At 53.1% G+C, this 57671-nt stretch carries 53 protein-coding genes and 2 pseudogenes (2 of these 55 running past the window's edge); 19 read left to right on the forward strand and 36 right to left on the reverse strand.

Annotation, left to right across the window (positions count from 1 at the left end):
• The 7 genes from RT120_RS04475 to nikR all read right to left on the reverse strand — a co-directional run.
• On the reverse strand, window positions 1–36 hold the beginning of the coding sequence (locus RT120_RS04475) for a hydrogenase 4 subunit F (protein WP_312979947.1). The gene continues 1539 nt to the left of window position 1, outside the view; the window shows 36 of its 1575 coding nt (coding positions 1–36); the start codon lies at window positions 34–36; the stop codon falls past the left edge of the window.
• A 4-nt stretch (window positions 37–40) separates the two neighbouring features.
• Complete coding sequence (gene hyfE / locus RT120_RS04480) at window positions 41–691, reverse strand: hydrogenase 4 membrane subunit (protein ID WP_312979950.1); 651 nt, start codon at window positions 689–691, stop codon at window positions 41–43.
• An 11-nt stretch (window positions 692–702) separates the two neighbouring features.
• Window positions 703–2142, reverse strand: a complete 1440-nt coding sequence (locus tag RT120_RS04485; protein WP_312979953.1) for a hydrogenase 4 subunit D — start codon at window positions 2140–2142, stop codon at window positions 703–705.
• 18 nt (window positions 2143–2160) lie between these two features.
• Window positions 2161–3111 carry a respiratory chain complex I subunit 1 family protein gene (locus RT120_RS04490; protein ID WP_312979956.1) on the reverse strand — a complete coding sequence of 317 codons (951 nt, stop codon included), beginning with the start codon at window positions 3109–3111 and terminating at the stop codon, window positions 2161–2163.
• Between the two features lie 11 nt (window positions 3112–3122).
• A complete protein-coding gene (hyfB, locus tag RT120_RS04495; RefSeq protein ID WP_312980391.1) occupies window positions 3123–5135 on the reverse strand; it encodes a hydrogenase 4 subunit B in 2013 nt (670 codons plus the stop codon).
• Window positions 5135–5758 (reverse strand): 4Fe-4S dicluster domain-containing protein, encoded by a 624-nt coding sequence (locus RT120_RS04500; protein ID WP_312979959.1) that lies wholly within the window; start codon window positions 5756–5758, stop codon window positions 5135–5137. The genes hyfB and RT120_RS04500 overlap by 1 nt, the downstream gene beginning before the upstream one ends.
• A 281-nt stretch (window positions 5759–6039) precedes the next feature.
• Window positions 6040–6471, reverse strand: coding sequence for a nickel-responsive transcriptional regulator NikR (nikR, locus tag RT120_RS04505; protein ID WP_312980393.1), 432 nt, complete (start codon window positions 6469–6471; stop codon window positions 6040–6042).
• A 274-nt stretch (window positions 6472–6745) separates the two neighbouring features.
• On the opposite strand from nikR, the gene RT120_RS04510 reads away from it, so the two are divergent.
• From RT120_RS04510 to RT120_RS04530, 5 genes are read left to right on the forward strand one after another with little or no spacing between them, the layout of a single operon-like run.
• A complete protein-coding gene (locus RT120_RS04510) occupies window positions 6746–9781 on the forward strand; it encodes a hypothetical protein (protein WP_312979961.1) in 3036 nt (1011 codons plus the stop codon).
• Window positions 9782–9806: 25 nt separating this feature from the next.
• Window positions 9807–10436, forward strand: a complete 630-nt coding sequence (locus tag RT120_RS04515) for a hypothetical protein (RefSeq protein ID WP_312979964.1) — start codon at window positions 9807–9809, stop codon at window positions 10434–10436.
• Between the two features lie 16 nt (window positions 10437–10452).
• Window positions 10453–11310: a hypothetical protein gene (locus tag RT120_RS04520; protein ID WP_312979966.1), complete on the forward strand. Its 858-nt coding sequence runs from the start codon at window positions 10453–10455 to the stop codon at window positions 11308–11310.
• A 15-nt stretch (window positions 11311–11325) separates the two neighbouring features.
• On the forward strand, window positions 11326–11925 hold the full coding sequence (locus tag RT120_RS04525) for a hypothetical protein (protein WP_312979969.1): 600 nt from the start codon (window positions 11326–11328) through the stop codon (window positions 11923–11925).
• A gap of 34 nt (window positions 11926–11959) precedes the next feature.
• Window positions 11960–14542, forward strand: a complete 2583-nt coding sequence (locus tag RT120_RS04530) for a hypothetical protein (RefSeq protein ID WP_312979971.1) — start codon at window positions 11960–11962, stop codon at window positions 14540–14542.
• 133 nt (window positions 14543–14675) lie between these two features.
• On the opposite strand, the gene RT120_RS04535 is transcribed toward RT120_RS04530, so the two are convergent.
• A complete protein-coding gene (locus RT120_RS04535; protein WP_312980396.1) occupies window positions 14676–14786 on the reverse strand; it encodes a DUF5431 family protein in 111 nt (36 codons plus the stop codon).
• A pseudogene (locus RT120_RS04540) lies at window positions 14735–14944 on the reverse strand (Hok/Gef family protein); the annotation flags it as partial. The pseudogene RT120_RS04540 and the gene RT120_RS04535, both read right to left, overlap by 52 nt.
• A 333-nt stretch (window positions 14945–15277) precedes the next feature.
• On the opposite strand from RT120_RS04540, the gene vapB reads away from it, so the two are divergent.
• From vapB to RT120_RS04560, 4 genes are all read left to right on the forward strand, one after another.
• Window positions 15278–15508: a type II toxin-antitoxin system VapB family antitoxin gene (gene vapB, locus RT120_RS04545; RefSeq protein ID WP_021314452.1), complete on the forward strand. Its 231-nt coding sequence runs from the start codon at window positions 15278–15280 to the stop codon at window positions 15506–15508.
• Window positions 15505–15921 carry a type II toxin-antitoxin system VapC family toxin gene (locus RT120_RS04550; RefSeq protein ID WP_312979975.1) on the forward strand — a complete coding sequence of 139 codons (417 nt, stop codon included), beginning with the start codon at window positions 15505–15507 and terminating at the stop codon, window positions 15919–15921. The genes vapB and RT120_RS04550 overlap by 4 nt, the downstream gene beginning before the upstream one ends.
• Before the next feature lie 93 nt (window positions 15922–16014).
• Window positions 16015–17175, forward strand: a complete 1161-nt coding sequence (locus RT120_RS04555; protein ID WP_312979977.1) for an IS30 family transposase — start codon at window positions 16015–16017, stop codon at window positions 17173–17175.
• Window positions 17176–17721: 546 nt separating this feature from the next.
• The gene (locus RT120_RS04560) at window positions 17722–19203 is read left to right on the forward strand and encodes an SAVED domain-containing protein (RefSeq protein ID WP_312979979.1); all 1482 of its coding nucleotides are present in this window, start codon (window positions 17722–17724) and stop codon (window positions 19201–19203) included.
• A gap of 128 nt (window positions 19204–19331) precedes the next feature.
• On the opposite strand, the gene RT120_RS04565 is transcribed toward RT120_RS04560, so the two are convergent.
• Window positions 19332–19541 carry a DeoR family transcriptional regulator gene (locus RT120_RS04565; RefSeq protein WP_312979982.1) on the reverse strand — a complete coding sequence of 70 codons (210 nt, stop codon included), beginning with the start codon at window positions 19539–19541 and terminating at the stop codon, window positions 19332–19334.
• 283 nt (window positions 19542–19824) lie between these two features.
• Between RT120_RS04565 and RT120_RS04570 the strand changes: the two genes are divergently transcribed.
• The 5 genes from RT120_RS04570 (at window position 19825) to RT120_RS04590 (ending at window position 24592) form a co-directional block, all read left to right on the forward strand.
• Complete coding sequence (locus RT120_RS04570) at window positions 19825–20262, forward strand: diadenylate cyclase (RefSeq protein ID WP_262799088.1); 438 nt, start codon at window positions 19825–19827, stop codon at window positions 20260–20262.
• Window positions 20259–20861 carry a hypothetical protein gene (locus RT120_RS04575; RefSeq protein WP_312979992.1) on the forward strand — a complete coding sequence of 201 codons (603 nt, stop codon included), beginning with the start codon at window positions 20259–20261 and terminating at the stop codon, window positions 20859–20861. Before RT120_RS04570 ends, RT120_RS04575 begins: the two co-directional genes overlap by 4 nt.
• 356 nt (window positions 20862–21217) lie before the next feature.
• Entirely contained in the window at window positions 21218–22423 is a 1206-nt protein-coding gene (locus RT120_RS04580; RefSeq protein WP_312979996.1) for a nucleotidyltransferase, read from the forward strand.
• Window positions 22420–24138, forward strand: coding sequence for a ThiF family adenylyltransferase (locus RT120_RS04585; protein WP_312979999.1), 1719 nt, complete (start codon window positions 22420–22422; stop codon window positions 24136–24138). Before RT120_RS04580 ends, RT120_RS04585 begins: the two co-directional genes overlap by 4 nt.
• Window positions 24125–24592: a Mov34/MPN/PAD-1 family protein gene (locus RT120_RS04590; RefSeq protein WP_312980002.1), complete on the forward strand. Its 468-nt coding sequence runs from the start codon at window positions 24125–24127 to the stop codon at window positions 24590–24592. Before RT120_RS04585 ends, RT120_RS04590 begins: the two co-directional genes overlap by 14 nt.
• Window positions 24593–24767: 175 nt before the next feature.
• Here the strand turns inward: RT120_RS04590 and RT120_RS04595 are convergent.
• The 12 genes and pseudogenes from RT120_RS04595 to citC all read right to left on the reverse strand — a co-directional run.
• Window positions 24768–24869: pseudogene (locus tag RT120_RS04595) on the reverse strand (IS5/IS1182 family transposase); the annotation flags it as partial.
• A gap of 252 nt (window positions 24870–25121) precedes the next feature.
• Window positions 25122–26446, reverse strand: a protein-coding gene (locus RT120_RS04600; protein ID WP_409515022.1) for an IS3 family transposase whose coding sequence is annotated in 2 segments (ribosomal slippage) — window positions 25122–26008 and window positions 26008–26446 — 1326 coding nt in all. Because the reading frame shifts where the segments join, the coding sequence is not laid out codon by codon here.
• A 322-nt stretch (window positions 26447–26768) separates the two neighbouring features.
• A complete protein-coding gene (gene norW / locus RT120_RS04605; RefSeq protein ID WP_312980004.1) occupies window positions 26769–27902 on the reverse strand; it encodes an NADH:flavorubredoxin reductase NorW in 1134 nt (377 codons plus the stop codon).
• A complete protein-coding gene (gene norV / locus RT120_RS04610; RefSeq protein ID WP_312980007.1) occupies window positions 27899–29344 on the reverse strand; it encodes an anaerobic nitric oxide reductase flavorubredoxin in 1446 nt (481 codons plus the stop codon). The genes norW and norV overlap by 4 nt, the downstream gene beginning before the upstream one ends.
• A 196-nt stretch (window positions 29345–29540) precedes the next feature.
• A complete protein-coding gene (locus RT120_RS04615; protein ID WP_312980009.1) occupies window positions 29541–30398 on the reverse strand; it encodes a DMT family transporter in 858 nt (285 codons plus the stop codon).
• A 156-nt stretch (window positions 30399–30554) separates the two neighbouring features.
• Complete coding sequence (locus RT120_RS04620) at window positions 30555–32018, reverse strand: anion permease (protein WP_312980012.1); 1464 nt, start codon at window positions 32016–32018, stop codon at window positions 30555–30557.
• A complete protein-coding gene (gene citG, locus RT120_RS04625; RefSeq protein ID WP_312980015.1) occupies window positions 31999–32943 on the reverse strand; it encodes a triphosphoribosyl-dephospho-CoA synthase CitG in 945 nt (314 codons plus the stop codon). The genes RT120_RS04620 and citG overlap by 20 nt, the downstream gene beginning before the upstream one ends.
• Window positions 32924–33454, reverse strand: a complete 531-nt coding sequence (citX, locus tag RT120_RS04630) for a citrate lyase holo-[acyl-carrier protein] synthase (RefSeq protein WP_312980018.1) — start codon at window positions 33452–33454, stop codon at window positions 32924–32926. The genes citG and citX overlap by 20 nt, the downstream gene beginning before the upstream one ends.
• Window positions 33455–33457: 3 nt before the next feature.
• The gene (gene citF / locus RT120_RS04635; protein WP_312980021.1) at window positions 33458–34969 is read right to left on the reverse strand and encodes a citrate lyase subunit alpha; all 1512 of its coding nucleotides are present in this window, start codon (window positions 34967–34969) and stop codon (window positions 33458–33460) included.
• A gap of 4 nt (window positions 34970–34973) precedes the next feature.
• The gene (gene citE / locus RT120_RS04640) at window positions 34974–35879 is read right to left on the reverse strand and encodes a citrate (pro-3S)-lyase subunit beta (RefSeq protein ID WP_312980023.1); all 906 of its coding nucleotides are present in this window, start codon (window positions 35877–35879) and stop codon (window positions 34974–34976) included.
• The gene (citD, locus tag RT120_RS04645) at window positions 35876–36172 is read right to left on the reverse strand and encodes a citrate lyase acyl carrier protein (RefSeq protein WP_312980025.1); all 297 of its coding nucleotides are present in this window, start codon (window positions 36170–36172) and stop codon (window positions 35876–35878) included. Before citD ends, citE begins: the two co-directional genes overlap by 4 nt.
• Window positions 36169–37245: a [citrate (pro-3S)-lyase] ligase gene (gene citC, locus RT120_RS04650; RefSeq protein ID WP_312980027.1), complete on the reverse strand. Its 1077-nt coding sequence runs from the start codon at window positions 37243–37245 to the stop codon at window positions 36169–36171. Before citC ends, citD begins: the two co-directional genes overlap by 4 nt.
• Before the next feature lie 359 nt (window positions 37246–37604).
• Here citC and dpiB point away from each other — a divergent pair, with 359 nt between their 5' ends.
• Both dpiB and dpiA read left to right on the forward strand, forming a co-directional pair.
• Window positions 37605–39266, forward strand: a complete 1662-nt coding sequence (gene dpiB / locus RT120_RS04655) for a sensor histidine kinase DpiB (RefSeq protein WP_312980029.1) — start codon at window positions 37605–37607, stop codon at window positions 39264–39266.
• Window positions 39235–39915 (forward strand): two-component response regulator DpiA, encoded by a 681-nt coding sequence (dpiA, locus tag RT120_RS04660; RefSeq protein WP_312980031.1) that lies wholly within the window; start codon window positions 39235–39237, stop codon window positions 39913–39915. Before dpiB ends, dpiA begins: the two co-directional genes overlap by 32 nt.
• Here dpiA and RT120_RS04665 read toward each other — a convergent pair.
• The 3 genes from RT120_RS04665 to RT120_RS04675 all read right to left on the reverse strand — a co-directional run bounded on the left by RT120_RS04665 (window position 39910) and on the right by RT120_RS04675 (window position 42338).
• The gene (locus RT120_RS04665) at window positions 39910–41202 is read right to left on the reverse strand and encodes a sensor domain-containing diguanylate cyclase (protein ID WP_312980034.1); all 1293 of its coding nucleotides are present in this window, start codon (window positions 41200–41202) and stop codon (window positions 39910–39912) included. The two genes, dpiA and RT120_RS04665, sit on opposite strands and share 6 nt — an antisense overlap.
• 507 nt (window positions 41203–41709) lie before the next feature.
• Window positions 41710–41850, reverse strand: coding sequence for a hypothetical protein (locus RT120_RS04670; RefSeq protein WP_312980037.1), 141 nt, complete (start codon window positions 41848–41850; stop codon window positions 41710–41712).
• Between the two features lie 227 nt (window positions 41851–42077).
• Window positions 42078–42338 carry a hypothetical protein gene (locus RT120_RS04675; RefSeq protein WP_312980039.1) on the reverse strand — a complete coding sequence of 87 codons (261 nt, stop codon included), beginning with the start codon at window positions 42336–42338 and terminating at the stop codon, window positions 42078–42080.
• A 178-nt stretch (window positions 42339–42516) separates the two neighbouring features.
• Here RT120_RS04675 and RT120_RS04680 point away from each other — a divergent pair, with 178 nt between their 5' ends.
• A complete protein-coding gene (locus RT120_RS04680) occupies window positions 42517–42732 on the forward strand; it encodes a hypothetical protein (RefSeq protein WP_312980042.1) in 216 nt (71 codons plus the stop codon).
• 437 nt (window positions 42733–43169) lie between these two features.
• Here RT120_RS04680 and cspA read toward each other — a convergent pair whose 3' ends face one another.
• The 6 genes from cspA to RT120_RS04715 all read right to left on the reverse strand — a co-directional run bounded on the left by cspA (window position 43170) and on the right by RT120_RS04715 (window position 52219).
• Window positions 43170–43382, reverse strand: a complete 213-nt coding sequence (cspA, locus tag RT120_RS04685) for a cold-shock protein (protein WP_312817043.1) — start codon at window positions 43380–43382, stop codon at window positions 43170–43172.
• 1079 nt (window positions 43383–44461) lie between these two features.
• Complete coding sequence (locus RT120_RS04690) at window positions 44462–46498, reverse strand: pyocin knob domain-containing S74 family peptidase (RefSeq protein ID WP_312980044.1); 2037 nt, start codon at window positions 46496–46498, stop codon at window positions 44462–44464.
• Between the two features lie 50 nt (window positions 46499–46548).
• The gene (locus RT120_RS04700) at window positions 46549–50316 is read right to left on the reverse strand and encodes a phage tail protein (protein ID WP_409515023.1); all 3768 of its coding nucleotides are present in this window, start codon (window positions 50314–50316) and stop codon (window positions 46549–46551) included.
• Window positions 50317–50325: 9 nt separating this feature from the next.
• Entirely contained in the window at window positions 50326–50853 is a 528-nt protein-coding gene (locus tag RT120_RS04705; protein ID WP_312980046.1) for a tail assembly protein, read from the reverse strand.
• Window positions 50796–51515: a C40 family peptidase gene (locus RT120_RS04710; RefSeq protein WP_312980049.1), complete on the reverse strand. Its 720-nt coding sequence runs from the start codon at window positions 51513–51515 to the stop codon at window positions 50796–50798. The genes RT120_RS04705 and RT120_RS04710 overlap by 58 nt, the downstream gene beginning before the upstream one ends.
• Window positions 51515–52219, reverse strand: a complete 705-nt coding sequence (locus tag RT120_RS04715) for a phage minor tail protein L (RefSeq protein ID WP_144129486.1) — start codon at window positions 52217–52219, stop codon at window positions 51515–51517. Before RT120_RS04715 ends, RT120_RS04710 begins: the two co-directional genes overlap by 1 nt.
• A 166-nt stretch (window positions 52220–52385) precedes the next feature.
• On the opposite strand from RT120_RS04715, the gene RT120_RS04720 reads away from it, so the two are divergent.
• Window positions 52386–52622 (forward strand): hypothetical protein, encoded by a 237-nt coding sequence (locus RT120_RS04720; RefSeq protein WP_312980053.1) that lies wholly within the window; start codon window positions 52386–52388, stop codon window positions 52620–52622.
• Here RT120_RS04720 and RT120_RS04725 read toward each other — a convergent pair.
• The 4 genes from RT120_RS04725 to RT120_RS04740 form a co-directional block, all read right to left on the reverse strand.
• Window positions 52606–52812 (reverse strand): hypothetical protein, encoded by a 207-nt coding sequence (locus RT120_RS04725; RefSeq protein WP_312980056.1) that lies wholly within the window; start codon window positions 52810–52812, stop codon window positions 52606–52608. The two genes, RT120_RS04720 and RT120_RS04725, sit on opposite strands and share 17 nt — an antisense overlap.
• A gap of 22 nt (window positions 52813–52834) precedes the next feature.
• Window positions 52835–53182: a phage tail protein gene (locus RT120_RS04730; RefSeq protein ID WP_312980058.1), complete on the reverse strand. Its 348-nt coding sequence runs from the start codon at window positions 53180–53182 to the stop codon at window positions 52835–52837.
• Complete coding sequence (locus tag RT120_RS04735; RefSeq protein ID WP_312980061.1) at window positions 53182–56397, reverse strand: tape measure protein; 3216 nt, start codon at window positions 56395–56397, stop codon at window positions 53182–53184. Before RT120_RS04735 ends, RT120_RS04730 begins: the two co-directional genes overlap by 1 nt.
• A gap of 69 nt (window positions 56398–56466) precedes the next feature.
• The gene (locus tag RT120_RS04740; protein WP_312980064.1) at window positions 56467–56781 is read right to left on the reverse strand and encodes a hypothetical protein; all 315 of its coding nucleotides are present in this window, start codon (window positions 56779–56781) and stop codon (window positions 56467–56469) included.
• 180 nt (window positions 56782–56961) lie between these two features.
• On the opposite strand from RT120_RS04740, the gene RT120_RS04745 reads away from it, so the two are divergent.
• Window positions 56962–57519: a hypothetical protein gene (locus RT120_RS04745; protein WP_312980066.1), complete on the forward strand. Its 558-nt coding sequence runs from the start codon at window positions 56962–56964 to the stop codon at window positions 57517–57519.
• Window positions 57520–57562: 43 nt separating this feature from the next.
• On the opposite strand, the gene RT120_RS04750 is transcribed toward RT120_RS04745, so the two are convergent.
• Window positions 57563–57671, reverse strand: the 3' portion of a protein-coding gene (locus RT120_RS04750; RefSeq protein ID WP_312980068.1) for a hypothetical protein. The gene runs 59 nt beyond the window's last position; 109 of the gene's 168 nt are visible here — the last part of the coding sequence; its start codon lies beyond the right edge, outside the window; its stop codon occupies window positions 57563–57565.

Consider the following 57671-nt stretch of genomic DNA (forward strand, 5'->3'; position numbering starts at 1 on the left):
GCCCAGCAGCCAGAAAAACATCGTACTGTCATTCATCTGCTTACCCCTTCAGCGCCGTCAGTTGATCAACATTGAGCGTGTTGAGCGTGTGATAAATTTTGCGCGCCAACACTGCCATGACGATCACGGCAAAAATGGCGTCCGTGGCGATCCCGATTTCCACCAGCTCCGGCGCGCGGTTCGCCAGCAGCGCCAGCGTCAGGTGCGAGCCGTTTTCCATCAGGCAGTAGCCGAACACCTGCTTGAGGATGTTGCGCTGGGTAACGATGCACAGCAACCCCAGCAGGAAGTGGCCCAGCGACACCGCCAGCGCCGGTTTCAGTTCCGTCACCAGCGGCACCGTTACCGGCTCCACCACGAACCAGGCCAGCAGCACGATGGTCGCCGCGGCGACCATCAACAGCGCCGGGCTGATAATCCCGGCATTGGCGCTGGGATCGGAGAGTTTGCGAAATGCGTAGCCCATAATCAGCGGCACCATCACCACTTTGGTGATAAAGGCGCTGATCGACCAGGAGAGCAGCTCATGGGCGTTGAGGGTTTCCGCCAGGGTGACAAAAATGCCCACCAGCATTAGCGACTGCAGCGCGTAGAACCAGCACGCGGCGGCAGGACGTTTGACGCCAATCACCAGCAGCGAGGTGATCATCATCACGCCGGCGAGGTTATTGACGATAAGTGTTCCGGTCATGTTCGACTCCCTTATCCCAACCAGGCGACAGCAATGACGCTGGAGCACAGCGACATCACCACCAGGACAATCAGTACCACCCGCATCGCGACCGGTACCGGTGAGGCCTCCGCCACCGCTTCGCTCGGCTCGCCAGGCACCACACGCCCAAACCAGTAAAGCAGCCAGGCGAAGCTCGCCACCGATTCAACCAGCAGCAGCACCATCAGCGGGGTCATGACCCAATACTGGCTGGAGAGCGCGAAACCAGCGGCAAACAGCGGGAACTTGCTGAAAAAGCCGTTGAACGGCGGCACCCCGGCAATGGCCAGCGCCGCCACGCAGAAGCCGACGCCCAGCAGCGGCATGGTGCGCATCAGCCCTTTCAACTTCGGCAGCATACGGGTGCCGCAGCTGTAGCTGAGCGCACCCGCCACCAGGAAGAACAGGCTCTTGGCGAAAGCGTGGTTGAAGATGTAGGCGATACCGCCGTTGAAGGCTTCTTTCGAGCCGAACACCGACATCGACAGGGCGAAGAAAATCCAGCCCAGTTGGGTGATGGTCGACCAGGCGAGCAGGCGCTTCATGTCTTTCTGCGGCAGATACATCATGAAGCCGTAGACGATGGTGAGGCTCGCCATGCCCATGCCGATCCAGCCGATAATGTGCGGCACCTGATCGGCAGAGAGAATGGCACGGGCAAAGATGTACACCCCCACTTTCACCATTGACGCGGCATGCAGGTAAGCACTCACCGGGGTGGGCGCTTCCATGGCGTCCGGCAGCCAGGCCTGCAACGGCAACTGGGCCGATTTGCCCCAGGCTGCGAACAGGATCCCGCCGAACACAATCAGGCTTGCCGGGCCGTCCAGCTCTGCCAGCGCGCTTAAGGCGAAGGTGCCGGTTTGCAGGAACAGCGTCGCCGCCGCCAGATACAGGCCGATGGACGCAACGTGGGTGATCAGCAGCGCTTTCATGGCGGAGCGCTGGGATTTCGCGCTCTGGTAATAGCCAATCAGGCCCCAGGAACAGCCGCCGGTGATTTCGAAAAACAGTAGTTGCCCGAGGATAGTGGATGACAACACCAGCCCGGCCATCGCGCCGATAAACACCAACAGCAGCGCGTAGTAGCGGTTGGTGCCGTCGTGCGGATGCTCGCGGTTGCCTTTGGTCAGATAGCCGGTGGAGTAAAGGCTGACTAAGAAGCCTAAAAACACCACCGCGAACACAATCAGCGTGCTGACCCGATCGAGAGTGAAGCCAAACAGCGCTACATCACCGTACTGAACCAGCGACAGCGTGGTCGCTTCCATGCCGCCCAGATAAAACAGCCATGCCAGTTGAACCGTGCCCAGCGTCGCCAGCAGCGCGACGAGGGTACACAGCCACGGCGCGTAACGCTGCGGCAGGCAGGCCGTGAGCAGCGCCCCGATAAAGGGGATCAGCAGGGTCGCAAGTGCGATAGTTTCCATAATGGTTTCCCTGGCTCCTTACAGACCGGTTAAGTAAAAGACGAAGGCCAGCGCCGCGACGCCGAAGCCAAGCCAGGTGACGCGGTGGGTCAGCAGGAAGCGCCCACGCGCCAGGCTGTTCTCAATCAGCCCGGCCAGCAAAAACACCACCAGCAGCTTGATGCAGGTGGCGAGCACCGCCCACATCAGCGCCGGCGGGGTAAATTCCGCCGCTTTGCCAAACGGGATAAACACCGCCAGGAACAGTTGCGCCACCACCACCTGCTTCAGGCCCAGCCCCCATTTCACCAGCGCGAACCCTGAGCCGGAGTATTCGGTCAACGGCCCTTCCTGCAATTCCTGCTCCGCTTCCGCGAGGTCAAACGGCAGTTTGCCCATCTCGATAAAGCAGACGAAGGCGCAGGCGATAAACGCCAGCAGCGTGGCGGTCGGCGAGCTCCAGCCCTGCGCCAGCGTGGCGCTGATGGTGCCGATATTGGTGGAGCCGGCGATCAGCGCGACAACCAGTAGCGCGAGGATCAGCGTCGGCTCGACTAAAATGCCGATCACCAACTCGCGGCTGGCCCCAATCCCGGCGAAGGTGCTGCCGGTATCCAGCCCGGAAAGCGAGAAGAAAAAGCGGAACAGCGCGAACAGGTACAGCAGCGTGATCAAATCCCCTGCCCCGCCGAACGGCGACATCAGGGTGAAGATCGGTAAGGTCATCGCCACCAGCAGCATCGAACCCAGCAGCACATAAGGCATGATGCGGAACATCGCCCCCGACTGCGCCGGGGCCACTTCCTGGCGTTTAAGTAATTTGGCGATATCGCGGTAGTCCTGCCAGATGCCCGGTCCCTGACGCGAATGCATCCGGGCGCGGATCTGGCGGGAGATCCCGGTGAGTAACGGGGTAACCCCCAGCATAATCAGGGCCTGAACCAGCGCGAACAGCCCCATGGTCAGCGTCGGTGTGTGTTGCGTTAACATGCGCTCCCTCCTCAGACCGCGGTGATCACGAGTAAAACGACCAGCGCCGCCACGACGTACAGGCAGTAGAGACGGAAATCCCCACCCTGTAGTCGCTGTATCCCGCTGCCCATCGACTGGGTCAGGCGGACCAACGGATAAATGATTTTTTCATCCCAGAACGGCTCGACGCGGGTCGCGCCTGCGGTGGTTTTCTCCAGTGCCCGGCCCAGCCCGGCAGACGGGTCAAGCTGGCGACGCAGTTTGTACAGCGAGGAGAACATCACGCGCAGCGGTTGGGTGAAGCTGCCGGCGGAGGCCGACATCGCCTCTTCCCAGGCGTAACCACAGGCCCACGGCTCGCCGCGACGGCGGAAACTTTGTTGCCCGCTGCGACTGGAGAGATAAATCATCAGAGGGATCAGCGGCAGGGCCAGCAGCAGAATGAACATCACCGCCGGTGAGAGCATCGCCTGATGGGCCACGCCCGGCACCAACAGCGCCCCTTCGCTTACCGTCACGGCGGGTGCTTGCACCAGCCCGGCGGCGATGTGAGCGATAACCGGCGCGATCCACGCCGCGCCGATGCCCAACACCACGCACAGCAGCGCCAGCAGCAGCATCGCGGCGGTCATCGGCCACGGCACTTCGCGCGCCTCGGCCGCTTTCTCGCTGCGCGCGCCGCCGCAGAAGCTGATGCCGTACACTTTCACGAAGCACATCGCCGCCAGCGCCCCGGTGATAGCCAACATCACCATGGCGATCGGACCGCTCAGTTTCATGATAAAGCTGCCGTCGCGGCTCATGGTGAACAGCGACTGGTAGGTGTACCACTCGCTGATAAACCCGTTGAGCGGCGGCAGTGCGGAGATCGCCATACAGCCGACCAGGAACGCCATGCCGGTCAACGGCATCAGCTTGCCCAGGCCGCCCATTTTTTCCATATCGCGGGTATGAACGCGGTAAATAATCGCGCCCGCGCCGAGGAACAGCAGGCCCTTAAACACCGCATGGTTCACCAGGTGGTAAAGCGCGCCGAGAATGCCCAGCGTCGCCAGCACCGGGTGGCCGGTGGCGATGCCCACCATGCCGACGCCGACGCCCATCAAAATAATCCCGATGTTTTCCACGGTGTGCCAGGCCAGCAGGCGCTTGATGTCATGCTCCGCCAGCGCATACAGCACGCCCAGCACCGCCGAGACCGCGCCGAACGCCAGCACCACAATCCCCCACCACATCTGGGTGGCGAGCAAATCAATGCCGACTTTGATGATCCCGAAGATACCGATTTTCACCATCACGCCTGACATTAATGCCGAGGCATGAGACGGCGCGGCGGGGTGTGCGCGCGGAAGCCAGCTGTGCAGCGGCAGCATCCCGGCTTTAGCCCCAAAGCCCAGAAACGCCAGCAGAAACACCACCGACGCAGTGCCCGGCGCGAGTTGCAGCGTGCGGAAGCTGGCGAAATCCAGGCTGCCGCTCTCCCGCCACAGCAGGAAAAACGCCATCATGATCAGCACCGATCCGGCGTGGGCAATAAAGAAGTACAGCAGCCCGGCGCTGACTGACTCGTCGTCCTGTTCAGCGATAACCAAAAACCACGACGCCAGCGACATCATTTCAAACAGAATGATGAAGTAGAACGCGTTATCCATCACCACCAGGCCGACCATCGAGGCGATAAACAGGTTCATAAAGAACCCCATGCCCCACGCGCCGCGCCCCCGGTATTCCTGAACATACGACAGCGAATACAGCGAGCACACCACCACCAGCAGGGAAATCACCAGCAGCATAAAAGCCGCCAGCCCGTCGAGCCGCACGCTAAAGGCCGCGAACGGGAACAGGCCCTGAGTGGCAAACACCACCGCATCGCCGCCCATCACCACTGGCCACGCGGCGGCAATACCGAGAATGCCGCCGACCATGGCGCTTACGCCAGCGACATAAATGGCGATCCGCTCCGCATGGCGCAGCAGCAGGGACGCACAGCCGCCCGCCACGTAAAGCACAATGGCCCACAAAAGAAGCTGAAGAGAATCCATCATAATTTCTGCTCCTGAGAAGCGGTGGGGAACAGGTTCAGCTCTGGCGGCAGGCTGCTCATCGCCGCCAGACGCCGCGCTTTTGCCTCCCGCGCGATGCCGCGTTCATCCACCAGTTTCAGCGCCGCCGTCGGGCATACCCTGACGCAGGCCGGGCCTTCCGCGTGGAAATCGCATAAGTCGCATTTCACCGCCACACTGCGCACGCCCGCGTTCCAGGCAAGGAATGGGTTCATGCTGGCGGGGCTTTCCGGCACATCGGCCAGCAGATTCGCCGGAACGTAGTTTTCGAATTGCGTGGGGATAGACAGCGGGCGGCTGCCCGATGGCGTGATAGCCCCGAACGGACAGGCCAGGCCGCATAACTTACAGCCGATACACAGGCTTTCGTTAAGCACGATGGCGTCGTTGTCATGCGTAATGGCGTTCACCGGACACACCCTGGCGCAGGGGGCATCCTCACAGTGACGGCAAAGCATGGGGGCGGTCTGCGCGTCAACGCGGGTGACGGTCAGACGTGGATGCGATTGTAATCCCTGAGCCTTATGGACCTCCGAACAGGCAGCCATACAGGTATTGCATCCGATACATAGCTGCGGCTCCGCAATCACGAAGCGATTCATCGCTGTACCCTCCAGAATCATATGAATAACAGCGAGTCGATACCGTCGGCATTGCCCACTGCTGGTCTTGTCAGCAGGCTTTAAGCAGGAAGTGTGCCAGTTTATTCTTTCTTTTTTATTATCTTAAAAATCAATTAATTGAATTCAAAACATGCCTGGACAGGGCAGATGTCGAACGCGGTAACATGCCGAGTCGGCATTTGTGTCGACACGGTTCAGGCAGCGATTTGCGTTAAAGCAAAGAAAACGTGCCGGACGCTCGGCACGTTGTAGTGGCGGGGTTAATCGTGGTGATGATGGGGATGTGCTTCGTCGTGGTCAACGGGCACCACAATCACCTGGCCGTGGCGCACGCCGCGCTCGGTGATCACCTTATCGGCGAAAGTGCGTACCTGCTGGGTTTCCCCTTTCAATAGCGACACCTCAAGGCAACTGCCGTGGTCAAGATGCACGTGCAGGCTGGTAAGCGACAGGTCGTGATGGTCATGGAACGTGCGCGTTAACCGGCGGGATAATTCCCGGGCTTCGTGATCGTAAATATAAAACAGCGCCGCGATACACGGCCCGCTGGCGCTGGTGGCGGCGGCATCCTGCAACCCGGCGCGCACCAGGTCGCGAACCGCTTCGGAGCGGTTCTGATAGCCACGGGTCTGGATTAACGCATCCACTTCCGCCAGTAAATCATCATCAAGTGACAGGGTTACACGTTGCATCATTCAATCCCAAACAGAGTGTTGCGAGCAGTATGGCATGCGCCGGGACGTTGAACATTGACGCTGCGCGGTTTGCGGGCGCTCTCCGCTTTTTGTGCGATTTTACTGGAGTTTTTCTGTCGCGAGCCGACGTTAATAATGCGACCGACGCGTAATCCCTGGAATTGGTAACTCGCTTTTTATTCGGATTAACGCCAGGGTAGTGAATGCCTGCGATGACAACGAATTAAACACACAGGCGCTGTTGACTCATTTTGGGATGGACCCGTTACGCATGACTGACAAGCACACCACCATTACGGAGCTTCAGGCGCGTTTTCGCCTGAGCGAATTAAACGTAGGCCACTGGAACCGCATCCACTTTCAGCTCGCTCCCGAGTCTGTGCTGGAGGATGAGCGCCTCACCGAATACCGTTTTTACCGCATTGAAGAGATGACCGATGAAAAGGCCGCGGTTCACCGCCTGGCCATGAGCAATGTGATCGCCAATATGAGCGATTCACGTGCGACGCTGCTGTATATGCTGCTCAGCGACGGCGAGGGTATTCATTTTTATATCGGCGTGGCGAGCAACGATAACGGCGTGGTCCACGATATCGGCATTAAACTCGAGCGGGCTTTCAGCAGTAATTTACTCGGCGCGAAGCTGGCGGCGGTTAAACCCCAGGACATCACCCCGATAACCTCGCTGTTATCGATGAAGCGGCTCGGCGTGGTGACGGGCGTCCCGTCGCTGAATGAAGAAGAAACCCGGCTGGGGGATGAAGAGTTTCAGGGCGTCGAGCGCCTGGTGAACGGCCTGGCGGGGGAAAGCTGGCGAATGATTATCGCCTGCAAACCGGGTAGCGCAGAGGAAGTGGAGCAGATCATTGAGCAAATTTACGACCTGTCGACCCAGCTCTCCTCGCAAATGAAATATTCGGTGCAGATCTCGCAAAACCAGAGTGAACAACATACCCGCAGCACCGGTCAGAACGTCGCCAAAACCAGCGGAACCAGTATCACCTTTACACACGGCGAGGGAGACAGCCGCGCTAAAAGCGTCGGCGTTAATGAAAACCACGGCTCCAGTAAAGGCACCAGCTCCAGCTACGATAATAAAGGCACCAATCACAGTAAAGGTACCAGTAGCGGCACGACCACCACCTCGTCGACCAACAAATCCCAGGCCACAGGAACCAGCGACTCGCAAAGCGTCGGCAGCAATGAAAGCACCAGCGACGCCACCACCTCCGGCGATGGCCAGGCAGTAACCCGCGAGGAAATCAACAAAGGCTACGAAGAGTTGCTGAAGCATTTAGGCGAGACGCAAATTTCACGCTTTCGCCAGGGCAACAGCAAAGGGATGTTTAAAACCTCACTGTTTCTGGCCGCCAATACAAACGCAGTGTATGAACGGCTGAGCGCCAGCGTGCGGTCAATTTTCCAGGGCAATAACCCAACCCTGACGCCGTTGCGTGTGCACCGTTTGCAGCACGGCGCGGCGCATCTCGGGCAACTGCTGCAACTGGCCGATGCGGCGACCGGCGCGGAACATCCTTACAGCGAAGCCATTTACTCACTGGTCAGCGCCAGACACGGGCGCACTCAGTGTTCGACCTGGTTGAACAGCCAGGAAATTTCCCTGCTGATGGGCTTGCCGGATAAAGAGCTGGCGGGGCTGAAAATCCGTAAATGCGTCGATTTCGCGCTTAATCCACCTACCCTTGCTGAGCAACAACAACTGACGCTCGGCCAGGTGATCCAGCATGGACAGACCCTGGCGTTTAAACCGCTGACGCTGGATAAATCCGAGCTGAATAAACACATTTTTATTACTGGCGTCACCGGCTCCGGCAAAACCACCAGTTGCATGAAACTCCTGCTGGAGTCCGGGCTGCCGTTTCTGGTGATTGAACCCGCCAAGACCGAGTACCGCGAGCTGTACCAGAAAAATCCCGACGTGGAGTATTACTGCCTGGGCCGGGAAGACATCACGCCGTTTCGCCTGAACCCGTTTGAACTGGTGTCGTCAAAAGAGACGCTCACCGGGCATATCGATATCCTGAAAAACGCCCTCAATGCGGTATTCCCCATGGAGGCGGCGATGCCGATGATCGTGGCGGAGGCGATTATTCAGGCCTATGAGCGCAAAGGCTGGGATATCTTCAGCAACCAAAACCTGTTGATTGATGAACCGTTCGCCCTGAACAGCGGCGCGTGGCCTAATTTCAGCGATATGATCCGCGAACTGGATTCAGTTATCGAATCCAAAGGCATGGGCAAGGAGTTTGAGGAGAAATACCGCGGCTCGTTGGTGGCGCGGCTTACCGATCTCACTAAGGGCACCAAAAGCCGCATGCTCAACGCCCGCCATTCTATTGATTTCGATGCGCTGCTGGATAAAAAAGTGGTTTTCGAACTTGATGAAATCAAGGATGAGAACGACAAATCCCTGCTGATGGCGCTGATTGTCACTCGCCTCGCGGAAACCATTAAACAGCGTTATTTGCGCGAGCCAGGCTACCGCCATTTAACGCTGATTGAAGAAGCGCACCGCCTGCTGGCGAAGCCGGAGCCGGGCGAAGGCGGCAGTAAAAAACTCGGCGTAGAGATGTTCAGCAACCTGTTGGCCGAGGTGCGTAAATATGGCGAAGGTTTGATCATCGCCGATCAAATCCCCAACAAACTGATCCCGGACGTCATCAAAAATACCAATACCAAAATCGTTCACCGGCTGTTTTCTGCAGACGATCGTGACGTCATTGGCGACACCATGTCGTTAAGCGATGAGCAGAAAAACTTCCTGCCGTCGCTCCAGACGGGCCAGGCGGTAATTTACGGCGGTGGCTGGCACGGCGCGGTGCTCACGCAGATCAAACCCAACGCCAATACCACCGGGCAGCCGATAGATGAACGCCTCATCGCTGACCGGGGTCTTCAGCAATGGTGGCCGCAACGCGCCCGGCTGTTCCCACAGCTCGCGGCGCATACCGACTTTGGCGATCCGCAGGCGTTTATCGCTTATAGCCAGCAGCTCGGCAACCTGTCGCGGCTGATGACGCTGGCACGGCAACTGCCGCCGGGCGCGTCGCTGAATAAACAGCTGGTACGCATCGTCGGGCAGCTTCAGGCGCTTAATGCCTGCGAGCCCGATTTAACTCAGGCGATGGTGGCCTGGGCGCTGGATAACACCGATCTTCCCCCGCACGCCGTGCAAGAAAAAATGCCGCGCCGGCTGGCTGAGCTGTTGAAATTTATCGGTATCGCGCCAGAAGCGCTGGATTTCGACGCGTTAGCCGCCCGGGTTAACGATATGACCAAAAAATAGTGTTTTTACATAACAAGGAGTGACTATGGGATTTTTAAGTTCAATCGGTTCGGCGCTGTCGAGCATCGGCAGTTTTGTGGCGAGCGTCGCCAGCACGGTGCTGAAAATTGCGACCACGCCTGAAATCGTGCGCGCGATAAGCGCCGTGGTGCAGGTCATCGGGATCGCGCTGGATATTCTTCGCCCGGATCAGTCCCCGGAGAAACACGGCGAAAAAGTGCTGGCTGCCGCAGAAATGGGGATTACGCCGGACGCGTTCGCGACGTTCGATGAATATTCTCAGGCGATTAAAAACTTTGAGGTGAAGCCGGGCCTGGAAGGCAAATGGAGTAAAGAACAGAAAATCGCCGCCAGCGCGGGCGTGATTGCCCAGGGCCTGACCGAATACAAATCCTTCAGCATGGATTCGGCGATTAGCCTGATCGTGCTGGTGGCGCAAAAGCCGGAGTTTTTTACCGCCGAGCGCGTCCTTAACCTGATGGGCAAAACCAACGACTTTACCCTGATCCGCGATTATCTCGATGACGAGCTGGATCTGTATGACAGCGAGCGCGTGGAGGCCTGGCTGGCCTCTGCCGAAGCCGATATGCCGGACGGCCTGTCCCGGGAAGAGATCGTCGCCAGCCTGCGCGCCCAGCGCGCTGATGCCGAATAACGCCGGGACTGAATTGATGAGCCATTACGCTATTTTTCTCGACCAGCAACGCTTTAGCTGTTTTTGCCGCACTCCGGAAGGCTGGGACGTTTATCCGCTCAAAGGCGAAGAGAGCCTCGATTGTGCCCGGCCTGCCCAACTGGTGGACGCGCTGGGTGAACTGACCGAACGTCTGGAATGGAGCCCGGCGGAGCAGATTGTGGTGCTGTACCAGCCGCAATACCAGCCGTGGCTGCCACAGTTGCTTGATGCCGTAGCGAACATCCCGGTGATGGTGTTGCCGCTCGGTCCGTGGCTTACCAGCGCCGCAGCCTGCGATCCGTTGAGCAAAGCGCCGGAACAGATTTGCCATCACCTGTTGCCGCTGTTGTGGAAACAGCTGGTTAATCATGACGCGCCGGTTAAATCCCACCAGCTTGAGGCGGCCTCCCGGACTCAGGAAGCCCTGGTACAGCAGCTCCAGCAGGAGCAGCAGGAAAACCTGGCGCTGAAAGAGGCGTTAAAAACCTGCCAGCAGAAACTTGAGCAACAGCAGGCAAGCTGGAATAAAGAGCGCGCCCGCTATGAAGCCAATCTGCTGCACGCTGACGAACTGGATGAGGCCGCCATCGCCCAGTTTATGCCGCTGTTCTTCGCGCACTTCTGGCAAAAAGTCAGCCCAAGCGATATGGCGATGCTGCTGGGCAGCCTGACACTACCCGGTATCTCAAGCCCCTGGCCGGAACCCAACAAAAGCGCGCTGGCAATTAAAAAGCGCAGCTTTCAACAAAGCCCGTTCCGCCATCGGCAGCAAATCAACGCCATGGTGCGCAAATTTGTTGAGGTGGGTTATTTGACGGTGCGCCCGGAAATGGAACCGTTACTGGAAGAGTAAGAGAGCCGACGCCCCATGACATCGCCCTTTGAAGATTTACACACCGATCCTGAATTTCGTGCCTGGCTCGCCGGGCTTATCGGTGACGAAGTGCAACAGCAGTTGCAGCACGCCTGGCGTCAGTTGAGTGAGACATCGCCAGAGACCCTGCCCGCCGCGCCGCCGATAAACGAGCCCGCGCCGGAGCCGATATCTGACGCCCTGCAACCGCTGCGGGGCATCATCGCGATAGTGAAAAACGATCCCGAGCTCCAGGAGAAATGGCTACGCCGCCCACTCCCCGACGACGAAACCGAGCAGTTCCAGCAGGTGATCGTCATCGCCAGCCACTGGGATCGCATCGAACGCCTGTGGGACGTGCTCTCCGAACGGGCGAAATCCCGCGCCGCGCCGGTTAACGACGCTGAACAACAACTCCTGGATTACGCCCTTTCGCTGCATAACCGGCTGTGGATCGACCGGCTGGCGGAACTCGAAACCGTGGCCGCCGCCAGTGCGTATAACTATGAAATCCATAACGGCGTCGGCCAGGGCGACACCATCGCCGCGCTTTGGCTGCCTGGGCTGATTAATAGCGCGGGCAAGCGGGTTCGTAAGCCGCTGGTGCAGTTGTAGTAATCAGATAAAGACGGATACGAAGAGAAGAAACATGCTGGAAAAACTACAAGAACGCGCCTGGCTCGGGCTGGTTGATACCTTCTGGACAGAGCTAAAAAGCAAAGAGACGTTTGGCATACTCGTTGATGGCGAGCAGATGAAATGGCTGGTGCAGGCGAAGGACGATCGGCTGCTGCTCTGGACGCATGATAATCGCTACTACCCGCCGGGGCTGGTCGAGGAGAACCAGGCGTTCTGCAGTGAGTTGCGCTGGCTGGGGCTCAAAGGCTGGCGCGTGCCGACCCGCAACGAAATGCTGCTGTTTGCCAAAAACCGTAAAAACCCGCTGCGCCAGGGCGACAAGAATCGCCTGCGCGATAAATACGCGTTTAACGTCGTGGAAGGGTTTATCGATCTTGATGGTAATAACCCTCCCGCTAATCCGGGGCATCAATTTCCCTCCATTCCCTGCGCATCCGTCACGAAACAGGTGTTCGCGGATATTCTGATCGATATGCCGGTCAGGTTGAGTTCACTTAGCGAGCCTGGCCGCAACTGGCTGGATGGGTGGGAAGATCATCTGAATACCACGCTGGTGGAACTGGATTACCAGGTAAACCGCCTGCCGAAAATCGATCCCCTCACCTTTACCGATATCAATAAAGGGATGTGGGAAATGTGGGGGCAGGACGCCAATGCCCTTGAAGCCCTGAACATTCGTCCGCGCGATCCGGCGCGGGATATCCGCCCCGGCTGCGTTGCCATCGATTTCGGCACCAGCAGCACCGTGGTGGCTTATGAAACCGAAAACGGCCGCAAAGAATTAATGCGCATCGGTGTGCGTGATTTCTATGAGCGCATCGAACCGCATCATTTTGAAAACCCGACGGTGTTGGAAATCATCGATTTGCAGGCATTGTTAAGCGAATGGACCGACGAGGCCTACCGTCCCGGCGTGCGCTGGGAAATGGTGCACTGTTCTCACGAGGCACAGGCGAAACTGCGCGATAACCAGAGCGATATCTATACCGTCAGCAGTATTTTAACCCGGCTGAAACAGTGGGCGCTGCGCCAGTCCAGCGATCATCAGGTGGTCTTTACCGACCAGCAGCAGTGCGAACACACGCTCGCGCCGCTCACCCAAAATAACCCGACGCGCGGAGAGTGGCTGGACGTTAGCGGTGATTATCCCTTCGATCCCATTGAGCTTTACGCCTGGTTTTTAGGTATGACCATCAACTGGCGCGGGCGCGGGATCTCGCTGGAATATTTCATGACCTTTCCGGTGGAGTATCCGCGCGAGGTAAAAGAAAAAATTCTCGCCAGCTTTAAACGTGGATTGCAGCGCAGCCTGCCGCCAACGCTGGTGGCGCAGCCGGAGTTTCTTAACGCGTTTAGCGTCGAAGAGTTAGCCAGCGAGCCCGCCGCCTATGCCGTGTGCGCGCTGGATGCCCTGGCTATCCAACCCGGCGAACAGGGTGCCGCCTATGCAGTTTTTGATTTTGGCGGCGGTACTACCGATTTTGATTTCGGCTACTACCGCCACCCTTCAGAAGACGAGGAGGACGAGGGCTTCGAGCGGGTATTTGAGCATTTCGCCCCGGCGGGGGACAAATTTTTGGGCGGCGAAAATCTGCTGGAAAATATGGCCTATCGGGTTTTTCGTAATAACCTCGATTTGTGCCAGAAATACCAAATCGCCTTTACCCGGCCGCTGGATGCCGATCCGTTCCCGGGTTCGGAAATTTATCTTGAGAAAACCCAGGCGGCCTACAGCAATACTATGTTGCTGATCAGCGAGCTGCGTCCATTCTGGGAAACACCCTGTACCGCCGAGCCGGATATTGAAGATAAAACCTGCACGGTGGACCTGTTCAACCGGGCGGGAGAAAAAGTCAGCTGCGACTTCGTGATCCCGTATGGCGAACTGGCGGAATATCTTGAGCAACGCATCGCCCTGGGTATTGATAAGTTTATCGCCGCACTCGGCCAGGCATTTATCCCCTTGCCGGAGCAGATACATATCCTGCTGGCGGGCAATTCCAGCCGTTCGCTGTGGATCTCTCGCCTGTGGGGCCTGGCCGATGAGGGTGAAAATGCGCTGATATTCACCAGAATGGCCGACCGTTTTGGCAACGATACCCCTACGCTGCATATTCATGCGCCGCTCAGCAGCAACCCTGACGCCCCCTATCAGCCGACCGCCAAAACCGGCGTGGCGCTCGGGCTGCTGGATTTGCGTCCTGGTGGCGTCACTAAAGTGATTAACCATACGCGGCAGCAGAGCATGGGCGAAGCCGGATTCGCCTTTAACGTGGGCCGCGCCCGAGCCGGATCGTTCCTGGTGGGCTTAGCCATGAATAGCCGCTATGAAGAGTGGTTTGAACTGGGCCCACAGCGGGAGGGGATTTTCGAATTGCTATATACCCAGTCGCCGCTGGCGCAACAGGGCACGCTGTCCTCCGTTGATAGCGAAGTAAAACGCATGCGCTTACGCCTGGCGGTGAATCAGAAAGGGCATCGGGTATTTGCCAAAGCCACTGCGCCACACCAGATAAGCCTGGTCACGGCGGCAAATGCAGACGAACTGGCGGAAAATCGAACCGATAACCATCAGGTGCTGGAGTTGAAATAATCTGAATTTCCCGTATCGCTTTTAAAGAAAAGGGCTGCCAGCGAAACACTGACAGCCCTGTTAAAAGACGCTGTTGGCATGCCTGACCACACCAGCCTGAAAAGGCGGGGTTTCCCCCGCCTCCAGGTGCTACTTACCAGATTCGTAAGCCAGTAACGCAGCGACCTCCCTGCTTCCGTCTTTCACCCTCAGTTCGCAGAGCGAACTTCGCGTCAGATACGTGAATATCAATAGTGTCAAACACACCATAAATACACACCAGATCAGGGCGTTTCGCGGCAGTTTCATGCTTTCTTCTCCTTGTCTTGCGACAGGTAAGAGGCTATCCTGATGTTGTTCATGCATGCAGGTAGCCTCGTTGGTGTACTGCCCCCCAAAAGTTGGACAGAATAATCGAGGCATCTCAGAAAGAGTCCATGGAATACATGGGCTCTTTTTTGTTTCCTGCAAAAGCTAAATAAACTCTTCCACAGCCAAATTATCCATTCAGCTGCTTCTTACTCCTTGCATTTCGATGTTTCTGCAACCATCTGTACTGCGCCAGTTAATTGAGCAAGATCCGATTCTGGTTATTCAGATCTGAGGTGAAGAAAAGATTAATTGAGGTATGTAGGGCATTTTTGCATGCACCGCTTGTGCACTTCTATCACTCCGAAGTAGTCACATCTATACATATGCTCAACATCTGCCTATACTCGGCATATGCTTTAAAGCTAACCTATCAGGAGAAATACTATGAGAACCGTATCGATATTCAAAAACGGCAACAATCGCGCCATCCGTCTGCCCCGCGACCTGGATTTTGAGGGAGTGAGCGAACTGGAGATCGTCCGGGAAGGTGACAGCATCATCCTTCGTCCCGTTCGCCCAACATGGGGTTCGTTTACTCAGCTCGAAAAAGCCGATTCGGACTTTATGGCCGAGCGTGGGGACGTCGTCAGCGATGAAGGACGGTTTGACCTGTGATCAAGACCTATATGCTGGACACCAACATTTGCTCGTTCATCATGCGTGAGCAGCCGGAAACTGTCATTAAACGGCTGGAGCAGGCAGTGCTGCGTAATCACCGCATCGTGGTTTCGGCCATTACTTATGCCGAGATGCGTTTCGGTGCGATCGGAAAGAAGGCATCCCCCCGCCACGGCCTGCTCGTCGAAGCTTTCTGCGCCCGTCTCGATGCAATCCTCCCCTGGGACCGCGCCGCGGTGGACGCAACCACGGAGATTAAGGCCGCACTGACTGCGGCCGGGACGCCAATCGGTCCAAACGACACGGCGATTGCCGGGCATGCTATCGCCGCTGGCGCCGTACTGGTAACGAACAACGTGCGAGAGTTTGAGCGTGTGCCCGGACTGGTTCTGGAAAACTGGGCTAACTGACGGCAGAACGGATCTTGAAAGCAGTAAGGTCCGCTTCGTGCTGTGAGTTCAACGGGTCGATGCAACGCTATCCTTAATCAAGGGGGTGTTGCCATGAAACGAAGAACGCGTATTAACTACACGCCAGAACAGAAAGCGATTATCTGGGACAGGTATAAGCAAGGTGATTCCCTGCATGATATCGCCAGAATGTTCGACAGATATCATTCTTCTATTATGCCCACTATCCACCAGACTGGTGGATATCGTCCCCCTGTCCGAAAGCGACATCCGTTGGCTCTTTCACTTGATGAAAGAGAGGAAATATCCAGAGCGCTGGTAGCAAAAATCAGCATCAGAGCGATCGCAAACAAACTATCGAGAGCACCCTCAACGATTAGCCGCGAGATCAAGAGGCACGGTGGTGCAAAACAATACCGTGCATCAAAAGCTGATACTGCTGCGTGGGAAAATGCTCTGAGACCAAAACCTTGCAAGCTAATTGAAAGATCCGCACTGTGTAAAATTATCGCAGAGAAGATGCATCAGGACTGGTCGCCGGAACAAATCACCGGTTGGCTGAAACGCTGTTATCCGGATAATCAGGAAATGCATGTGTCACACGAAACGATATATAAAACGCTTTTTATACAAACCCGGGGTGCATTAAAAAAAGAGCTGCAGCAATGCCTCAGAAGCGGGAGAGTCGTGCGTAGATCCAGAGCATCATCGCTTAAAGGGAAAGGACTAGGGTCAATCCCGGATACAATCTCTATCAGCGAAAGGCCGCCTGAAGCCGCTGACAGAGCCATACCGGGTCACTGGGAAGGTGACCTGATCCAGGGTTCTAAAAACTCCTATATCGTCACCCTCGTAGAACGTCATTCCCGTTTTGTTGTGCTGGCCAAGATCAGGGACAACAAGACCATAACGGTTATATCTGCACTTATCAAACAAGCCCGGGAATTACCTACAGAGCTTTATAAAACATTAACATGGGACCGGGGCGCTGAAATGACCAGTCACACCCGGTTTACTGTAGCCACAGATATTCAGGTTTACTTCTGCGATCCTCAATCCCCCTGGCAACGCGGCTCCAATGAAAATACGAACAGATTGCTCAGACAGTATTTTCCAAAAGGAACTGACTTATCGGTTCACAGCCAGCAAAGACTAAACAGTGTTGCCAGGCAGCTCAACGAGAGGCCAAGAAAAACGCTAGACTATGAATCACCCGCAGAGCGTTTTAACCAATGTGTTGCATCCATCGGTTGAACTCACAGCCAAAAGCGGAAGTAGCTAACAACACTTAGTGTTGATTAACGGTGAGCAGGTCAAAAGTACTTAATCTAGCGGCACTCATCCGAGTGCATCCATGACACAATCCATCGTTCTAGACAAGTTCGGCGGATCTGGACGCAAAGGTGGAAGACGCTACATCACCAACTCTTTACGACTCAGTCTATGTTTTACGCTCAGGCTGATATCTGCAAATAATTGGTATGTCCGTTTAGACAGTTCTGTTTCACAGTTCGCATTATCAGGTCGTGATTGGGGCCGCTTTCGTCGAAGCAGCAAGGGCTCCGCATAGGTCGTTTGTTGGCACTGATTACAAGCCTGCTGAAAAATCGCACATTGCCATTGAATTCTTACTTTTTACCCATATCTGTATGTTGTTCAATTTAGAACTTAGTCATGGATTAGGACGATACAATGTCTTTAGGCTCATCAACCTCCACATGCAGCACTACGACTACAAGTAATTTTAGTGACGATAACTTGGCCGTCTGGCTCAATAGATGTCTGGCACAAAAGCATCGAGTGGCATACGTCACTGCGGGGTATCTCTGCAAGTTGGTTGATCTTGATGAGGTAGGGCTCGCATTTCACCTTGCTGATCCTGGACCGAAAGCAAAAGTAAGTCTGAAAAAGCTAGTCCCAAAATGCTTGCTATATAGTCTAGATATGGGGCTTGAAGCCCTCCTTTCTGCCCAGACCGCTGACAGTTCTTGGACATTTACGCCTGTAAAGAGTAAGGACGCAGTGGATATTTTCATCGCTGCCCGTGATGGGCTACTCGGAAGAACTAAAGGTCGGGGGCAAGAGATCTCAGAGAAAACGGCGCAAAAAGTTTGGGCTGATGCGGGTGCAAGATGCATGTTTGAAGGCTGTGCGCATGATCTGTCAGAGATTGCCTTATGGACCCAAGCTGCCCGAGTTGGATATCTGGCACATATCGTCGCATCGGATCCCGAGGGGCCTAGGGGGAGTCAGGTTGATTCACACCGTCTTGCCAATGTTGCCGAAAACATCATGTTGATGTGTGATGAGCACCATCGCCTGATTGATTCTTTTGCACCTCAGTATTACACCGCCGAAATTCTGAATGAAATGCGCCGGTCTCACCGTGATATTGTACGAAATTATCTGGACTCATTAGCATTTCAGCGCACAAAAGCAGTGACTTTGCATGCAAACCTAGCAAACGTGCCGACCTACTTTCACGACTCTGAGCTGATTGAAGCCATTGTGGCGACCAGACGAGCCATGGAACCAGGTGTTGTCCATTATATGCGACGAAAATCACAGCGAGACGACCGTCATCTACCTGAGTTTTGGTATCAATATTTGCGTGAGCATGAGCATCATATTCGAGAGCTCGTTACTGGATTTAATTCCAGTAACGGTTTGAGCACCGAAAACCTTGCCATCTTCCCTTTGCACCATGTCCCTACCTTGGTTTTGGCCGGTCGAGTGATGGGTGAAGCGCAGGCTATTCAAGTTTTCCAGTACGACAGGGGCCGAAAGACCTGGGCGTGGGACTCAAAGGCTAATGCTCATCCAGCAGGTACTTTTAGAGTTAGTCCTCTGCCTCCGACGCGCACAGACGAAGTTTTTATAACACTTGAGCTGTCGGCCAGTCTTGATGAAGATTCACTGTCTCCTGAATTCAGAGGCGAAGTCGACTCCGGCAAAATCCCTTGGATTCGCGTCACTACCTCAGAGACAGGAGCAGGCTGTATTGGGTGTCCGGAGGATCTTGAACAGTTTTCGCGAGCTGCGCGAGCAGCAATTGTTCACGCTCAAGATGTGATGAGAGTTGCAAAGGTGCACCTAATCGCTATCAGCCCCGCCAGTACGGTGTTCCGTTTTGGCCAGATGTTGCAGGCAGGCAACCACCCTGAGTACGTGGTTTATGACCGCGCAGGACGGGACTACAAATTTGTTCCTGCTCTATCTATCACTGGCCATGATGTATCTGCCACTCACGGACAGAATTCCGTCAGTATTTCTCTTCGATAACGAGTCTAATGCCATGAATAAAACCAAAAGTGCTGAACTAGTGATCCACGCCGAACAAACACGTTTTGATCGATTGACGATCTCTTTTGAGTCGTATGCTGGCGTAATGGATGGCGTGGCGTCCGACTCTACAAGATCGCAGCCCGAATAGGCAGGCGGTACTGCTTTCCCTGTCGGAGCAGGTTCAGGTAAGCCAGGCGCTCAGTCAGATCGCGCCGTATTGTTTGTTCGCAAACGTTAAATTCGTCAGCAAGTCCCCTGAGGGTCAATGACTCGCCATTGTTAAGGCGCGTCAGTATCAATCCAAGTCGATATCCAAGTTTGTCGTGTCGGTCCATTCCGGCATCCAGGTTGCTGAAGCAGGAATGGGATTATGTGCAGTCGTGTGGACGGGTTAAGTCCACGTATCACAATACGAAAATAGAATAAAAAACATTAAAATCAATGCGTTGAAAGATGGTTGCAAAAGGGACACAACCTGTCCATTAATGCATATCAATAGATACTCATACTTCTACTACTGAAAACTCATGCAATTGAAAATAACTCCTTCCCTTATAAAAGAAGGTATCGGATAATGTGCATTAATCACTCACCCTAACCATAAGCATACAACAAATAATGACAAAAGAGTTACTGTATGAATTACTCCATGATATTTGGAAAATATCTATCCATAGTAATTTCACTGGGATCGGGTTAATTATTTGCAATGATACCAAAAACCTTTCTATAACAAATCTGCGGGATACAAACCCTATACAGAATGGTTCTACAATAGATTTACTTTCTGATATATCAAGTAAAGACAATAAATATCATGACGGTTTTCACATTTTAGATGAATCAGGAAATATTACACATATAGCACAATATTTCTCCCCTCAAATAATACCTAGCATTTGGTTTGACAGATCAAGGTTTGTCGGTGGACGTTTCGTTGCAGCACTCTATGGTTCTTTTATCGAAGAAATAAAATTTACAGGCATTGTAAGCGAAGGCGGGCGTCTTTCTATATTTGAGAATGGAAAGGAAACTCACTATGAGGAGTTACAATGATAAACTTAATTCCAATAGGGAAAGTTATATCCTTGATTGCTGTGGTCTATGCAGTTATATGCTGTCTGATTTTATGGATTTTATGGGTTGCATTCGATAAAAATATAAGTTTTTCCTCTGCTATATCAATTGCAACAGGGGGCTCACTACTTCTCAATGCCCTTTTATTATCACTGTTTTACTTTGGTTGGCGCCGGCTATGGAAAGCTTTGCCTATATTAAACGATCTTCTCTTCCCTGATTTAAATGGAACCTGGGATATGGTTATCCATTGGGAATGGGGAGATAAAAAAGGTACATCACGAGCTAATGCAACGATTAAGCAATCCTTTCTTAAAATTGGAATGGATGTTGAAGCTGAAGGCTCAGACTCACAGACGTTAGTGGCTAAACCTAAGAAGGATGAAGAAACTGGGAGAGCGGTTCTCTATTATGTCTTTTTAACAACTCCTAAACATAAAGCAAATTTTGACGAAGAAGCTCCGTATAGAGGAACGGCAATTCTAAAACTAAGCCTAAAAGGTAAACGCATACTTAATGGGAACTACTTCACAAGCCGTAAAACTGTTGGCCATTACGAGTTGACACGTATTGAGTAATCAGCAGTTGACGGTTCCTTGATTGTGACCACAAATCGATATGTTAGGAATAACTAAGGCATCGGTGCTGTTTTTACCAAACTGATGCTTTAATCATCAAAATTATTGGCTTCCATCATTGAATAGAACTCCGATAATTCCATATCCTACGTACGATTACGATGGTAATTTTGTAGACGAAACTTAAGCGGTTTATGCCATGGAAATGTGTTCACTGTTTGTGAGCACTTATTCTCAAAAAGAATGATCAGTGGATAAAGATAGTGAGCCAGAGCTAAGTTGGAGTTTGAGCGTAACGATATAAATAGCTTCATATTTTATGATAGAACAATGACATAATCAGGGAGGGTAGGGGCATGCCAACAAAAAATGCCGAAGATTTTCTCACCGCACTAGCCGAGGAACTTGCAATCAGTGACTCACGATACGAGCAGGCATGTCGGAGCTATAAATCACTTGGAGAATGGCTTCACCGTCCGGAGTCCGCCGTTGCCAAATACGATCCACAAGTTTACGTACAGGGTTCATTCCGACTGGGTACAGCGATTCGTCCTTTGAATGATGCTGAGGAGTACGATGTAGATTCTGTTTGCTTACTCCAAAGCCTCGGTACCAAGGATCTTACGCAGTGTAATTTAAAGACTCTGGTCGGCGATGAGATCAAAGCTTATCGTAAAGCTCAAAATATGGTTAAGCCTGTTCGTGAAGGCCGGCGCTGCTGGGTTCTGGACTATGCAGACGGCGCGCAATTTCACATGGATGTCGTCCCCTCTCTCCCTAACGCTACCCAGCAACGTATATTACTTGAGACTTATGGCTACGATCTCAAATGGTCCGAGACAGCAATGGTCATTACTGATATCGAATCTCCTGTTTACCAGGTGCTTTCTGATAATTGGCAGCGATCAAATCCCAAGGGATATGCTGAGTGGTTCAAAATGCGGATGAGGGATGTTTTTGAACAGCGGAGAAAAATGCTTGCGGAATCAATCAAAGCTAGTGTTGAGGAGATTCCTGACTACAAAGTTCGGACCCCGCTCCAATCAGCGATAATGATCTTGAAACGCCACCGTGACGGTATGTTTGAAAAGCGTTACGACGAGCGCCCTATATCGATCATTATTACTACCCTTGCCGCGCATGCTTATAATGGTGAAGTAAAGATAGCCGATGCTCTCTATTCAATCCTTTCTCAAATGGACTCGTTTATCGTACGTGATGGGGATCGTTATATCATTCGTAACCCTTCCGACCCCCTCGAAAATTTCGCGGATAAATGGCCGAATCATCCTGAGAGAAAAGATGCGTTCTACGAGTGGCTCGACCAGGCTCGGCAAGATTTTAGAGATTTAGCACATCAGATTGAAAAACGCCGCTTAGTTGAAAGCGTCCGACCTCATATGGGAGCGGTAGCAGACAGAGCTGCAACACGCCTTAGCCCTACACCAGGATCAATGTTGCAACCAGCAACAGGAGTTGCAGCTCTGGGGGTTGCTGCATCGAGCACACAGGCATTTCCAAATACTCGTCGGGAGCCAACTTCACCAAAGGGGTTTGCATGATTTGGTGGGTTGACCAGTCTATCCGTGTGCAGTCCGAACGTACCACCATTTCGGATCTGGAAGAGCGGAATACATGGCTCACTAATATAAAGTGGCATGTAGTCAGTAACTTGCGACTTGCTGCTGACTTTGATTTGCAAGTTGCAGAACGTCTAATTCCGTTAACAATTACATACCCCGAATATTTCCCTGATGTTCCTCCTTCAGTCGTTCCACGGGATGGGAAACGTTTGTCCGATCATCAATATGGAGAGGCTGGAGAACTTTGTTTACAGTTTCGCTCAGATAATTGGACTCCCGAAATCACCGGCGCAATGATGATTGAAAGTGCCTATCGTTTACTTTTATCCGAGCAGGAAACTGGGGAACCCGCTCCATCAGAACATCGAGTTCTTCCCGCTCAGCGGGCAAGAAATGCCGTATTTCGTTTCCTTTACTCCCCAAGAGTCTTTGAAGGTTTGTTGATGGTAGAAGAGGGTCAGGTGGTCGATGCGGAAATTCAAGAGCACCTTTATGCTGGTGCTTTTGCAGCTCAGCTTACACGAATTGGACCTGCAGATGATTCTATGTGGATCGCACCGAACAGGCGTGGTTACGGGGCGAGTACTGTAGCGACTAAGATTATCCGTATGCCCGAAGGCGCATCAGTCGCGTACGACAATCTTGATGAACTGGTTTCATTGCTTGAAAGCCACAACTTCGAATCTGTGCTCCCCGAATTATTACAGGTATCAGGTCCTTTAGGGCTTATTCTTTTCAATGGCACTAATCATCAGGTCTCAATGGCTTACGGTGCTTCAGACAATCGCAAGCTGGTCAACTACGACAAAATTATTGTTGATATTGACCGTGTGCGTCTTGCTCCCGAGTTTGCTCGTCTTAAAACTGCGAAAGTTGCAATAGTCGGTTGCGGATCCGTTGGGTCAAAAGTAGCCGTACATCTCGCTCGATCTGGTGTTGGGCAATTTGTACTCGTTGATGGAGATTTACTTGCTTCAGGGAATCTGGTTCGCAACGAGTTAGATTGGCGGGCCGTTGGTATGCATAAATCACAAGCACTGGCAGCCAGGCTTAAGGAAGTCAATGCCGAATGCGAAGTTATTAGCCGCACTACAGTTTTAGGTGGGCAAGAGAGTGGAGGAGCAACTTCTGCAACGATGAGATATATCGCAGAGAGCGATTTAATCATAGACGCAACCGCTGACCCGGTGGTTTTCAATCTTTGCGCATCAATTTCACGAAGGGCAAAGAAACCGATTTGCTGGGCACAAGTATTCGGCGGTGGGGCTGGGGGTATAGTCGTTCGACTACGCCCGGGTATAGATCCCACGCCACTTACCGCCAGACAGCGGATAGAAAACTGGTATTCCGAGCAGGGCATAGCCTGGCCTGAAAGCGAGATTTCGCAGCCATACTCACAACTTGATGCCTTTGGGGAACCGCTAATTGCAGATGACGCCGATGTTTCCGTTATTGCAGCGCACTTATCTCGTTATGCAGCTGATCTTCTCGCCCGCCCCAATTCGACAATTTTCCCTTATTCCGTCTACCTTATCGGAATGACTGACAGCTGGATATTCACCGCCCCATTTGACGTTAGACCAATTGATCTTGGAGAAAGTGATGGATGGGATATAGAAGTACAACCAGGAGATCCCGAGGCTTACCAGCAATTGCTAGCCGACTTGTTCCCCGGAGAAAATGATGCAGGTTGAGATCGCTGAAAATGTCAAAGGCAAGCTGCGTAAAGCCCTCAAAGCCGCTGGCGGCAGAGAAATTGGTGGTGTGATGATGGGAGAACAAATTGCTCCGGGCCATTTTCGAGTCGTTGACCTGTCGATTGATAGTCAGACTGGCGGGGAAGCTCATTTTGTTCGCGATTCAGATACACATAACGAAGCCCTAAATGCTTTTTTTCACAGAACAGGGCATCAATATGATCGATTCAACTACCTTGGAGAATGGCACTCTCACCCCCGCTTCTCAGTCACACCGAGCTCTCAGGATGTTTCCTCAATGATCGATTTAGTTGAAGGGGAAAGAGGAATTGAGTTTGCTGTATTGCTAATCGTCCGGTTGCGATGGTGGCGAAGGCTTACTCTATCTTGTACTTTATTCTGTCGAAACACTAACCATTCAGTTGTTGAAGTTTTGGAGTCATCATCTTGATCAGCTATTTTCTGCGCTCACTAATTGACTGGGTCTTCAGGAAACGGTCTGTAGGCCTAGCTCTAATGAGAATTGGAGTACCGCTCTTTGCAGTGGTTCTTACAGGATTGACTATTGGTGTGGCTTTGTTGAATAAATCAGATTTGAGACGAACCTTCCTGTAACAGCCCACTGCTCAGGCAATACGCACGCTTTCAGGCATACCTGCCTTCGTCATTTTGTTCAACGCACGCACCATGGCCATTGCCTCTGCTACCTGACCATCGTAGTCACGTAACTCAGATAGAAATTAATGAGCGGTGCCAGTAGGGGATGTTATGGTTAATTTAATGCAAACCCCAGTCGTCATAGACTAAACGTCTGCTGTTCGCTCATAGCGGACATATACCCCATTCATGTCAGCCGTTGTGCAGGCTTAAGAACTGGATGGCTTCTTTAACACCATCATCAGAAATATAAAGAGCCTGCTCAAGTTGATTACGCCTTATCATCAGTTACTTTATGGTGCTTATTAACGAAAATCACCATGTCAAATTCGTAGCGGGTAGGTCTTCAGGCGGTATTCAACCGGGCTGAGGCCGTTAAATTTCAGGCTTATTCGCCGCGTGTTGTAGTACCGAATGTAATCCTCAAGAACGACCTTAAGTTCGTCGACATCGTTAAATTTACGGGTGTAAAAGCATTCTGATTTTAACGTCCCGAAAAAGCACTCAGCGCAGGCATTATCCAGACAGTTTCCTTTGCGGGACATGCTTTGCAGAATTCCGAACTCCCGCAACTGATACTGATACCACCGATGCCGGTATTGCCAGCCCTGATCTGAGTGAAGAACTGGCGTGCTGTCTGCGTCCATTCTGGCGAATGCCTTAATCAACATATCGTCAATCATCGGCATTGTCGGGCGTTCTGAAATACTGTAGGAAATCAGTTCGTTATTGAAGAGATCGATGATTGGAGAAAGATAAAGTTTACGGCCGTTGACAGCGAACTCCGTGACGTCTGTTACCCATTTTTCATTGGGCCGGCTGGCTTTGAAGTTTCGTTGCAGGAGATTGTCAGCAGCACACCCACGTTCGCCACGCCAGGAGGTGTAGCGCTTTACTTTGATAGCTGCTTTTAGGTCAAGGCCATTCATCAGGCGTTGAACCACCTTATGGTTGATTACTCCCCCCTCTCTTCTGAGCGCCAGCGTTACCCGTCGATAGCCATAGCGGCCCTGGTTTTCATCATATATCTCGCTGATTCGACGATTTATTTCATCGTATTTTCCCGGAGACCGAAGCGCCTTGAGATGATAGTAAAACGTGCTCCGGGGTATCCGGGCGGTACTCAGCAGCTGATCAAGCGGGTAATGCTGCCTTAGTTCGTCAACAACACGAACTTTATCTCTTACCGAACTAAGGCTTTCAGCTTTTGAAGATAAAGTATCCGTAATTCAAGACGTTTGACCTTCCTTTCCAGCTCATGAATCCGTTGCTCTTTTGATCGTTCCTCTGCTGCTTCAATAAGTTCAGGGTGTTCAGCCATGTAAGATACCCTTTTTGTGCCTACCTTGAGTGAGCGAAGCCCTTCTTCACCCTGCTCTTTGTACACTTTTAACCATTTGGCGACAGATGATGCACCTGCAACATTGAATTTAGTCGCGGCCTGTGTCTGAGATATCTGACCGGATAGCACCGCTTTCACAGCTTCAATTCTGATTTCAGGATCGATGGATACGCCCTTATCTCTGGGTTTTAGTCCCTCTTCACCATAAGCATCATAGGCTGCAACCCAGATTCTCACTTGGGTTCTGGGAACGTTGAAACGGGCTGAAGTTAACCGATAGCCTTCATCGCTAGCAAGATAGTGCATAACGACTTCGAGGCGTTCTTCGAGGGTATATTTACGGCCGGGTATAGGACTCTCCAGTTTGAGAGTCCAACTAAATGGGTGCAGTGCATTGTTAATTGAAAATTACCTTCGGGGCTTTCTTCTTTCTGCCTCACAACACCACTTCACTACCCTGCATTTATGAGGCAAAAAGCCTCAAGCGCCGCCGCCACTATAAGCCGCACGTTATCCCGGAAAATATTAAGAAAATCTGAAATAAAAACGCCCCGGGGCAACGGGGCAAAAAAGTGCTAAACCACTGACATCGCACCTCCCTGTGCGTTGAAAAATGCGGGTTAATACGTTACGCAGACAAGGCCTTCAGCAACGCAAAGGCTTCTTTCATCTTGTCTTCACTCACCACAAAAGCACGTAGCTGGCCTTCGGCATCCACGCCTTTCGCCACCATGCCCTGGGCTTCGGTAGAAATCTGCCAGTTCAGATCGCTGCGGCGGGTTTCGCCAGCCAGATGCAGCGGTAACTCCGGCGTTTTGACTTTGACCAGCATGGCGGGCAGTTTCAGCGGCGCGTTGCCGCCGAGCAGGTTTTTCGCCAGCGTCATGGCGCTAATCTGGATCGGTTGCAGAAAAGGCAGTAACTGACCGTCGATTTCCGCACAGTCGCCCAGCGCGTAGATATCCGGATGACTGGTTTTCAGCGTATTGTCCACCACAATCCCGCGATTCACCGCTACCCCGGCGCTGCGGGCCAGCGCGGTTTCCGGGCGTAAGCCGGTCGCGGCAATCACCGCATCCACCTCGACCTGGCGTTCGCGATCGAAGGTGGCGCGAATACCTCCCGAGGTTTGTTCCAGAGACTGCAACTGCGATTTCAACAGCAGATGCACGCCCATATCCGTTAAGCGATGTTGCAGGCGGCTGCTCACTTCCGGTGGCATCAGCGACGCCAGAATGCTGGACGCGTTATCCACCAGCGTCACGGATTTGCCCGCGCGGGTGAAATCCATCGCCAGTTCGCTGCCAATCAGGCCACCGCCGACAATCAATACCCGGCGCGCATCAAACAGCTGCGACTCGCAGGCGCGATACTCCAGTTGGCTGTTGAGCGTCAGCATCTGCTCACGCCCGTTCACCGGCGGGATAAACGCGCTGGCCCCGGTCGCCAGCACCAGTTTGTCGTAAGACCACTGGTTATCGATGCTTTTCACCAGACGGGCGGCGGCATCGATCTCTTTGATCCAGGTGTACGGGAACAGGCGCACGTTGTACTGCTCGGCGAACTCGCCCGCCGACTGGCGCGTCATCTCGTCAGCACGCTGGCGCAGGCTGATGACGTGGCTGAGATCGGGCTTGTTGTATTCGTCGATACTGTCGGCGGCAATCACGGTGATTGCCACCTGGCCGTCCTGTTTACGCAGATTTTTGACCAACTGCCGGGCCGCGAAGCCCGACCCGATAATCACAATCCCGTGGCTCATACCGCCTCCATTGCCAGCTCGTCGAACACGTCTTTACCCAGTGAACATTCCGGGCACAGGAAGTTATCTGGCACGTCGCTCCACGGCGTCCCCGGCTGGACATCCTGCATCGGTTCGCCAACGGCTGGATCGTAAATCCACTGGCAGACGCTGCACTGCATGCAGGGGCCGAGGTCGGCAGCGGCGGCGGCGCTGTTGTCATCATCCTGCTTCGGTTGCGCTTTCACCGTGGTTTCCGGCAGCGGTGCGAGCGCCCACTGGCGGGCAATGTCGCGGCCATGCTGACGGCACAGTTCCAGAGCATCGACATCCGGACGCCATTTGGCTTTCAGGCTCAGGGACATTTCGAAACCGGCATCCTGCAAGCGCGTAGACAGACGGTCCACCGCACCACCACTCCAGCCGTGAGAACCGAATGCGCTGGCGCGTTTATTACGGAAACGCAGACCGGTCATCTCTTCCACCAGACCGGCGATTTTCGGCATCATCACGTTGTTCATGGTGGAGGTGCCCACCAGCACGCCTTTTGAGCGAAATACGTTAGTCAGGATTTCGTTTTTATCGCTACGCGCCACGTTGAAAATTTTCACTGCCACCACCGGGTCAACTTCGTTGATGCCCTGGGCGATAGCGTCCGCCATCATGCGGGTGTTGTTAGACATGGTGTCATAGAAGAGGGTGATGCGGTCTTCCTGGTAATCCGCCGCCCATTTCAGGTACAGCTCGACGATTTGGGTCGGGTTTTCACGCCAGACCACGCCGTGGGACGTGGCGATCATATCCACTGGCAGGTTGAAGCCGAGGATTTCAGTGATTTTCGGCGTGACCAGACGGCTGAACGGCGTCAGGATGTTGGCGTAGTAGCGCTGGCACTGTTCGAACAGCTCAGTCTGATCCACTTCGTCGTTAAACAGGCGTTCGTCGCAGTAGTGCTGACCGAAGGCGTCGTTACTGAACAACACCGCATCGCCAGTCATATAGGTCATCATGCTGTCCGGCCAGTGCAGCATCGGGGTTTCAACGAAGATCAGCTGTTTGCCGTTGCCGATATCCAGGGAATCACCGGTTTTCACCACGTGGAAATTCCACTCCGGATGGTGGTGGTGCCCGTTAATGGAATCGATAGCGTTGGCGGTGCAGTAGATCGGGGTATCCGGGATCTGCATCATCAGCTCGGTCAGCGCCCCTGCGTGGTCTTCTTCCGCATGGTTGATGATGATGTAATCGATATCTGCCAGGTCAATTTCGCTGCGCAGGTTCTGCACGAACTCGCGGCTAAATTTGTGATCGACGGTATCGATCAGTACGTTTTTTTCTTCACGGATGAGATAGCTGTTGTAGCTGCTGCCACGCAGCGTTTTGTATTCGGTGCCGTGAAAATCGCGAACTTCCCAGTCACGCTGTCCAACCCAGGAAATGTTGTTCTTAACCAGAATAGCCATATCAACCTCTTGTGTTCATGAAATTAAATTCGAATGCGATATGACTCATATATCAAGTTGCATGCCAACTTTATAAGCACGTGATTTTAAATGTTTTATTTAATTTTATGATGATTAAAAATGTTAAAATGACTATCAGAGAGGCAGTCATTTTGACTAACTTTATTGTCAAAATGACTGTTTTCGGAAAGGACGTTTAGAGGCGGTTAATCATCCGCCAGCGGAACCAGATTTGGGCAAGCAGAATCAGAATCCCGCCGATAATTTTCTGCGTGGGTAAACGCTCGCCATACCAAATCCCGGCAGCGATAACGGTAAACAGCGGCTCCAGCACCATAATCAGGGCGGCGCTGGCGACGGCGGCGTATTTTTGCCCCTGAAGCTGCAACGCGAAACGCAGGCTGGTGGCGATAAAAATACTGGCCAGCACCCACAGCGCAATAGACAGGTCAAAGGGTTGGGTAATGTGCTCGAACCCGGCGGAAATACCCAGCCCAACAATACCGGTGATCATCAACTGCGCCGTAGTGAGTGGGATTAACGGCACCTCACGGGCGCAGCGGCTGGTGTAGCAAAACGAGATCGACTGCACCAGCGCCGTCAGTAAAAACCAACCCTGGCTGGGATGGAACGACACCGGGCTGTGCAGGCTTAGCAGCGCCAGCCCTATCGCTGCTACCGGCAGGCACTCCCAGTACGCCCGCGCCGGGCGCACCCGCATCATCACCCACGCTGTCAGTGGTACAAACAGCATCGCGAGGCTCATAATAAACGCCCCCTCGCCCAGCGACGGGGTACTGGATACCGAGTAGATCCACAGGCACATGGTGAGCGCCATCCATAATCCGCTGATCAGCACTTGTCGCCACTGGTGGCGCGGGATGTGCTGACCGCGACAAAACGGCAACAGCACCAGTGAGGCGAAGAAAAACCGCACGCCGAGAAACGCAAATACCGGCATTCCGGCAATCGCTTCTTTAGAAAAAATCCAGCCGCAGGCGGCAATAAGCGTGGTTAAGACTAAAAACAGATCGGCTTGCCGCTGCCGGTTCATGGGTCATGCTCCCTGGAATAAGTAAAGTAAGTCAAACAAGCTTTCGACTTTATAACATTCCGCTAACCTGAACCACTTCACGCAGGGGAAAAGATTGGGGGGTGGTAAAACGCAGAAAAAAGCGCCCCAACGAGGCGCTTATCAACAAAACGGATATTAGTTCCAGAGCGCCAGAATTGGCCAGCCGACCAGCATCAGCATTGAGATATAAATCACCCCAAAAATCGCGCCGAGCCGCCAGTAATCTTTGGATTTCACGTAGCCGCAGCCGTAAATGATCACGCCAGGGCCGGTGGCATACGGCGTCAGGCAGCCCATGATGCCGATAGACAGTACCAGCAGGATACACAGATGCTCCATTGGCACGCCGGGTATCCCTTTGCCCACCGCCAGGATCACCGGCAGCATGGTCGCGGTATGGGCTGACAGGCTGGCGAACAGGTAGTGCGCAAAGTAAAACACCAGAACCAGCGCAACCACCGTACCGGTGGGCGAAAACCCTTCCAGATGGGTGCTCATGGTTTTCGCAAACCAGTCGATAAAGCCGGAACGGGTCAGGCCGTTAGCCATCACCACCAGCGTCGCCAGGTTCACCAGGGTGTTCCAGGCGCTGTGGTATTTGGTGATCTCTTTCCACGGCACCACGTGCAGGGCCAGCATTAACGATACCGCCAGCAAGCCCACCGCCGTAGCATCGATAGCTTCACCGCCGAACACCCACAGCGCAAGGCTCAGTAATACCAGGCCAATCAGGGTGATCTCTTTCTGGGTCAACGCGCCCATCTCTTTCAGCGCGTCGCTGGCCCAACTGGAAACCTCCGCACTGTGAGTCACTTCCGGTTTATACAGCACATAAGACAGCCACGGGGCGACGATCAGCAGAATGATGCCCACCGGTAAGAAGCTCAAAAACCAGGTCAGCCAGCTAATCTGAATCCCGGCGATTTTACTGACGAACTCAAGACCCAGCACATTCGGCGCCGCGCCGGTAACGAACATTGAGGAGCTGAGGCTGGTACTGATCACCATCATCCACATCAGGTAGCCGCCGATGCGGCGCGATGACGGGTCGTTGGGATGGGAATTAAACAGCGGCGGCAGGTTTTTGATTACCGGGAATACGGTGCCGCCGGTGCGCGCGGTATTCGACGGGGTGAACGGTGCCAGCAGGATATCGATAATCACGATGGCATAGCCGAGCGTCAGGGTGCGTTTGCCCATAAACTTGACCATAAACAGCGCGATACGCCGCCCCAGACCGGTCACTTCATAGCCCAGCGCGAATATAAATGCCCCGAACACCAGCCACACCGTGGTGCTGGAAAACCCCGCCAGCCCCCACTTCAGCGCCTGCTTACCGGCGTCGAATTTCGGGTCGGCCAGTTCGCTGGCATCAAATAACAGGTAATCGCTGCCAATAACGCAAATCGTCACGGCGATAAAGCTGATCGCCGTCGCCGGGATAGGCTCGAGGATCATCCCGACAATCATTGCCACAAACACGGCAAAGTAGTGCCATGCCTGCGGCGGCATACCGTCCGGGACCGGAATGAGCAACATGATGCCCATTACCACCAGCGGGGCCAGTAACTTCCATATTTTATCTTTTGAAGCAGTCATCGCTGTTTCTCCATGAAAAGCTTGTGCTTGTAAGTGATTGAAAATGAACGTTTGAAATTTCAGCTAAAAACCAGGTGACGATAAGCAGATCGGCGCTGCCGCCGGGGCTGAGATGGCGGGCGATACAGGCGTTATCAAATTCAGTGAGCGCGTGGAGGTCGCCTGCGCGGCGGATACCGCCCTGACGCAGCAACGCGATAGCCCGCTGTTGCAGCCAGTGCAGGCCATCCGCGCCGCCGCGCGAGGCCACATTGGTGTCGCCATTGCGCGCCATCAGCACCAGCAGCGTGTCGAGCAGCGCCAGTTCAGGATCAATGCCCTGCGCTTTCAGTGCGCGGTAATGGGGTAACGCATGGTCGCGCACCAGCGGGAACCCGGCCTCGGCTTCGCCACGCGCGCCGGTCAGGCCAAGCTGCAAATAGAGCCGCTGCCCCGCCGTTTGCCCGGCGTTGTGTTGAACCAGCTCGCGCGCAGTGATCCCTTCACAAAACCCCGCAGCCTGGCGGCACAGCGCTTCTGGCGTGACCGGCTGCTGCTGTTGGGTTAATCGCCCTACCGCCGCGCACAGCAACCCCAGCGAGAAAATGCTGCCTTTATGGGTGTTCACCCCGGCGGTGGCGCGGAACATTGCCGCTTCGCAGGCCAGACCGATTGGGCGGATCGCGGCTAAAACCGCGTTCTCCGGCAGTCCGGCGCTGCATGCGCCCATTTCCACAAAGCGCGGCAACCACAGGCGAATGGCGTCCGCGCTGCGGTAAAAATCCTCCAGCGCCATGTCCTTGTGTGCCCCGCTGTTGTAGCGGTCCACCAGGCCAGGTTTGGGCGATAAATTCACCTCCGCCAGCATGGCGCGCCAGCCGCAGTCGCTGTAATACGCGGCGATGTGCGGCGCAATAACCTGGGGCTCAAGCGTGTTCGGCTTCATTCAGGCGCATCTCCATATGGGCCAGCAGTTCGGCAAGCGAGTGGGATTTTTCGCGGGCGCACAGCGTTGCGGCGCGAGAACACACCAGGCAGGTTCGGGGTGGCAGGGAAAACTGCTGGCGGGACAGGATGTCGCCGTGCGGCGTTAACACGTCAATATCCCACAGCCGCCCCAGCGGGTGTGCCTGCTCCAGCGCGATGGCGGCGCGTTTCACCGCCTGCGCCGGGGCGTTTATCGCCAACAGGGCTTCGGGGCCGGTGATTAAGGCAAAGGATGCCTGGGTGATAATTGGCCAAACGGCGTCGCGCGCCATACTCTCCAGCGCCTGAAGACCGTGACTAAAAAGCCGCCGGGTGAGATCGCTGTCTTTCACGGGCCCTGGTGCCACCACGGTAAAGGAAATCAGCGTCACGCCATGTTGCTTAAGCCAGGCCGTTTGCCGCGCCTGGCGCGCATCCCGGCTGACCAGCAGTTCCGGCAGCGTTATGGCACGATCCGCAAAGCGCGCCATCGCCTACTCCTTCACCTGATGAACCACGTCGATCACCGAACCGTCGCGGTAGCGCACCACGGCGATAACCCGCTCGGTAAAGGCAATCGGACAGGGATCGCCGGTCAGGATGCGCGCCCTTTCCCGCAGCCATTCGATGGTCACAACGCGCAACCCGGCCTGTTTCAGGCGATCCGCCAGCTCAGGGCGCGCCGGATTGACAGCAATGCCGTGGTCGGTCACCAGGATATCAACGCTGGAGCCCGGCGTGACACAGGTCGTCACGCTATCCACCAGGGTGGGAATACGCCCGCGCACCAGGGGCGCGACGATAATCGACAGCGCCGCCGCGACGGCTGTATCGCAGTGACCGCCGGATGCGCCGCGCAGTACGCCGTCGGAGCCGGTCAGTACGTTGACGTTAAACTGGGTGTCAATTTCCAGCGCGCTCAGCACCACCACGTCGAGCCGGTCAACGCTTGCGCCTTTGGAGCCCCAGTTGGCGTACTGGTTAGCGCTGATTTCTATGTGGTTGGGATTGCGCGCCAGCGACTCGGCGGCGGCACGGTCAAAGCTCTGAACATCGAGCAGCTTTTTGATCAATCCCTTTTCGTGCAGATCGACCATGGTGGAGGTAATGCCGCCCAGCGCGAAGTCGGCGTAGACGTTGCGGCTGCGCATGTTGTCTTCCAGAAAGCGCGTCACCGCCAGCGATGCGCCGCCGGTGCCGGTTTGCAGCGAGAAGCCGGGTTTGAAGTAGCCGGAATTGACCACCACATCGGCGGCATGGCGGGCAATCAGCAGCTCGCGCGGGTTCGACGTCATGCGGGTGGCGTCCGCGCCGATTTTGTCGGCATCGCCGACCTGTTCGATCTGCACGATCAGGTCGACGCAATCCTGGGCGATGCTGGCGGGATGGTGCGGATACGGCAGTAGCGCTTCGGTCAGCACCACCACCTGGCGGGCGTGTTCCGCATCTACTTTGGCGTAGCCCAGCGAGCCGCAGCAGGCTTTGCCGGTGTAGCCATTGGCGTTCCCGTACGGGTCGCAGGACGGCACACCGAGAAACGCCACGTCAATCGCCAGCTCGCCGCTGTTCACCAACTGCACGCGGCCGCCGTGAGAGTGGATCTGCACCGGCTCGGCGAGTAAACCCCGTGAGATCTCTTCCGCCAGCGGCCCGCGCAGACCGGAGGTGTAAATCTGGCTCACCACGTTATTGCGAATATGCTCGACCAGCGGCGCGTGGCAATCACTGAGGGAACTGGACGCCAGCGTCAGGTTTTTAAATCCCATTCCGGCAATGGCGTCCATCACCAGATTCAGGGTCAAATCGCCGCCGCGAAAGGCGTGGTGGAAAGAGATGGTCATCCCGTCCTGCAATCCTGAACGGCGAATGGCCTCCTGCAGGGTGGCGCACAGTTTTTTGTCGCGCGGCTTCTGGGTTTGCAGATTGAGCTTAGAGGCTGGCTGAAATGCCGGATGGTCGCCCTTCCCTGCGCTAACCCGCGCCTGCCGTTGTGTGGTTTGATGCATGTTGTTACTCCTCACGAATACCGGAAAGCGCTGCCCGGGACAGCACCAGACGCGCCCGCTCAATGACCGGACTGTCCACCATCTTGCCGTTGAGCGATACCACGCCCAGCCCTTCACGCGCCGCGGCTTCAGCGGCGTCCACCACGCGCCGGGCGTGATCCGCCTCCTGCTGTGTCGGGGCATACAGGTTGTGCAGCAGTTCGATTTGGCGCGGGTTGATCAGCGATTTGCCGTCGAAACCCAATTGCTTGATGTGCGCGGCTTCACGCAGGAAACCGGCTTCGTTGTTGGCATCGGAATAAACGGTATCGAAAGCCTGAATGCCTGCGGCGCGGGCCGCCTGGAGAATAGCGCAGCGGGCGAACAGCAGTTCTGTGCCCTCCGGCGAGCGTTCAGTGCGCAAGTTGCGTACGTAATCTTCTGCTCCCAGTGCAATGCCGATCAGGCGCGGCGAGGCATGGGCGATAGCGACCGCCTGGGTAATGCCCTGCGGTGATTCGATGGCGGCCAACAGGCCGGTACTGCCGGGCTCGCGGCCGCATTCCGCTTCAATACGTGCGATGTGGTTTTCGATATCAATCACGTCTTGGGCGGTATCGGTTTTCGGCAGGCGCACAATATCCACGCCGCCGCGCACCACGGCTTCCAGATCCGCCACGCCGTAGTCAGAATCCAGCGCATTTACCCGCACAATGGTTTCCACGTCCTGATACAGCGGGTGCTGTAAGGCGTGGAAAACCAGGCGGCGGGCGGCATCTTTCTCACGCAGGATCACCGAGTCTTCCAGATCGAACATCAGCGCATCGGCATGATAGATAAACGCGTTGCTGACCATGGCGGCATTGGCGCCCGGGACGAACAGCATGCTACGGCGGGTGCGGGATTTACGTTGTTCGGCAGTCAGTTTCATGGGCGCGACTCCCAGGGCAAAGCCTCGATTTCCCCGGCGCGCGCCAGCAGCGTTTCCAGACGCGCGCGTAAAACGCAATCCAGTGCGCCTTTATCATCAATAAACACCTGAACGCCGCGTACCTGATAGCGCGCCAGGATTTCAAGGACGGTGGCGCGAATGGCGGTGCCAAACTGTTTTTCCACGCTGCTGTTGATTTGCAGTTCGATGTCGTGCGAGTCGAGGGACGCGATGCGCGCCATCACATCCCCGGACTCCAGCGTGCCGGCGACGGCGGGACGGTTAATTTTCATGGTTCACCTGTAGTTAATGCAGATTCGGTTTTAAGCGCAGACGAACGCAGGTCGGTGTCAGGCAACATGCGTCGTAAATAGTGGGCGGTGGCGTCGGGAACCAGCAGGTCGATGGTGGCGAAATCTTGCTTTACCAGCAGCTTGCGTACCCAGGAGGCGGAAATCGCGATGCCGTGATAGTGCAGCCGCGCTATCTCCACCAGTTGGATGGGCGGCGCGGGATTGGCCGGGTCCTGGAGAATGCGCCGCATATCGGCGTTGTAGCGGGCGGTCACCTTGCAAAACGGTTCAGTACCGACGAAGCGATGAGTGATACCCAGCGCGGGAGCAAGTTGATTGCGGAAAATTTGCAGATCGATTTCGGTGTAGCAGTGATTAATGACGCTTTGTTCTTTGATGAAGTAGCACGGAAACGTGGCGCGGGAGATGAGATATTCCGAGCCGCGATGCACGGTAAGTTTTTCAATATCTGCCGTCCCGGCGCGTACCAGCGCCAGCCGGTCTTCGTAAGGGAAACGCGACGTGTCTTCTTTGACTAAAAACAGATGCAGCCAGTCGCATTGCGACGCCGCCTGTTGCACCAGGTAACGATGACCGCGGGTAAACGGGTTGGCGTTCATGACGATGCAGCCGATTTTGTCGCCGACGCGGCGCAACGTGGTGAGATAGCTGGCGTACTGTTGCAGGCGGGTGGCATTATTTTCCATCAGCACCATCACACCCGGCACCCCCGCCAGGGTAAAAAAACCACACTGCTTAAACAGCGTTTCATTCTGGCTTTTGGTATAGATAAATAACTGGGTGCAAAAACGTTCATAGGCCAAATTAATTAATTCGGTCGCCAGCGTGAGCGCTAAACCTTCTCCACGCACCGACTCATCGATAGCGACACATTTGATAATATTCCCGGCTAAACCACCGCACGCGATAAGACGATCGTTACGCGTTGCCGTAATAAATATCTCCACCGTGGTATCGATACTCAAATCGTTTTCCCGGAGGAATTGCGTTATCCCGGCGATTTTCTTATTTTCGTTACGCTTTACCCGTGTAAACACGGTATTGCCAAACATAGGTCTACGTCCCTGCGCCATGAATAAGGGTGAAAATAAATGTTAATTAACTGCTGCAATATTAAAAAAACCTGCCACGCGGACATTTACGATGGCGGTGTGGAATGCAGTGAAAGGGTACGCACTATTTAAAATCTGAATTTTGATATATTTCACAAAGCGCAGAGGGATTAAAATAGACTTTATGGTTTTTATTTGGTTAATTAAATTTCATCCGACGCGCTTCATGGTTTTTATTTGTTTAATTGATTTAATGTCGGCAATCTGCAACGATAATCCGGTGTCTGAGCATTATAAAGAAACAATCTGATAACCTATATTCGGCACCTGCCCGGGTTCGGTACTTAAAAGGAATTATCATGACCGGGAAAAAAGAAGTTAGCGTGTTACGTTTTTTTCGCCGTCTGGCTTTTCCATTACGGATATTTCTTTTATTACTGTTGGTGTCCACGCTGTTAATCAGCGCATTAGGCAAATATCTCTCCGCCAGCTTTGAAGACTATCTGACTGAGCACGTGCGCGGTATGGCGATGAATCAGGCCAGAATTATCGCCTCCAACGACAGCGTTATCGACGCGGTAAAACACCGCGATACCCTTCGGTTGGGGCAAATCATTGGCAGATTGTCCACCGGCTCCGATTTCGATTACGTGGTAATCGGCGACCGCCACTCTGTTCGTCTTTACCATCCTAATCCGGCCAAAATTGGCTATCCCATGCAATGGACCAAGCCCGGCGCGCTGGAGAAAGGCGAAAGCTATTTTATTACCGGTGAAGGATCTATCGGCATGGCGATGCGCGCTAAAACACCGATTTTTGACGAGCACCAACAGGTAATAGGCGTGGTGTCGCTGGGCTATTTAGTCAGTAAAATCAATAGCTGGCGGCTGGATTTTCTTCTGCCGTTAGCCGGTGTGTTTGTCGTCATCCTGATTATTTTGATGCTGCTGTCGTGGTTGTTCGCCGCGCATATTCGTCGCCAGATGCTCGGCATGGAACCACAGCAAATCGCCCGGGTCGTGCGTCAGCAGGAGGCGCTGTTTGGTTCGGTTTTCGAAGGGCTTATCGCTGTCGATCCCGATGGGATGATTACGGCAATCAACCGTAATGCGCGTAAAATGCTCGGCTTAGCCTCTCCGGGCCGTCAGTGGCTCGGGCGCTATATCGGCGATGTGGTCAATCCTTGCGGCTTTTTTACCGACACGATTGAAGAACAGCGCCAGGACGTGATGTGCACGTTTAATGGGTTAAGCGTTATTGCCAATCGCGGCGCGATCCGCTACCAGAACGCGCTGTTAGGCGCGATCATCAGCTTTCGCAGCAAAGATGAAATCAGCGCGTTGAACGCGCAACTAACGCAAATAAAACAGTATGTTGAAAGCCTGAGGACTCTGCGCCATGAGCACCTTAACTGGATGTCTACCCTCAACGGCCTGTTGCAAATGAAAGAGTACGATCGGGTGCAGGCGATGGTGCAAGGCGAATCCGAGGCGCAGCAGCAACTCATCGACCGCTTGCGCGAGTCGGTTGACGATCGTCAGGTGGCGGGATTGCTGTTCGGCAAATGCCAGCGGGCGCGCGAGTTGGGGCTGACGTTAACGCTGGTGCCTGGCAGCGTACTGCATCAACTCCCACAAGGAATGGATAGCATTGAATTTGCCGCAATCGTCGGCAACCTGCTGGATAACGCGTTTGAAGCGAGCCTGAATAACCCTCAGAGTGATAAAACCGTAGAGCTGTATCTGAGCGATGAAGGCAATGATGTGATTATTGAGGTGGCCGATCGGGGATGCGGTGTACCGGACGCGCTGCGCCAGACCCTTTTCCAACAGGGCGTCAGCACCAAAACCGATGCGCCCGGCGAGCACGGCATCGGGCTTTATCTTGTTGCCAGTTTTGTTCATCGCTGCGGCGGGGTGATTACCGTCGACGATAACCCACCCTGCGGCGCGTTGTTTTCCGTTTTTATACCGAAAGTGAAAAAGAGTAATGGAACAATCTCTGACGATTTTAATAGTTGAGGACGAAACGCCGCTCGCGGAAATGCATGCCGAATTTATCCGCCTCTTTCCCGGCTGCAGGACGGTATGGCTGGCCGGCAATCTGGCGCAGGCCAGGGAGATGATTACCCGCTTCAAACCGGCGCTGATCCTGCTGGATAATTATTTACCCGACGGCAAGGGGATCACGCTGCTGCATGAACTTTCCCAGGCCCGCTATACGGGCGGCGTGGTTTTTACCACCGCGGCAAGCGATATGGATACTGTGTCGGAAGCCGTGCGCTGCGGCGTGTTTGATTATCTGGTCAAGCCCATCGCCTATGAGCGGCTTGGGCAAACCCTGAGTCGCTTCCAGCAGCGTTGCGCCCTGCTCGCCAGCCATGCCAGCGCCAGCCAGCGTCAAATCGACGATATGTTTAACGCCTATGCGCGGGGAGAGCAAAAAGAAGCGCTACCGCCAGGTATTGATGCGTTGACCCTGGCGAAAGTCCAGGGGCTCTTTGCTGACCCGCTGGCGCGCCATACCGCAGAAACGGTGGCGGATGAACTGAAACTGAGCCGCACTACCGCCCGCCGTTATCTGGAGTTCGCCGCCAGCCGCCAGCAGATTGTGGCGGAGATTATTTATGGCAAAGTGGGACGCCCGCAGCGGACCTATCGGGCGTTATGAGGCGTTGTCCGGCATCGCCACCACCTGATTGCGCCCACGATTTTTAGCGGCATACAGCGCGGTATCTGCCTGATGGATCAGACCGCTGGCAATCATATGCAGCGGCGTATCCAGCGACAGCGATTTACAGGCATACAGCGTCGTTACGCCAATACTGATGGTGAGATAACCTGTCGGGCTGGCGACATGCGGCAGATTCAGGGCGTTGATATTTTCACGCAGGCGCTCCGCTTCCGCCAGCGCCTCCTCCCGGTCAGTGCGCGGCAAAATCACCAGAAACTCTTCACCGCCGTAACGGCTAACATTATCTTCGGGACGCCGCCGGGATGACACCAGGGCTTTGGCCACCGCGCGCAGGCAATTGTCGCCGGACTGATGTCCGTAGTTGTCGTTGTACCGTTTAAAATAATCGATATCTGCCAGGCACACCGACAGTGGGAAACCGTTGTCGACGGCATGGCTGATTTCATTAATCAGGCATTCATCCATATAACGGCGGTTATAGAGGCCGGTTAAATGATCGCGCTGGGCATATTGTTGCAGCACCTGGTTGGCACCCGCCAGCTTCTGCTCCGCTTCCCGACGCGCAGTGATATCCACCCAGGTCACCGACAACCCTACGACGCGATTGCTGGCGTTATATAAGGCGACAGGTTGGGTATCGTAACAGCGGTCGCGCCAGATAATTTCTCGCCCCGGGATGTCCACGCCGGACTCCGCCATGATGAAATCATCCTGAAACTGCTGCCATACGTCGGGCATCAAGCGCCCCAGGTGGCTGTCGGTCGCCTCGTCCTGCGAAATAGCCAGTAAACCGTTCATGGCCTTGTTGGACATCACCAGCCGTCCATCCAGATCCAGCATGCACAGCGCAACGGGCGTCGTATCATAGATGGTTTCAAGCTGCATTACGCGCTCGCCGAGATTGGAAATATTTCTGTCGATGCCGCGATAGCCGGTTAACTCGCCTTTATCGTTAAACAGCGGAATGCCGCTGGTTTCCAGTACCACAATTTGGCCATCGGCGCGCATATTGCGGTTGACCAGTCCGGAAAACGCACGCTGCTGGGCGACAATCTCGCCAAAAGCACCCGCAACGCGTTCCGCTTCCCCTGGCGGCATAAAATCGAAAGGTGTGCGTCCAATGACATAACCTGGCTCATAGCCCAGCAAATCATGCACGACACCCGAAACCCAGGTGTACCGCCCCTGAGCATCCACTTCCCAGACCCAATCGGAATTGTGATGGAGTAAATCTAAGAGATGTTTTTCATCAACGTCAGGCACAGACTGTCTCTTTCCATCATTCATGGTTATTTATCCGCATACTTAAAAGGCACTCAAACGCAGGCTGGTCAGTGTTAAGAGGATCTAAAGATACAGGTTAGTTGCCAGAGAAAGTAGCAAACATTGATGAGGGAAATTTGAAAAATAGTAATTATTTAACTCAGTTATCAATACATCCTGTATCGCTTAATACACCTGCTTGATTTTTAAGCTGAAACGTTAAGGCTGATATAAGGAAGGGAAGGACAAAACGGGGAGTGACTCTTTTATTCTGATTTTTAACGCGGCGATCTAAACAGAGAACAAACAGGGAAACTAACAGAGACGGGAAAGGGGTAACTCTTTGAAAAATATGGCGCGCCCTGCAGGACTCGAACCTGCGACCCACGGCTTAGAAGAACGTAGAGCGCGGAATAACTCATTGTAACACCACATATTTACCGCGTTCGCTCCCGGATTTGTGTCATTACGTGTCGTTGCAATACTTATTGATGGATTCAGTGTGTCTCAGTTGCGACACAAATCCGACACGCCTACAACGTTGGCCCTGGATTTATTCGGCATCGCGAGGAACTGCACCTGCGGCATATTAAGGGTCGGCGATACCACCGCTCCCAGGGCAAACAGCACATCATGTAATATCAGCATGTTCAGAAACCATGTCATGAAACTTCAGAAATACGGCCAAAAACCGTTGCTTGTATTCATACGGTACATGACCTCACCTGGCGGTTAATGCTGGTGCTGTGAGTATTCGGGAATAGGCCACGGACATTCAGGTAAAGGCTAGATGGTGGTTGACTGGCCTGGCCTGATTCGAATGCCATCCCGCTGATGCGGCATGGATTTTATTGGAGACTCTAATAGTCATACCTTTAATGCGACTTTTCACGCCTGATAACTTGCTCAGGGAGAGGAGTAGAAACTAAATTTTCAAGATCAGCCTGCGCAAGTTCCAGTTGGAAAAAACGTAACCCTGACATACGGACTTCCGCTCCATTGGCATACCTCGCATATCTTGAGCCTTCTTCATCGAAGACATCAGATACAAGAACCGGATACAGTTTTTCCAATCCGGAAGGTTGGGTATGTTTAACAAGCATAGGTATCGGGTAGAACTGACGAGGAGTACGCATGAGATTGCCTTGTTGTACGACGGATAACGAATCATAACACCACACAACTGCTATCCCAGTCTGGGGTATGAAATATAGCGAAAAGGTGCTTTTTTTTACGCATTACGCTGGAAAGCTCGCAAAAAATGTTCTTAGCTAAAGCTGATATAGTTCATCACTTAAAAAAAGGAAATGAAGAATGAACAGTGAATATGAAATCATCGGCAACATAGTTCTGAAGGTTCTTCGTCGGGATGACAACGAGATCATTAGCCGGGATTTGATTGCTTACTACCTGAAAAAGGAATTAGAGCATATTACACGCAGCGAAATGAGTGCGTACGAAAAAAAGCTTTATGAGTCTGCCGCAAGGATGATTGGAAACCCTGCCATTATGTCACTTACACAACTTTAGTGGGTTCGGAGGGCGGTTTCCAGTAGCGTATTTTTGGTATTGCCTGCCGATTTTATTCATTCCACAGAGACCGGCAACAAGCTGTTTCATTCTGTTTGCTATAGGTATTGCCATGAAAAATAACAGCCTCTTTCACGACTGGATTACAGGACTGAAAGGGACAGTATCAACTGCGATATTCATTTTGTTGATAGCTTTATAAGACTTAAAAACAACCAGTTAAACAAAGTAACGGTACGGGCAGTCCCTGACACTCATCCCAAAATCTTAGTTTAAAAAGAACAGTTTTCTAAGGGTTTGAAACCTTATGCCGTTACAAAAAAAATGACCCTGCCGCTGTGGCAAGGTCATAGTTAGAGATTAAGAATGCTGACCCAATCTCCAGCCCTGCGTACTGCTTATAAAACAGGCAGGGTAACTAATGATGGTTTTGCGGTTCAGACTGCAAACACATTCCCAGCTGAAGGGCCTTTTTGACCATTCTCAACTGTAAATTCAACTTTTTGACCTTCAGCTAACGTCTTAAACCCGCCGCTCTGGATAGCAGAGAAGTGCACAAAAACATCGTTGCTTCCATTGTCAGGCGTGATGAAACCAAAGCCTTTAGATTCATTAAACCATTTTACTAAACCAGTCATTTTATTAGACATAGATACTTCCTTTAATTTTTTTTTGAACCACACGTCGTGGCGAACATGGCCTGCTTTCAGATGAGGACTTACTGGGCACTTAGGAGGAGGCTCATGCAGAAGGGTATCTGAAGATAACACTTGAAATGAGGACTGCTTTACTAAAACTGCTTTCATAAGGTCTGTATGCCAAACCGATGATGCATACTGGACCCTTACTGAAAAATAAGCAACACGAGTTTTGTCAGTATTTTTCGGATAAAATTTACAAACGTGACAGCACCTGAGCAATCTTAAAAGCCCTGACCATTGCAGCCAGGGCTTTTAAGGTACTACAAACTTCAGAATTAACATTAATTGGCTTAATTGAGTGATGCTACTATTGAACTACTTTTAAATGCACCCGTTTACTACAGATAATATTGGGCATTAATACTAAAAAACCTCCCTCTATTTATCTTGTTATACATCTGCCTGCGTTATCATAAAACTAAACGAGGCACCTTAAACAAGTACATCTCCCATCGCGACATAGACTCTTTGATGCGTTGCCCTTTGCCGATACGGTTACTATCAATAAACGAAACCGCCAGCATAAAAACATAAAACAAGGCCTTACATCGTCGCGCTTACTATACCATCTTGCGAACCAGCACAGTCACTGCCAGGCCTGAAAGCTTACTAACGCCCAAACTACAAACTTCGTGGCCCTTACAGCAAAATGGTCTACCCGATACTTACATATAAACACTTGTTACTCTTACTGTGCCGTTAAAATATAATTTACGTGTTTATTGAAATCAGTCAATACTGTTTTTAAAAACATGTTTTTATTAACAGCCTCACTACGATTAGCATCTAAGAATCATCTTACTGACTTTATTTAACCATAAGTTACAACTCAAATTCGCTTAGAGTGTTTTCGATTAAAAAATACTTTTGATCTCATCAGATTTTATTAAAATTGCTCTCTTGCTATTCCGTCTCGCTCATATTGTGCGCGAATCTCGGTCGCCAGTCGCGCCTGCTCATTATTTCAGACGCTGTTTACAGGCATATCGACACGCAGATCCACACAGCGGCAGGCGTAACGGGCTGAATTAATTAGCGATGAGTTGATCCACTTTTTCTTTCAGTTCGTCCAGCTCCTGTCTGAGTGACGTAATTTCATTCAGTTGCGTCACATTTTGTTCATGCAGCCCCTGAACTGCAGCTACCAGATCAGAAATTATCGCGATGTGCGACAAGTTGAGGATTGGCTCGTCAGGGTCTTCGCCACCAGCTTCAAATACATAAAGTGGATCAACTTTTTTTAGTTCCTGCGCAATAAACCCACGGTCATGACGCCCGTCCCATTTCCAGTTAAATTCACGAGACTGGATACTGAGGATGCGTGTCATTGCCCCTGGTTGCGCCGGACGTGGATTGTCTTTTAGCCTGATATCACACACGGTTGGCAGTATCCCGCCGTTGGCCGTGTTAATACCGCCCGAGCCGTTAACGAAGTTCCAGTATTTCGTGTACACCGTGCCATCCGAACACGTAATCATCGGGCCGGATGCATCCGCTGTGCCCGCGCTGCCGATATACCCACCAAACGACATGCCAAGGGTGAACAATGCCCCGACGCCGCCGTTCTTCTGAATGGTAACCGAGTGACCGTGAGCAAACAGTGGGAGCGCGCCGCCGTGCGTGATTGGGGCATTATATGGCGCAGTTTTGGTTTCCCCCTGGCCGGTAGACGGCAGGTTCTTAATCTGCCCGGTGACGGTACCGCCGGATTTCCCGTCCAGGCTGTTCAGTCGTTCGTCATTACCCGCTGCTATAGTGCCGGACGTCGAACCCACGCTTGCACTGGTAAGTGCCTGCCGGACACTGAAAGTACGGGCGCCTTTAGCATTCGCAATACGAACTTTATAAATCCGGTAATTTGCATCATTAGCCTGGTTGGCTATTAACGTTAATTCGATAACAGTCCCTGATGAGGCAATTCCATCAACGGAGATAAACACCTGCGTGCCTGCTGGGTATGACACGCCTGACGGAGCATTGGCCCATACCGATGTGCTGACCAGATAACTGGCACCCGATACGAAGTCAAACTGTTGCCAGTCTAGGGTCGTCAGAGCGGTCTGGTTTATGAGCCCCAGACCAATATCATTCAGTGCCTTTATTCCAAGTAGCTCCCATGCTGACCAGGTGGTCCCGGATAGCGTACGCTGCCATGTCCGGTTGATGTTCGCTGCACCTGTGGTGATATTGGTGTATCGCTGAAGCAGTGAGTTTGCGCTTGTTCGTAAAATAACCTCGCAAATGCCGGTGGCCACACCAGCCTGACCGGGAGATACAGGCCCGTTTGTCGCTGCTGCTGTAACTGACCAGGTGCCGGGTGTTAGCAGGGCATTTAAATCGCCCTCATAATAACCGGGACGCGAGTTAACGCCGACAAGATTCCAGTCACCCCAGGGACCATCAGTTCCGTTCCATGCCGCAGAAAGGTTGCGGGTATAGATATTGCCTGTCCTGGTGGTGTATCTCTGTGTGCCCCCATATAACCCCCCAGCAAATACTTCCAGTACCCCCTGCCCGTTATCCTCGGGAAAGTTGTATGCGGCAGTGGTATTAGTATTCGTAGAACGGCTCCATATCCCGGTAAACGCTGCAGTTGGCCCATAGCCGTTCAGGTTGGCTGCGGCTGGCAGGTTCCCCCGCCACTGTAGCGACGAGCCCACCAGCCCCGCCATTTTCTGCCAACCAGGACCCGTTACGGCAGGCATGCTGCTGGTCAGCTGGACGGTGATATCACCCGGTGCCGTATAGAAGTTTGTCCATACGCCCTTCTCGGTAAGCAGCCCGCGCAGTGCCTCTGTCGACTGCGCCACCAGCTCAGCGGTGACCTGGTTCATCGTTTTACGCGGTACCGCTGCCCACGCTGCGCCGGTGGTGGTCGGTCCGGTAAACGGGCTTACGAGCGTGGCCGCTGTGTTGCTTGTCACGGCATCAACAGGGAGCGTGTAAAGCACGCCGCCGATGGTGGTAACGATGAAATCGCCCGGCTTTAAATCTGTAGTGAATACAGTGCTGGTACCAACAACCGCTGTAGAGTTGTTGGTGAGTTTGAGGGTTCCTGCGGACATGGTGTCTCCTGAAAATAGGCAATAAAAAACCCGCCGGAACGGGTTTCATGTTAGTTGGTCTGGGCAAACGAGCCGGTTCCACGCATGATGAGCATTGTGGGAGAAAGTATTTTTCCTGTTCCTCCAAGACCGGTTACGGCCTGGATTGAGCAGGTTACGACCCTGGCTGTCGTGCGGATACTGTGCATGACCGTTGAACTCCCGCCACGCGGACGTGATCCACCAACTGGCCCGTACACATCAAACGATTTCGCCACGCCGTTAATGGTTATCGTGACCGTCGTGGCACCCTCCTGGGCCTGAGCGTTGTTGTGTTCAATTACGGCCATAACAACGATCTGCTTTTCGAGGTAACTCTCCGAGCTGTCTGTGTACTGGAAGGACCGGATTTCATTGCTGGATGCACCGGTATCCGCAAACACCTGTCCGTTGGCGACGTCACCCACGAAGTGCTTAGCCTCTACTGTTCCAGTAAATTTCCCGTCAGTGGCGTAAACCGTGCCGTTAAACACGCCGTCTGTGGCATAAATCGAACCTGTAAACGATCCGGCGCTGGCGTAGACGGTTCCCTTCACGGTGACGCCAGTGAAGTACGCAAACCCACTCTTGTTAATATGCCACCCGACATTGCCTGTGCCGTCCCATGTTGTTGACTGGATGTACTGGCCGATTTTTGCATTATCGATGCTGCCGTTCTGGATAAACGCAGAACGCAAAAACACCTGGCCATTAAATACAAAGAACGCAGCTTCATAACTACCCGGATCACTGCCGGAATAAATACCGAACTGGTCAGCAGCAAAGACTGCCGTCGATTTATACCCTCCGCTGCCGTTTGGCTCGAGCGACATTCCAAAGCCGGTGTTATAGAGCTGTTCACCGCGCCGTACGCCAAGATTCAGCGTGTAAGAAACCTTCGCAGTACCGTTATCGGTAATAACCGAGGTCAGCTTCTGGTTAATGGCCGCCTGCTGGTTTCCGAACTGTGTTGAAACCTGCGTCTGGTACTGCGCAAAGGCCTGTTCGGCTGAAGACTGCGCTTCCTGAATGGTCAAAATAGAACTGTCCACATCCTGGAACGATGCGGCCACTTCAAGCCGGTACTCGGCAAATGCCTCGTCTGCTGTCGCCTGAGCTGTCTTAACTTCCAGAATCTCAGCCGCGCTTTCACCGAACTGCACAGCAACCAGTTCCTGAAACTGAGCAAAAGCCCGGTCCGCATCGGCAATGGTGATTTTTACCTGTGAAATCTCAGCGCGGGCAGCACCGACTTGCTCATACTGGATCTGCGCACCCTCGACCTGCGCCAGAGTGTTCTGCATCGTCGCTTCAAGACTGAAATCTATCCCGGCCTGCACGTTCTTAAATGCCTCAGAATCGCGCACGGCCTCATCGATGTAATCGATCATGCCAGGAATATCTGACGACGCCTGGCCTGAGGCCTCAACAAACCCGGAAACACCAAATGCGTTACGGGTACGCACGTACATGTAATACGTGGTGTCAGCTTTCAGGCCATGTAAATTCCACTGACTGGCGCGCCCGAGGAACTGCGTCTGGTCTTCGATAAGGGCCGGATTAACGACACGGTGCTCCCCGCCGTACCAGAATTCAAACGTGGTATCGGAGGTGGCAGTCACACGCATAACCGGAACGATATCTGCTGAAAAAATACCGGGCGTCCAGATAACGGATGACGGTGCCAGTGGCGCGCCGATAATCAGGTTTACCTGTGTTTCGGCACCCTTCATGCCGTTCTCGTTGCGGCCACGCACCCCGAGCATGTAATTCCCGGCATTGAGTCCGTATAAGTCATAGCGAAACTGGTCGGTTTCATACTGTGCAACAACCGCCCCGCTTTCGTTGTAGACATATAGTTCGAACACCAGCTTTTTGGTAGTGGTGGCGGTTTCCCAGGTCGCCGTCACCTGCACAGTTTCGCTGTTGGTGTTCAGGATGCGAAGGTTCTCGATATTCGGTACCCGGTAGCCATTCAGGGTATCGGTCGGCATTTCAAAAACCGCGCCCTCATCCACAATGGCCTGTTTATTCGGGTCATGCTGTCCCGCCGTGATGCTGTAAACCGAGTTATTTTCGGTTTCAGCAATGCTCAGGATGCGGAAAAGACGGACGGACAGTTCACTGACTGAAATGGCAAAAACAGTCCCGTCACGAACCCAGGCGGGAGCATTGCGCAGGGTAATGACGCGCCCGGATACGCTCAGAATGGGGTATCTCACAAACTTTCCGTTGCTGCCCATAAGCGACATGTTGTCGCCTGGCGAAACCAGACTGGAAACGTCCGCATCAACGGTAATATTCGCGCCGGAGTGTGAAACAATACGCCCGCCCAGCCGCGTACCGGCATAGTCGTTATCCATGATTTCCACGACATCGCCGGGCGTGAAGGCGATTGCATCCCGGGCCATCTGGAAAGTTAGCCGGCTGCTCTCACGTTTTGCAGTTTCCAGCAGCCATTTCCCGGCTCGCCAGGCCTGCCCGCGTGAAGTGCAGCCGAACGCCTCCAGCGTTGTCTCGTTATAGTTCCCGCGCGCGATCATCGCATCATCGGAAACATACTCCTTCACCTGCTCCCAGCCGTTATCCGGGTCAGTCCAGGACACCACCACCGCGTTGTATTTTTCGGCCCGTTTAACCGAGCTACGGCTGAATTTACCGTCAACAACATTCGCATTGGTGATGGTGGCAACCGGATCCTGAGGCGTGTCCAGCATGACCGTGAGACGAAGGCCATCCCATAAGGCAATGCCCCTGAACATCCCGGCGATTTTATCCAGGATATCGCGCGCGCTGGCCTGTTCAGTGATGTAGGCGTTCAGCGTCATGCGTGGCTCTTTTCCGCCATAGCCATCGTTCACCGGCTGATCGCAATACTGTGAAAGGATATAAAGCGCGCCGTCGTCGACATCGATATAGCCCGCGCGCCGGGCCAGGCCAAAACGCGTGTTTTTCACCAGCTCGCGAAAGAGCCAGGCCGGGTTGTTCGTCCACGCTTTTTTGAATCCGCCAGTCCACAAACCCGAATAGGTTCTGGCAATCGGGTCGTAGTTGTCAGGAACGTCCACAATCAGCCCGCGCAGGTGATAGGTGCGGCTTGGGGTGTCCCTGTACTGGTCACGGTCAATCACTGCACCGGCAATAGCCGAAAACGGGTAGTTCAGGTTGTCGTCCGTAATCTGGCTGAAGCTGTTCCAGATGGTACCGTTGGACAGCAGGTCGCCGTTGCTGTCAGGTGTGATACGGCGCACACGGATATCGAAAGGTTTCGTTGCCGGTGCCTCGATAACGTGCGCCTCCAGGTATTCGCCTGATATTTTCCCGGTAATGGTGACTGTTTTTTGCATTGTGAACGCCCCGCCGGCAACGCGGGTTTCGATCACCATCGTCACAGAGGTTTCCTTCTGATTCCCTTTCGTGTCCTGCTCGACAAGTCCCGTCACGCCGATATTCAACCGTACGCGCGTGACATCCTGATCGGTGATTGTGCGGACCAGTGGCGTGTTGAAAGTGACCTCGGTATTAACGATGCTGGTCGCCTCAATGGCGGAAAAGCCGTTAATGGGATTCTGGAATTCCGAGCCGGGACGCCAGGCCACGCTCACGCCGTTCACGCTGACGTTTCCGGCAGAGTCCGTGATAGGAGTTTTATTCAGCATGAAAGAAGAAAGGTGCGACTGGTCAACCGGTCCGTAAATCGGTCCTTCGCTGATGAGATCCAGCACCCGATAAAACTGTTTTGATTTGAGGTTATCGTCGAGGAGTTTAGGGGTAGAAGCTTTGCCGCCGCCTGATGACATATTCCCGCCTTAGCTTATTGATTCTGTCCAGTCCTGGTTGTTTGTGGTGTCGATACCGAGGGAAATGACGTTAGAGCCCACCACCATTTCCCCGAGCAGGATCGACACAGGTCGCCCCTGTCCGGCGCGGTTCTCCGCACTGGTAAAAGAGTTGTTTGTGATGGTGTTGTTTTCCGCCGCCTCGGCTGAAGTTTTGGTTTTCATGTTGCGGGACATGTAAACGCTGTAGGCAATGGAGGCAACACTCACCGCCACTGCTATCCACGCGGCGGCTGCTGCGGTAATTGCCCCCTCAACCACCGGGACAAACAGCACGCTTGAACCGTCATCCAGACGCCTGTCCAGATGCCAGTGCATTGCATCCGTCGCCACGTCTTCACCCGCCACGCGGACGCGCACCCGCGATTTGAGAAAGTCCTTTTTGAACTCCGGGCACTGGGCCAGCAGCAGGCGAAGCCCTTGCGCGGGGGTATCAACGTTTAATGTGACCTGGCGGAAATGTCGGCGGAAATGCCCCGCAAATCTAAAGATGAGCACCGGTGATGCCTCCAGATGGAATGGGTTTGTTTCATGTAAGCCATGCGGAATGGTTCACGCCTGCTGAGGTGCCCGGCGTGGTCGTGGTGAAGCACCATGTTATCGTCCAGCAGGATCATCGCATGGCACGGGTCGGCACCCGGGAATGGCTGGCGGAGAATTACATCGCCGGATACGGCCTCGCTGGCGGAAACCTGACGGAAACCGTTGGCCGCCAGGTTCTTCAGGTAGAGGTTCTCGCCCCGTAGCCACCAGCCTTCAGTCCGGGCAAAATCCGGCAGGTCAATTCCGCACAGGTGATACGCATCGCGAAACAGCGTGTAGCAGTCTGTCACGCCGTGCTCGAACCGGCGGCCCAGCAGGTGCGGTATCGGGCGGAACTTTCGCAGCTCGCCGTCACACGCCAGCCACCAGGGCAGGCCTGTCATTACCTGCATAGCGCGGTCAGCACCTGACAGCACCGGTACCGGTTGAGGATGTGAATGAAATACCGCAGTGACCGCGCCCTCCTCCTCCGCTGCCAGCCAGTCAGCCTCGCTAATGCGGAAATGGTGAGCCGGATCGGGATGTACGTTACGACATGGGTGCAAACGGGTGTCGTCGATAATCAGCGCGCACACTTCATCCTGCGACGAGGCCGCATACTCGAGTAATTCATGCATCAGGAAACCTTCTGTGAACCGGGGAAACTGCTGATTGGCATGGGGTACGGGCGCGGGTACCGGAATCGGCAACCTGTGCGGCGGTGAGAGCATTTATCCAGCGCCGGGTTGCTGGTCGGGTTGTCCCGTTCATCAGCGACTGGCGGCCCGTCGTAGTTGCAGCCGGTACCGCGATAAACCCACTGGCAGACATCGGCCAGGATAGTCCGCGCCGGGATAATAGCGTTGTCGCAGTCCACCGGCGTTGCGAGAGAATAAGTCACCTGTTCAGATGTCTCTTCAGTCATCTCCTCGACAACGTAACGGGATACCGCCTCCATGGTGGGATCGGCATCCGGGTTACCGTTGGGAAAGTTTACCGCGTCCAGATATTTCACCGGCACCTGGCGACGGGTGATCACCACGCCCAGCAGGTCGTCGAAATCATGGTTCATCCCAAAAATCATACCCGTGACGTTCGCGACGGCCATGGCCGGGCGCGCATAGGTACCTTCATTCCGGCTCTCGAAGCCTTCGACAGCGATCGGATATGCGGGATAGGCGTTACCGCGCCAGATAACATTGTTGTAAAAGCCGTTGGTACCGGAGTGAAAGCGCTCCAGGTTCCCGCCGTAAGGCCGGAGATCGAGTTCAAACAGATCGATAAAAGCGCCAACTCCGGCATCAACGCTTTCGATAATTAGCTCTGGTGGAATGTCGCGCACGAAAATCTCCAATAAAAAAAGCCACCCGGAGGTGGCTACTGTTCGAATATCAGGATGGGATATATTGTCATCCCTGGTTATGTTAGGGGTTCAGCCCGTCAGTGGTGGGACGCTGACGCACTCAAAAAAGAGGGATGGCTGATTACCTCTGGAAAAAGGAAATCCAATGACTGTCTCTAAAGAAGAATTTGAAAAATTGAAAGCAAGAACTTCAGTTGCTGAAGTTGCGCTGGCATATACTATTGCAAACTTATCTGCCAAGTTTCCAGATATTAAACCTGCCGTAATTAATGCATTAAAAAATGATGTTGCTAACAACGAGGCCAGTAACCCAGCAGTAGCCATCGCCCTTACTGAGTTAGCAGATTTAATCGCTAAGTTTTCATTCACCGAGAAGCAGTAATCACCCCACTAAAAATGAGTGAAGCGCTTTTTTCTTCATCATTAATTAATGCGACCTGTTCCTGGGCCGCATTAAAACGAGAATTCACCTCTTCCTGAAAATTAATGAATGCCAGTTGTGTATCAACAACAATTCCGTGCAATTCTTTAAGTTCAATATTCAAAGATTCAATTTGTTTTTCTAAAGACATAATTATCTCCCGCCTTTCGGCTTTATCGTGGTACCTGCTCAAATGTGGCCGTCAGTTCATAGAGCGGCCCGGTCTTTGTCATATTCCAGGAGCGACAGACGAACAGCGCCTGTACCCCCGTATCCGATGGTGTCCAGTAGAAAGACTCCACCGCCATGCGTGCTGTCAGAAAAGCCTCGGCCTGCTTCGCCGGGTTTACGCGGCATGAGCCATTAACGCCGCGAAACGTCAGCGAGTATTTAGCCATCAGCGGGTTAATGCCTTTCTTCTGGCGCTGCTCGTATCCATCTCCGAGTTTCACGACGGCCACGTTTGGGGTGCGTTCGGCGCTGTAGCCGCGCTGAGGTTTCCAGGTGAAGATTTCAGGCATTAGCGTTTAGTCCTCGGTTGGATTAAGCCTCCGGGGCGAGACGACTGGTCGCTGATATGATAGAGAGCCACACGCTTCATCATCCCTTCCATCTGCTTTATAGTGGCATCGTCGATACCGCCGGTAGTGTTGATTTCAAATGTGATGTGCTGAACAACACCACCTCCGCCTGCTTTATCTGCTGGAATGATCTTCCCTGACTTGTTCGGCATGAATATTTGCTGGCCACCAGCCGTCTGGAACACTTCAGAGCGCCCATCCTCGTTAATGCGGTAGGCATTGCCAGCAGACACTGTGCCACCGTAACGGCGACCACCGCTCATGGTCGTGCTAGCGATATTGGAGAGAAGTGAGGCTCCAGCCGAAGCGATGGCTGCATAGTTCGCAAGTTTTTGCGCAGGGGTAAGTGCTGTTGGATCTGCCATGGCCTGCATAATTGCGGTGTTTAGGCTTAACGTTGACTGTGCAACGGCAAATGCTTTTGCCGCAGCAAACATAGCGATGTAAGAACTGCTACTCCTCCCGGATGCGTTTTGGATCATGGCAGAAAGGCTTTCGAAACCCTGGGAAGCTGAGCCTAATATCGCGCCTATCGCAGCAGCCTGAGCATTGGCTTCCTCGATAGCAATCTTCCGTCGTGCATTAGATGCTTGTTCCTGGATTGCGGTTTTAGCATCTTCATAAATTTGCACATTTTGAACATCGATTGCCCTATATTTAGCGAGCGCTGCCAGCTTTTGTTGCTCTTGCAGGTTGATTTGCGCAACCGGATCTAATGCTGCACCTGTAACGGCATCAGGCATTACTTTTGCGGCTGCGATTTCCTGCTCAGCGAATTTCCTCCCCTGCTCAGCCTGCTGTCGCTGTTTAACAGCGTTTGCAGCATCCCATTCAGCTGCTGCATATCTTCTAATTTCGGCAATTTGTGTGGTGGTGGCGCTTTTATTGAGTGACTGCTCCGCTCTCAGCATGGCTTGTTCGCGTGATAAATCCTGAGTGGCTCCAGAAGCAGATTCAGCCCGCTGCTTATAGTCGGCAATTTTTTGCGCGTTTGCCTCCATTTGAGAGCTGGCGTTTTTACCCTGCTGCTCGCTCTTCTGTTGTGCCTGCCGCCTTTTATCTTCAGCTTTTTGAAGATCATAATTCTCTGCTGCCAAGCGTTCAGCAGCTTCTATTTGGTTACGATTACCCGTGACTTTAGATGTAGTCATCCGTGCTTTCGTAATAGCTCGCTGACGCTCATCCTGTATTTTCAGGAGCTCGTTTTGCTCTTCCAGATTAAGAATTATTTTATCGCCGTCGTCAGTCGGTGGCGATATTTGCAAGGATTTAGGGTTAAAGTTCTTTCCAGCCTGATTGGCTCTATTTATTTCATCAGCGGTCTTGCCAAAAGCCCGGGCGACAGCCCCTTGGACTTGTTCAAGAACGGAGCCTTTATCAATAAGCTGCTGATGAATGCCCATAGATGTGAGCATGTTATTATTAAGCGTAGACTCCATACCATTGCGCGCTAAAGTTGTGCGGGTTAGCTTTTCCTGAATATCTGCGCGATCACGTTCCTTCTGATTGATCTGGTCAGTTAACTTTGCGGCATTTTGAAGCAACCCATTCCCTTGCTCGGCGGTTGTACCAAATTGCTTCCCTTTAGCAATATAATCATCACGTTTATCAGTAAGCTCTTTTATTTCATCAGTTAAATCAGACACAGCTTCCTGCTGACCTTTTATAGCCGTATTCGCATCTGCTATTGCTCCACGCAACTGGGTGTTGCTCATAGTCGTCATTGCGCCGTTAAGCTTATCGAGACCATCAGCGAATGCTACCGCCTCTTCCCTAGCCTGTTTTGCACTTTGCCACCAGTAAAGTAATGCCCCGGCTGCAATCATCGCGACACCCGCAGGTCCACCAAAAAATGAAAGCGCTCCACGCATCAGCCCCATTCCAACCGATGCTGCACTTGCAGCGGCAGAGGCTCTTGCCGTAGCTGCAGCTTGTGCCGTCTCTGCTTCTGTTAATGCGATAGATGCTGCAGTCGCTCTGGTTTTTGCAGCGATAAGATTATCGAGAGCCAGCATTTCCGCTGCGCTTCCTCGCGCTACGTTATATTCCGCTTGGGCTAAATTTAGTGCTGAAATTGCGGCTTCTTTATCTGCTAACGTTCTGCGCTGCGTGGCATTAGCTGAAAAGAGAGCGGACTGAGCAGCCTGGTTTTCGGCGGTAATCAGTTGGCGGTTTGCAGCGATGTGTTGAACTTTACTGGCTACACCCGCTTTTAAGGCACCAGCATATCGTCCAGCCAGAACAAGCGCGAAAGCCTTTGCGGCAATAGTTGCTGTATCAATAAAGCCAGCCATTTCTTCGGAATCTCGTCCGAACTCCAGAATAGTATCGGCAGTGGCAATCAATCCATTGGTGAAGGTTTGAAGTGCGCCCGTCTGACCTTCGATTGCGACAAGCACTTCAGTAAAAGCTGTCTTCATCCTCACGCCAGCATCAGTGAGGTTGTTCGACATCCCCGCCGCAGCTGCGGCATTCTCATCAAGAGACTGACGTAAACCTTCGCTAAGTTCTAAAGCTGTCAACTTGCCAGCGGCACCCAATGCGCGCACTTCAGCGGCCGTTTTTCCGCTGGCGCTCGCAATATCGTTTATTACGGTTGGGATGGCTGTGGTGATAGATTCCCATTGATCGGCTGATACCTTACCGGTATTTATCGCCTTTGTGAAAGCACTGATAGCTGACTCGGCCCGGTCCGCGCTGGCGGCGTTCTTAACGAATGCATAAGACATCGAGTCCTGAACATCAATTGCCTGATCGGTTGCGTACCCCATGCTACGCAGGCCATCGGCGCTACGGATATAAAGCTCCTGCGCTTCAGAAAGTGATCGATAGGTGCCATTTGCAGTACTAAGCAAACGCTTTTGAACATGCTCGAATTCTTCCTGGCTCGATGTTGCCATCTGAACCCGCTCGGCCATCTCCTGATAGCTCTGAACCATCTTTGCCATTTCCCGTAGAGCACCAGCGGCAAAAATGAGTTTAATCGTAGACGCAAGTTTTGAGAGCGTCGTATTCAGGTTATCGGCTGATTCGTCAGTATCATCAAAATTACTCTGGAGATCGTTGGTCATATCGACGACATTGCGACTGGCAGTAAGAAGCTGTGCAGTATCAGCGCGGATGATATAAACAATCTCACCAACGTTTTCGGACATTTTCAATTTCTCCAGGTAATAAAAAACCCGCTTTTAAGCGGGCTTGAATGAGGTTTTCTGTTAAACACTTCAAAGATTTTGTATAGCGTTCGTAGTCATAGATTGTTGTGACTGCTGAATTATGCTGTCACTGGTTTTCATTTTTACTCGTGCATCCTGCTGACCTGTTTGAATATAGGTATCGCAGTCTGCTTTACTTATATTAAGCTCGCCGCGGCGAGCAAACTCCGATTGTATTCTCGGCATAATTTCAGTATTTCCGTAGCCTATTGCCTGCCCTTTGAGCGTACAAAGCCCTATATCGTCATATGATGCCAAAGGACGTTCTTGAGCACATCCCAGTAGAAAGAGAGAGAGCACACCTGCAAACAAAAATTTCTTCACGTCCTTATCCCCATCATCAAAAGGTAGTCTCTAATGCTAACAGCGGAGGACGTCAGAGCAACGGGCAGGAATGATTTTTTGATCTCAGTAACATGAAATCCCCACACTGTTCAGGCATCAGGATTCCATCAGTGATGAACCCAGGATAGTCTTCAGAAACACACGACTGGAGACACAACCATGGAAAGAGCCAAGATAAACGATCACTTCACACGCTTCCCGTATCGGAAAGAAATTCGTGACGACGGAAGTATCAACAATGGAGGTATTGATCTGATAGCGGAGCCTGAACGCATAGTGGAAATTCACGAGATAAAAGACTGGCCATGGCTACAGCGCCTTGTTGAAGATGTAAACCTTAAGGCGGGCCACTTCATGACTTTTGGGTGCGATTTCGGTTTAGATGACAATTATTATGCTGGATTTATCGAGTTTTCTTTTCGCCCATCAATGAGGCAGCCCACTACAGAAGATCTGCGCATCCTTGACGAGCACTTTTACAAATGGATTAGTGGCTTATACTCGGATGATAAGTCGGAACCAAGCGCGATTGATTATTGCCGGGGGAGTTTGTCCTGGGAATACACCCCGCTTGAATATCACGGAACCTATGAGAAAGTCTCTGTCTGGTTTCGAGCGACAGTTCCCGAAGGCGCTGAGTGGCTAATAAACCACCTGCGTCATTTTCTTGTAGAGATTTATCCATCATTACCTCATGTACACGGGCAAAACAGCTAAATAAAAAAATATGCATAGCGGTGACTGGTTTTCAAATCAGTACTTATTGATCTGAGTAAAGGGTAAGAAATACATCGCGGATGGTTTCGGCAATCTCAATTGCCTTAGCCATCCCCTCCTTATTCTCATAACACCCATTCTCACGGATGGCT

The organism is Atlantibacter sp. (genome assembly GCF_032062175.1).
GTDB lineage: Bacteria > Pseudomonadota > Gammaproteobacteria > Enterobacterales > Enterobacteriaceae > Atlantibacter.

Bases quoted from the DNA above. Each gene is read 5' to 3' on its own strand.
- hyfE (WP_312979950.1), bottom strand. From the start codon at position 691: ATGACCGGAACACTTATCGTCAATAACCTCGCCGGCGTGATGATGATC.
- RT120_RS04485 (WP_312979953.1), bottom strand. From the start codon at position 2,142: ATGGAAACTATCGCACTTGCGACCCTGCTGATCCCCTTTATCGGGGCG.
- RT120_RS04490 (WP_312979956.1), bottom strand. From the start codon at position 3,111: ATGTTAACGCAACACACACCGACGCTGACCATGGGGCTGTTCGCGCTG.
- hyfB (WP_312980391.1), bottom strand. From the start codon at position 5,135: ATGGATTCTCTTCAGCTTCTTTTGTGGGCCATTGTGCTTTACGTGGCG.
- RT120_RS04500 (WP_312979959.1), bottom strand. From the start codon at position 5,758: ATGAATCGCTTCGTGATTGCGGAGCCGCAGCTATGTATCGGATGCAAT.
- nikR (WP_312980393.1), bottom strand. From the start codon at position 6,471: ATGCAACGTGTAACCCTGTCACTTGATGATGATTTACTGGCGGAAGTG.
- RT120_RS04510 (WP_312979961.1), top strand. From the start codon at position 6,746: ATGACTGACAAGCACACCACCATTACGGAGCTTCAGGCGCGTTTTCGC.
- RT120_RS04515 (WP_312979964.1), top strand. From the start codon at position 9,807: ATGGGATTTTTAAGTTCAATCGGTTCGGCGCTGTCGAGCATCGGCAGT.
- RT120_RS04520 (WP_312979966.1), top strand. From the start codon at position 10,453: ATGAGCCATTACGCTATTTTTCTCGACCAGCAACGCTTTAGCTGTTTT.
- RT120_RS04525 (WP_312979969.1), top strand. From the start codon at position 11,326: ATGACATCGCCCTTTGAAGATTTACACACCGATCCTGAATTTCGTGCC.
- RT120_RS04530 (WP_312979971.1), top strand. From the start codon at position 11,960: ATGCTGGAAAAACTACAAGAACGCGCCTGGCTCGGGCTGGTTGATACC.
- vapB (WP_021314452.1), top strand. From the start codon at position 15,278: ATGAGAACCGTATCGATATTCAAAAACGGCAACAATCGCGCCATCCGT.
- RT120_RS04555 (WP_312979977.1), top strand. From the start codon at position 16,015: ATGAAACGAAGAACGCGTATTAACTACACGCCAGAACAGAAAGCGATT.
- RT120_RS04565 (WP_312979982.1), bottom strand. From the start codon at position 19,541: ATGGACCGACACGACAAACTTGGATATCGACTTGGATTGATACTGACG.
- RT120_RS04570 (WP_262799088.1), top strand. From the start codon at position 19,825: ATGACAAAAGAGTTACTGTATGAATTACTCCATGATATTTGGAAAATA.
- RT120_RS04575 (WP_312979992.1), top strand. From the start codon at position 20,259: ATGATAAACTTAATTCCAATAGGGAAAGTTATATCCTTGATTGCTGTG.
- RT120_RS04580 (WP_312979996.1), top strand. From the start codon at position 21,218: ATGCCAACAAAAAATGCCGAAGATTTTCTCACCGCACTAGCCGAGGAA.
- RT120_RS04585 (WP_312979999.1), top strand. From the start codon at position 22,420: ATGATTTGGTGGGTTGACCAGTCTATCCGTGTGCAGTCCGAACGTACC.
- RT120_RS04590 (WP_312980002.1), top strand. From the start codon at position 24,125: ATGATGCAGGTTGAGATCGCTGAAAATGTCAAAGGCAAGCTGCGTAAA.
- norW (WP_312980004.1), bottom strand. From the start codon at position 27,902: ATGAGCCACGGGATTGTGATTATCGGGTCGGGCTTCGCGGCCCGGCAG.
- norV (WP_312980007.1), bottom strand. From the start codon at position 29,344: ATGGCTATTCTGGTTAAGAACAACATTTCCTGGGTTGGACAGCGTGAC.
- RT120_RS04615 (WP_312980009.1), bottom strand. From the start codon at position 30,398: ATGAACCGGCAGCGGCAAGCCGATCTGTTTTTAGTCTTAACCACGCTT.
- RT120_RS04620 (WP_312980012.1), bottom strand. From the start codon at position 32,018: ATGACTGCTTCAAAAGATAAAATATGGAAGTTACTGGCCCCGCTGGTG.
- citG (WP_312980015.1), bottom strand. From the start codon at position 32,943: ATGAAGCCGAACACGCTTGAGCCCCAGGTTATTGCGCCGCACATCGCC.
- citX (WP_312980018.1), bottom strand. From the start codon at position 33,454: ATGGCGCGCTTTGCGGATCGTGCCATAACGCTGCCGGAACTGCTGGTC.
- citF (WP_312980021.1), bottom strand. From the start codon at position 34,969: ATGCATCAAACCACACAACGGCAGGCGCGGGTTAGCGCAGGGAAGGGC.
- citE (WP_312980023.1), bottom strand. From the start codon at position 35,879: ATGAAACTGACTGCCGAACAACGTAAATCCCGCACCCGCCGTAGCATG.
- citD (WP_312980025.1), bottom strand. From the start codon at position 36,172: ATGAAAATTAACCGTCCCGCCGTCGCCGGCACGCTGGAGTCCGGGGAT.
- citC (WP_312980027.1), bottom strand. From the start codon at position 37,245: ATGTTTGGCAATACCGTGTTTACACGGGTAAAGCGTAACGAAAATAAG.
- dpiB (WP_312980029.1), top strand. From the start codon at position 37,605: ATGACCGGGAAAAAAGAAGTTAGCGTGTTACGTTTTTTTCGCCGTCTG.
- dpiA (WP_312980031.1), top strand. From the start codon at position 39,235: ATGGAACAATCTCTGACGATTTTAATAGTTGAGGACGAAACGCCGCTC.
- RT120_RS04670 (WP_312980037.1), bottom strand. From the start codon at position 41,850: ATGCTGATATTACATGATGTGCTGTTTGCCCTGGGAGCGGTGGTATCG.
- RT120_RS04675 (WP_312980039.1), bottom strand. From the start codon at position 42,338: ATGCGTACTCCTCGTCAGTTCTACCCGATACCTATGCTTGTTAAACAT.
- RT120_RS04680 (WP_312980042.1), top strand. From the start codon at position 42,517: ATGAACAGTGAATATGAAATCATCGGCAACATAGTTCTGAAGGTTCTT.
- cspA (WP_312817043.1), bottom strand. From the start codon at position 43,382: ATGTCTAATAAAATGACTGGTTTAGTAAAATGGTTTAATGAATCTAAA.
- RT120_RS04690 (WP_312980044.1), bottom strand. From the start codon at position 46,498: ATGTCCGCAGGAACCCTCAAACTCACCAACAACTCTACAGCGGTTGTT.
- RT120_RS04700 (WP_409515023.1), bottom strand. From the start codon at position 50,316: ATGTCATCAGGCGGCGGCAAAGCTTCTACCCCTAAACTCCTCGACGAT.
- RT120_RS04710 (WP_312980049.1), bottom strand. From the start codon at position 51,515: ATGCATGAATTACTCGAGTATGCGGCCTCGTCGCAGGATGAAGTGTGC.
- RT120_RS04720 (WP_312980053.1), top strand. From the start codon at position 52,386: ATGACTGTCTCTAAAGAAGAATTTGAAAAATTGAAAGCAAGAACTTCA.
- RT120_RS04725 (WP_312980056.1), bottom strand. From the start codon at position 52,812: ATGTCTTTAGAAAAACAAATTGAATCTTTGAATATTGAACTTAAAGAA.
- RT120_RS04730 (WP_312980058.1), bottom strand. From the start codon at position 53,182: ATGCCTGAAATCTTCACCTGGAAACCTCAGCGCGGCTACAGCGCCGAA.
- RT120_RS04735 (WP_312980061.1), bottom strand. From the start codon at position 56,397: ATGTCCGAAAACGTTGGTGAGATTGTTTATATCATCCGCGCTGATACT.
- RT120_RS04745 (WP_312980066.1), top strand. From the start codon at position 56,962: ATGGAAAGAGCCAAGATAAACGATCACTTCACACGCTTCCCGTATCGG.